At 72.4% G+C, this 49,351-nt stretch carries 65 protein-coding genes; 46 read left to right on the top strand and 19 right to left on the bottom strand.

Going from position 1 to position 49,351, the window contains the following annotated elements; genetic code table 11:
* On the bottom strand, positions 1-454 hold a 454-nt coding region (locus ACIP5O_RS34690; protein ID WP_401301164.1), incomplete at its 3' end, for a DnaB-like helicase N-terminal domain-containing protein.
* Between the two features lie 490 nt (positions 455-944).
* Here ACIP5O_RS34690 and ACIP5O_RS34685 point away from each other — a divergent pair.
* The 5 genes from ACIP5O_RS34685 (at position 945) to ACIP5O_RS34665 (ending at position 3,975) form a co-directional block, all read left to right on the top strand.
* Complete coding sequence (locus ACIP5O_RS34685; protein WP_401301161.1) at positions 945-1,148, top strand: hypothetical protein; 204 nt, start codon at positions 945-947, stop codon at positions 1,146-1,148.
* Between the two features lie 114 nt (positions 1,149-1,262).
* Entirely contained in the window at positions 1,263-1,511 is a 249-nt protein-coding gene (locus ACIP5O_RS34680) for a hypothetical protein (RefSeq protein WP_401301159.1), read from the top strand.
* A 418-nt stretch (positions 1,512-1,929) separates the two neighbouring features.
* On the top strand, positions 1,930-2,499 hold the full coding sequence (locus tag ACIP5O_RS34675) for a hypothetical protein (protein WP_401301156.1): 570 nt from the start codon (positions 1,930-1,932) through the stop codon (positions 2,497-2,499).
* A gap of 16 nt (positions 2,500-2,515) precedes the next feature.
* Positions 2,516-3,019 (top strand): hypothetical protein, encoded by a 504-nt coding sequence (locus ACIP5O_RS34670; RefSeq protein ID WP_401301153.1) that lies wholly within the window; start codon positions 2,516-2,518, stop codon positions 3,017-3,019.
* Entirely contained in the window at positions 3,016-3,975 is a 960-nt protein-coding gene (locus ACIP5O_RS34665) for a recombinase family protein (protein ID WP_401301150.1), read from the top strand. The genes ACIP5O_RS34670 and ACIP5O_RS34665 overlap by 4 nt, the downstream gene beginning before the upstream one ends.
* A gap of 143 nt (positions 3,976-4,118) precedes the next feature.
* Here the strand turns inward: ACIP5O_RS34665 and ACIP5O_RS34660 are convergent, their stop codons facing one another.
* From ACIP5O_RS34660 to ACIP5O_RS34650, 3 genes are all read right to left on the bottom strand, one after another.
* On the bottom strand, positions 4,119-4,655 hold the full coding sequence (locus ACIP5O_RS34660; RefSeq protein WP_401301147.1) for a hypothetical protein: 537 nt from the start codon (positions 4,653-4,655) through the stop codon (positions 4,119-4,121).
* Between the two features lie 2 nt (positions 4,656-4,657).
* Positions 4,658-5,131, bottom strand: coding sequence for a hypothetical protein (locus ACIP5O_RS34655; RefSeq protein WP_401301144.1), 474 nt, complete (start codon positions 5,129-5,131; stop codon positions 4,658-4,660).
* Between the two features lie 378 nt (positions 5,132-5,509).
* On the bottom strand, positions 5,510-6,283 hold the full coding sequence (locus ACIP5O_RS34650; RefSeq protein ID WP_401301141.1) for a replication-relaxation family protein: 774 nt from the start codon (positions 6,281-6,283) through the stop codon (positions 5,510-5,512).
* Positions 6,284-6,663: 380 nt separating this feature from the next.
* On the opposite strand from ACIP5O_RS34650, the gene ACIP5O_RS34645 reads away from it, so the two are divergent.
* A complete protein-coding gene (locus tag ACIP5O_RS34645) occupies positions 6,664-7,023 on the top strand; it encodes a hypothetical protein (RefSeq protein ID WP_401301138.1) in 360 nt (119 codons plus the stop codon).
* A 109-nt stretch (positions 7,024-7,132) separates the two neighbouring features.
* Here the strand turns inward: ACIP5O_RS34645 and ACIP5O_RS34640 are convergent, their stop codons facing one another.
* The 5 genes from ACIP5O_RS34640 to ACIP5O_RS34620 all read right to left on the bottom strand — a co-directional run bounded on the left by ACIP5O_RS34640 (position 7,133) and on the right by ACIP5O_RS34620 (position 10,812).
* On the bottom strand, positions 7,133-7,822 hold the full coding sequence (locus ACIP5O_RS34640) for a hypothetical protein (protein ID WP_401301136.1): 690 nt from the start codon (positions 7,820-7,822) through the stop codon (positions 7,133-7,135).
* Complete coding sequence (locus ACIP5O_RS34635; protein ID WP_401301133.1) at positions 7,819-8,373, bottom strand: hypothetical protein; 555 nt, start codon at positions 8,371-8,373, stop codon at positions 7,819-7,821. Before ACIP5O_RS34635 ends, ACIP5O_RS34640 begins: the two co-directional genes overlap by 4 nt.
* Before the next feature lie 199 nt (positions 8,374-8,572).
* Complete coding sequence (locus tag ACIP5O_RS34630; protein ID WP_401301130.1) at positions 8,573-8,782, bottom strand: hypothetical protein; 210 nt, start codon at positions 8,780-8,782, stop codon at positions 8,573-8,575.
* The gene (locus tag ACIP5O_RS34625) at positions 8,782-9,831 is read right to left on the bottom strand and encodes a hypothetical protein (protein WP_401301127.1); all 1,050 of its coding nucleotides are present in this window, start codon (positions 9,829-9,831) and stop codon (positions 8,782-8,784) included. Before ACIP5O_RS34625 ends, ACIP5O_RS34630 begins: the two co-directional genes overlap by 1 nt.
* 348 nt (positions 9,832-10,179) lie before the next feature.
* Positions 10,180-10,812 (bottom strand): hypothetical protein, encoded by a 633-nt coding sequence (locus ACIP5O_RS34620; RefSeq protein WP_401301125.1) that lies wholly within the window; start codon positions 10,810-10,812, stop codon positions 10,180-10,182.
* A gap of 301 nt (positions 10,813-11,113) precedes the next feature.
* Here ACIP5O_RS34620 and ACIP5O_RS34615 point away from each other — a divergent pair, with 301 nt between their 5' ends.
* The 9 genes from ACIP5O_RS34615 to ACIP5O_RS34575 all read left to right on the top strand — a co-directional run bounded on the left by ACIP5O_RS34615 (position 11,114) and on the right by ACIP5O_RS34575 (position 17,077).
* Complete coding sequence (locus ACIP5O_RS34615; protein WP_401301122.1) at positions 11,114-12,040, top strand: ParA family protein; 927 nt, start codon at positions 11,114-11,116, stop codon at positions 12,038-12,040.
* Positions 12,037-12,354 carry a hypothetical protein gene (locus tag ACIP5O_RS34610; RefSeq protein ID WP_401301119.1) on the top strand — a complete coding sequence of 106 codons (318 nt, stop codon included), beginning with the start codon at positions 12,037-12,039 and terminating at the stop codon, positions 12,352-12,354. The genes ACIP5O_RS34615 and ACIP5O_RS34610 overlap by 4 nt, the downstream gene beginning before the upstream one ends.
* 162 nt (positions 12,355-12,516) lie before the next feature.
* Complete coding sequence (locus ACIP5O_RS34605; protein WP_401301116.1) at positions 12,517-13,785, top strand: hypothetical protein; 1,269 nt, start codon at positions 12,517-12,519, stop codon at positions 13,783-13,785.
* Between the two features lie 20 nt (positions 13,786-13,805).
* Complete coding sequence (locus ACIP5O_RS34600; RefSeq protein ID WP_401301113.1) at positions 13,806-14,522, top strand: hypothetical protein; 717 nt, start codon at positions 13,806-13,808, stop codon at positions 14,520-14,522.
* A gap of 198 nt (positions 14,523-14,720) precedes the next feature.
* The gene (locus tag ACIP5O_RS34595) at positions 14,721-15,197 is read left to right on the top strand and encodes a hypothetical protein (protein ID WP_401301110.1); all 477 of its coding nucleotides are present in this window, start codon (positions 14,721-14,723) and stop codon (positions 15,195-15,197) included.
* A 36-nt stretch (positions 15,198-15,233) separates the two neighbouring features.
* Entirely contained in the window at positions 15,234-15,728 is a 495-nt protein-coding gene (locus ACIP5O_RS34590) for a hypothetical protein (protein WP_401301107.1), read from the top strand.
* A complete protein-coding gene (locus ACIP5O_RS34585; RefSeq protein WP_401301104.1) occupies positions 15,725-15,883 on the top strand; it encodes a hypothetical protein in 159 nt (52 codons plus the stop codon). Before ACIP5O_RS34590 ends, ACIP5O_RS34585 begins: the two co-directional genes overlap by 4 nt.
* An 83-nt stretch (positions 15,884-15,966) precedes the next feature.
* Positions 15,967-16,350: an ATPase gene (locus tag ACIP5O_RS34580; RefSeq protein ID WP_401301102.1), complete on the top strand. Its 384-nt coding sequence runs from the start codon at positions 15,967-15,969 to the stop codon at positions 16,348-16,350.
* 241 nt (positions 16,351-16,591) lie between these two features.
* A complete protein-coding gene (locus ACIP5O_RS34575) occupies positions 16,592-17,077 on the top strand; it encodes a hypothetical protein (RefSeq protein WP_401301099.1) in 486 nt (161 codons plus the stop codon).
* 141 nt (positions 17,078-17,218) lie between these two features.
* Here ACIP5O_RS34575 and ACIP5O_RS34570 read toward each other — a convergent pair whose 3' ends face one another.
* Positions 17,219-17,395 (bottom strand): hypothetical protein, encoded by a 177-nt coding sequence (locus ACIP5O_RS34570; protein ID WP_401301097.1) that lies wholly within the window; start codon positions 17,393-17,395, stop codon positions 17,219-17,221.
* A 354-nt stretch (positions 17,396-17,749) separates the two neighbouring features.
* On the opposite strand from ACIP5O_RS34570, the gene ACIP5O_RS34565 reads away from it, so the two are divergent.
* The 3 genes from ACIP5O_RS34565 to ACIP5O_RS34555 all read left to right on the top strand — a co-directional run bounded on the left by ACIP5O_RS34565 (position 17,750) and on the right by ACIP5O_RS34555 (position 19,210).
* Entirely contained in the window at positions 17,750-17,986 is a 237-nt protein-coding gene (locus tag ACIP5O_RS34565) for a hypothetical protein (RefSeq protein ID WP_401301094.1), read from the top strand.
* A 571-nt stretch (positions 17,987-18,557) separates the two neighbouring features.
* A complete protein-coding gene (locus tag ACIP5O_RS34560; protein ID WP_401301091.1) occupies positions 18,558-18,725 on the top strand; it encodes a hypothetical protein in 168 nt (55 codons plus the stop codon).
* On the top strand, positions 18,722-19,210 hold the full coding sequence (locus ACIP5O_RS34555; protein WP_401301089.1) for a DUF6420 family protein: 489 nt from the start codon (positions 18,722-18,724) through the stop codon (positions 19,208-19,210). The genes ACIP5O_RS34560 and ACIP5O_RS34555 overlap by 4 nt, the downstream gene beginning before the upstream one ends.
* Before the next feature lie 20 nt (positions 19,211-19,230).
* Here ACIP5O_RS34555 and ACIP5O_RS34550 read toward each other — a convergent pair whose 3' ends face one another.
* From ACIP5O_RS34550 to ACIP5O_RS34510, 9 genes are all read right to left on the bottom strand, one after another.
* Entirely contained in the window at positions 19,231-19,962 is a 732-nt protein-coding gene (locus ACIP5O_RS34550; RefSeq protein ID WP_401301086.1) for a hypothetical protein, read from the bottom strand.
* Positions 19,963-20,060: 98 nt separating this feature from the next.
* Positions 20,061-20,567, bottom strand: a complete 507-nt coding sequence (locus ACIP5O_RS34545; protein WP_401301083.1) for a hypothetical protein — start codon at positions 20,565-20,567, stop codon at positions 20,061-20,063.
* Positions 20,568-20,729: 162 nt separating this feature from the next.
* Entirely contained in the window at positions 20,730-20,957 is a 228-nt protein-coding gene (locus tag ACIP5O_RS34540; protein WP_401301080.1) for a hypothetical protein, read from the bottom strand.
* A 72-nt stretch (positions 20,958-21,029) separates the two neighbouring features.
* On the bottom strand, positions 21,030-21,422 hold the full coding sequence (locus ACIP5O_RS34535) for a hypothetical protein (protein ID WP_401301078.1): 393 nt from the start codon (positions 21,420-21,422) through the stop codon (positions 21,030-21,032).
* 1,207 nt (positions 21,423-22,629) lie between these two features.
* Entirely contained in the window at positions 22,630-22,920 is a 291-nt protein-coding gene (locus ACIP5O_RS34530; protein ID WP_401301075.1) for a hypothetical protein, read from the bottom strand.
* A gap of 41 nt (positions 22,921-22,961) precedes the next feature.
* Complete coding sequence (gene dnaB, locus ACIP5O_RS34525; protein ID WP_401301072.1) at positions 22,962-24,359, bottom strand: replicative DNA helicase; 1,398 nt, start codon at positions 24,357-24,359, stop codon at positions 22,962-22,964.
* 86 nt (positions 24,360-24,445) lie between these two features.
* On the bottom strand, positions 24,446-25,624 hold the full coding sequence (locus tag ACIP5O_RS34520; RefSeq protein WP_401301069.1) for a hypothetical protein: 1,179 nt from the start codon (positions 25,622-25,624) through the stop codon (positions 24,446-24,448).
* 869 nt (positions 25,625-26,493) lie between these two features.
* Positions 26,494-27,081, bottom strand: coding sequence for a GNAT family N-acetyltransferase (locus ACIP5O_RS34515; protein WP_401301066.1), 588 nt, complete (start codon positions 27,079-27,081; stop codon positions 26,494-26,496).
* Positions 27,082-27,083: 2 nt separating this feature from the next.
* Positions 27,084-27,857, bottom strand: coding sequence for a GntR family transcriptional regulator (locus ACIP5O_RS34510; protein WP_401301063.1), 774 nt, complete (start codon positions 27,855-27,857; stop codon positions 27,084-27,086).
* Positions 27,858-28,415: 558 nt separating this feature from the next.
* Between ACIP5O_RS34510 and ACIP5O_RS34505 the strand changes: the two genes are divergently transcribed.
* From ACIP5O_RS34505 to mobF, 28 genes are all read left to right on the top strand, one after another.
* Positions 28,416-28,715 (top strand): hypothetical protein, encoded by a 300-nt coding sequence (locus ACIP5O_RS34505; protein WP_401301060.1) that lies wholly within the window; start codon positions 28,416-28,418, stop codon positions 28,713-28,715.
* The gene (locus ACIP5O_RS34500) at positions 28,715-28,888 is read left to right on the top strand and encodes a hypothetical protein (RefSeq protein ID WP_401301057.1); all 174 of its coding nucleotides are present in this window, start codon (positions 28,715-28,717) and stop codon (positions 28,886-28,888) included. The genes ACIP5O_RS34505 and ACIP5O_RS34500 overlap by 1 nt, the downstream gene beginning before the upstream one ends.
* Positions 28,885-29,184, top strand: a complete 300-nt coding sequence (locus ACIP5O_RS34495; protein WP_401301054.1) for a hypothetical protein — start codon at positions 28,885-28,887, stop codon at positions 29,182-29,184. The genes ACIP5O_RS34500 and ACIP5O_RS34495 overlap by 4 nt, the downstream gene beginning before the upstream one ends.
* Complete coding sequence (locus tag ACIP5O_RS34490) at positions 29,181-29,996, top strand: hypothetical protein (protein WP_401301051.1); 816 nt, start codon at positions 29,181-29,183, stop codon at positions 29,994-29,996. Before ACIP5O_RS34495 ends, ACIP5O_RS34490 begins: the two co-directional genes overlap by 4 nt.
* Positions 29,993-30,226 (top strand): hypothetical protein, encoded by a 234-nt coding sequence (locus ACIP5O_RS34485; RefSeq protein ID WP_401301048.1) that lies wholly within the window; start codon positions 29,993-29,995, stop codon positions 30,224-30,226. The genes ACIP5O_RS34490 and ACIP5O_RS34485 overlap by 4 nt, the downstream gene beginning before the upstream one ends.
* Positions 30,223-31,689, top strand: a complete 1,467-nt coding sequence (locus ACIP5O_RS34480; RefSeq protein ID WP_401301046.1) for a hypothetical protein — start codon at positions 30,223-30,225, stop codon at positions 31,687-31,689. Before ACIP5O_RS34485 ends, ACIP5O_RS34480 begins: the two co-directional genes overlap by 4 nt.
* Positions 31,686-32,102, top strand: a complete 417-nt coding sequence (locus ACIP5O_RS34475; RefSeq protein ID WP_401301044.1) for a hypothetical protein — start codon at positions 31,686-31,688, stop codon at positions 32,100-32,102. The genes ACIP5O_RS34480 and ACIP5O_RS34475 overlap by 4 nt, the downstream gene beginning before the upstream one ends.
* A gap of 35 nt (positions 32,103-32,137) precedes the next feature.
* Positions 32,138-32,485, top strand: a complete 348-nt coding sequence (locus ACIP5O_RS34470; protein WP_401301041.1) for a hypothetical protein — start codon at positions 32,138-32,140, stop codon at positions 32,483-32,485.
* Entirely contained in the window at positions 32,482-32,790 is a 309-nt protein-coding gene (locus tag ACIP5O_RS34465; protein WP_401301039.1) for a hypothetical protein, read from the top strand. The genes ACIP5O_RS34470 and ACIP5O_RS34465 overlap by 4 nt, the downstream gene beginning before the upstream one ends.
* 91 nt (positions 32,791-32,881) lie before the next feature.
* Entirely contained in the window at positions 32,882-35,293 is a 2,412-nt protein-coding gene (locus ACIP5O_RS34460) for a hypothetical protein (protein ID WP_401301036.1), read from the top strand.
* 218 nt (positions 35,294-35,511) lie between these two features.
* Positions 35,512-36,138, top strand: a complete 627-nt coding sequence (locus ACIP5O_RS34455; RefSeq protein WP_401301033.1) for a hypothetical protein — start codon at positions 35,512-35,514, stop codon at positions 36,136-36,138.
* On the top strand, positions 36,138-36,806 hold the full coding sequence (locus tag ACIP5O_RS34450) for a hypothetical protein (protein ID WP_401301030.1): 669 nt from the start codon (positions 36,138-36,140) through the stop codon (positions 36,804-36,806). The genes ACIP5O_RS34455 and ACIP5O_RS34450 overlap by 1 nt, the downstream gene beginning before the upstream one ends.
* 87 nt (positions 36,807-36,893) lie before the next feature.
* Positions 36,894-37,094, top strand: a complete 201-nt coding sequence (locus ACIP5O_RS34445; RefSeq protein ID WP_401301027.1) for a hypothetical protein — start codon at positions 36,894-36,896, stop codon at positions 37,092-37,094.
* Positions 37,091-37,723, top strand: coding sequence for a DUF6919 domain-containing protein (locus ACIP5O_RS34440; RefSeq protein ID WP_401301024.1), 633 nt, complete (start codon positions 37,091-37,093; stop codon positions 37,721-37,723). Before ACIP5O_RS34445 ends, ACIP5O_RS34440 begins: the two co-directional genes overlap by 4 nt.
* 90 nt (positions 37,724-37,813) lie before the next feature.
* Entirely contained in the window at positions 37,814-38,008 is a 195-nt protein-coding gene (locus ACIP5O_RS34435; RefSeq protein ID WP_401301021.1) for a hypothetical protein, read from the top strand.
* Complete coding sequence (locus ACIP5O_RS34430; RefSeq protein ID WP_401301018.1) at positions 38,005-38,217, top strand: hypothetical protein; 213 nt, start codon at positions 38,005-38,007, stop codon at positions 38,215-38,217. The genes ACIP5O_RS34435 and ACIP5O_RS34430 overlap by 4 nt, the downstream gene beginning before the upstream one ends.
* Positions 38,218-38,421: 204 nt before the next feature.
* Complete coding sequence (locus ACIP5O_RS34425; RefSeq protein WP_401301015.1) at positions 38,422-38,928, top strand: Pycsar system effector family protein; 507 nt, start codon at positions 38,422-38,424, stop codon at positions 38,926-38,928.
* Between the two features lie 129 nt (positions 38,929-39,057).
* A complete protein-coding gene (locus ACIP5O_RS34420; protein ID WP_401301012.1) occupies positions 39,058-39,282 on the top strand; it encodes a hypothetical protein in 225 nt (74 codons plus the stop codon).
* A 94-nt stretch (positions 39,283-39,376) separates the two neighbouring features.
* On the top strand, positions 39,377-39,694 hold the full coding sequence (locus ACIP5O_RS34415) for a hypothetical protein (protein WP_401301009.1): 318 nt from the start codon (positions 39,377-39,379) through the stop codon (positions 39,692-39,694).
* Complete coding sequence (locus ACIP5O_RS34410) at positions 39,691-40,110, top strand: hypothetical protein (protein WP_401301007.1); 420 nt, start codon at positions 39,691-39,693, stop codon at positions 40,108-40,110. The genes ACIP5O_RS34415 and ACIP5O_RS34410 overlap by 4 nt, the downstream gene beginning before the upstream one ends.
* Positions 40,107-40,862 carry an NUDIX domain-containing protein gene (locus ACIP5O_RS34405; RefSeq protein WP_401301005.1) on the top strand — a complete coding sequence of 252 codons (756 nt, stop codon included), beginning with the start codon at positions 40,107-40,109 and terminating at the stop codon, positions 40,860-40,862. Before ACIP5O_RS34410 ends, ACIP5O_RS34405 begins: the two co-directional genes overlap by 4 nt.
* Positions 40,863-40,958: 96 nt before the next feature.
* Positions 40,959-41,417: a hypothetical protein gene (locus ACIP5O_RS34400; RefSeq protein WP_401301002.1), complete on the top strand. Its 459-nt coding sequence runs from the start codon at positions 40,959-40,961 to the stop codon at positions 41,415-41,417.
* Between the two features lie 116 nt (positions 41,418-41,533).
* Positions 41,534-42,112: a hypothetical protein gene (locus tag ACIP5O_RS34395; RefSeq protein WP_401301000.1), complete on the top strand. Its 579-nt coding sequence runs from the start codon at positions 41,534-41,536 to the stop codon at positions 42,110-42,112.
* Between the two features lie 62 nt (positions 42,113-42,174).
* Positions 42,175-42,789 (top strand): hypothetical protein, encoded by a 615-nt coding sequence (locus tag ACIP5O_RS34390; protein ID WP_401300997.1) that lies wholly within the window; start codon positions 42,175-42,177, stop codon positions 42,787-42,789.
* Entirely contained in the window at positions 42,786-43,358 is a 573-nt protein-coding gene (locus tag ACIP5O_RS34385) for a hypothetical protein (RefSeq protein ID WP_401300994.1), read from the top strand. The genes ACIP5O_RS34390 and ACIP5O_RS34385 overlap by 4 nt, the downstream gene beginning before the upstream one ends.
* Positions 43,355-43,630: a hypothetical protein gene (locus tag ACIP5O_RS34380; RefSeq protein WP_401300991.1), complete on the top strand. Its 276-nt coding sequence runs from the start codon at positions 43,355-43,357 to the stop codon at positions 43,628-43,630. The genes ACIP5O_RS34385 and ACIP5O_RS34380 overlap by 4 nt, the downstream gene beginning before the upstream one ends.
* Positions 43,631-43,752: 122 nt before the next feature.
* Positions 43,753-44,115, top strand: coding sequence for a hypothetical protein (locus ACIP5O_RS34375; RefSeq protein WP_401300988.1), 363 nt, complete (start codon positions 43,753-43,755; stop codon positions 44,113-44,115).
* 787 nt (positions 44,116-44,902) lie between these two features.
* Positions 44,903-49,117, top strand: coding sequence for a MobF family relaxase (gene mobF, locus ACIP5O_RS34370; protein ID WP_401300987.1), 4,215 nt, complete (start codon positions 44,903-44,905; stop codon positions 49,115-49,117).
* The last annotated feature ends 234 nt before the right edge of the window (positions 49,118-49,351 follow it).

Genomic DNA, 49,351 nt, shown 5'->3' with positions numbered 1-49,351 from the left:
GGTGCGCCTCGTCGAGCGTGCCGCGCGGATCGGACCAGTGCTCGATCACCTTCTCCCACATCTCCGACTCGGCCGACGGGCCGGACGCCGCGACGCCCCGGGCGGGCGTACGCATCGGCACCACGACCGCCGGCGGCCTCTGCCGGGAGGAGGTGCGCGGCGCCGGAGCGGACGACGCGGACGCCACGAGCTCCGCGAGGAAGGACGGGCCGCCGACGTCGGCCAGGAGGTCCCGGCGGTGCAGGTGGATGCCGACGGCGATCGGGTCCACCGGCTCCCCGGACGCGTACACCGCGAGGACCGAGACGTAGACGAGGGCGAGCGGAGCGGACAGGTCCTCCGGCAGCACGGCGGCCGCCGTCTCCGGGATCGTCCCGGGCTCGACGAGCATCCGGCCGACGCGGGCGCGCAGCACCGCCTCCTGGTCGACCGGCTCGGGCGTGGTGGCGGGCATGTCCTTCTCCTCCGGTCGGTGGCGAGCGGGCGGCGGCCGTCCCCGCCGTACCAACGAGCCGCACGCCCTGCGGTGGCTGCCCCGGGGCCTCCCGTCCGCACCCTGCGGACAGCGCCGTCCGCAGGGTGCGGACGCGCCACCCTTCACAGCTTCAGGACGGCGCGCAGGACGCTGGGGAGCTCGGCTGGGTCGACGAGGAGCGAGGCGAGGCAGCCGAGCGCGAGGACGACCAGGGCCCGGGCGCCGATCTGGAGGACGCGGTGGACGTCGCCGGCAGGCGCGCCACTGCCTCTCCCCCGTCGGGCGCGCTGCCGGGGGAGAGGGTTCGAGGGTGCGTTCCCGGAGTCCGAGAAAAGGCAGACTCCGAGTCTGCGAAACGCTAGACATGCAGACTCGGAGTCTGCATTATTGAGGTGTCAGGGAGCAGGGGCGGCGCACAGGCCGACCCGCACCAGCAGCAGCACCACCTCACCGAATGAGGCACTCCACCATGGCGAAGAACAAGATCTACGGCGGCATCGGCAACCTGAACGGGAAGGTCACCGGCCGGATCGTCTCCGGCGGTGACAGCGCCGAGCCGCTCAACCTGGGCAGCGGGACCCAGTACAACGAGCCGGTCTTCGAGGGCAACAACGACGGGGTCACGATCACCGACGCCGACGGGCAGACGCGGACCTACGGGTCCGGCAAGTAGTGCCCCCGGGACGGCCGTCTCCGGCGACCAACCTCGACCGGCCGTCCCGGGCCCGGCCCGCTCCGAAAGGGCAGCGGGAGGAGGGGAACATCGTCCCTTACCGCCAGGAGCACCATGACCCCCAGACCAGACCAGGAGACCCGGACCGCCGCGAAGGCGCGGATCACCGCACTCAAGGCGCTTCGCGACCAGGCGCACGTTGAGGCCGACAAGTCCAAGGCCTCAGCCGACGAGGAGATGTGGCGAGCCATCGCCGCCGAGCTGGACGCGGGCCGCGCCCTCCAGCTCGACGTCGTGGCCGCCACCGACTTCTCCCGCGACCACGTCCTCAGGCGCACGAAGAAGTACCGCACCCGGTCCTGACGGACACAGAGCCCCGGCACCCCAGAGGGTGCCGGGGCTCCGCGCTGCCGGGACCCGGCTCCCGCCGGCCTCGTACGCGCCCGCGCGTGAGGCAGGGTGCGGGTCGGTTCAGGAGCGGGCCCGATGCCCAGTCCCGTACCTGATGGAGGCGGCCGATGGACCCTGCCCCCGGACCGCGATGGAACAGTCGGACCGCCCCGCCATGCGTGATCCAATAAGAGACGGGGGCGGAAACGGTCGTTTACGCCCCCCTGGGCCGTTCCAATGCCACTACTCGGCCAAACGGGTGAAAAACGGACCTAGAGGGGCCTCGGATCCAATGGATTCCATTCCGTACTTGCGCCCCCCTATTTCGCCCCCCTAGGGTGTTCATCGGACGCCGACGCCGCCACCGGCCGGCCCGACCGAGGGGGACTTCATGCCGCACCTGGACGACCACCGCACCGACCCGGCCCTCGTCGACAGCCCGCTGACCCTGGACCAGGTGCGGGCGGGCCTCGCTCACCACGAGGCCGCCCACGCCGTCGTCGCCGCCGAGCTCGGCGTCCCGTGCACCCGCGTCCGCGTGATGCGGGTGACCCGGCACGACGGCACCGGATGGACCGGAGCCACCTCGTACGACAACGTCCCCGTCTCCGCGTACGGCCTGGCCTTGATCGCCGCCGCCGGGGAGCACGGCGAGCTGCGCCACCTGGCGGCCGCCGGACTGCTGAGCGAGGCCACCGCCCGTACGGCCTGCTCCGACCACGACCGGGACACCGCGATCAGCGCGGCCGCCGCGCTCGGCTTCACCATCACCCTCGACGGCCCGGCGCCCGCCGACCCCGACCAGGGGGCGACCTGGACCGAGGTGAGCGAGGAGGCCGGCGGCATCGTCGCGGAGCTGTGGCCCGCCGTCACCGCCGTGGCCGCCGCCCTCCTGGCTTCCCCCGACTTCACCCTCACCGGCACCGAGGTCCGCGACCTCGTCGCCCCGCACCTGCTCTGACCCCAAGGAGATCCGCATGTCCGACAGCTACCGCGAGCCGACCCCGGCCGAGCTCCGCGACCTCATGGTCGAGGCCGACGCCCTCCAGCGCCGCATCCTCGACGTCCACACCCGTCTCGGTGCCTCCCCCAACCCGGAGGCCCGGGGCGTCAAGTTCCGCCTGGAGGACGCGGCCGGACTCGTCCGCGACGTCCGCGGCGACCTCGACGCGACCGCCAGTGACCTCGCCCGGGTCCGCGCCGTGCAGGACGGCAGCGTGTGCGCCGTGCCCTGGGGCGTCTGCCCCGACCACGGCAACACCCTCCGGGGCAGCGGCGGCCGCGCCTGGTGCACCGAGCCCGGATGCGCCCGGAAGTGGACCTACGACCGCCTCGGCTCCCCCTGCGGAGAGCCGCTCGCGGTGAAGGTGACCGACAGCTTCGGCGACTCCTTCTCCGCCTGCCAGGGCCACGCCCTGGACGCGCAGAAGCGCCTCGACGGCGCGGTCCTCACCCTCCTCGACACGGAGGGCACCGCATGACGGCCGCGCCCAAGCCCGTCGACCGCGTCTACCTGCGCCACTCGACGGACAAGCAGACCGACGCCCGGCAGCGGCACGCCCTGCGGCCGCTGCTCGCCGCCGGCGCCCCGGTCTACGAGGACCCGGCGACCTCCAGCCGCATCCTGTCCGTCAACCGCGAGGGCTTCAAGGAGCTGCTCGCCGACGCCGGCGTCGGCGACACCATCCGGATCGCGGACGCCGCCCGCCTTTTCCGGTCCGTGGCCGACGTCCTGGCGCTGCGGCCGGTGCTCGCCAAGCGCGGGCTGCACCTGCGGGTCGAGTCCGGTCTGCTCTCCGGGATCGACCTCGCCGCCACGGACTCCGGCACCACGATGGTGGTCAACGTCCTCGCCTCCGTCCTCCAGTTCCAGCGCGAGCTGATCGCGGAGAACACCGTGGAGGGCGTGGCCGCCGCCAAGGCCTCCGGGAAGACCCTCGGGAGGCCGTCCGCGCTCGACGAGGACCAGGCCGCCGACGTCGTCCAGGCGTACCGGGAGGGCGCCGCGGTGAAGGCCCTGGCCCGGGAGTACCGCACGTCGGCGAAGACGATCCGCCGCGTGCTCGACGACGCCGGCGCCCGCGAGGTGCCCGACGACCTCAGCGAGCTCCTGGACGACGCGGCGCCCGGCGAGGACGCCGACGGGGACCAGGTCCTCGTCGTGCCCGACCCGGTGGTGATGCTCGACGTCCCCGGCCTGCTCGCCGAGCATCTGCGCACCGCCGCGCCGGACACGGCCGTACACGACGCGCTTGCCGCCGGACGCACCATCCGCCGGGGCCAGGGCTACTCGGTCCGCGTGACTGCTGCGCTCTCCGTCCACCAGGCCGCGCTCGACCTGTGCCGCGAGCTCGGCGCCGAGGGAGCGTCCCCGGCCGGGCGCAAGGCGTACCGGGTGTACGCGGACCGCCTCGCCACCACCTCGACCACTGCCTGAGGAGACCTCGCGACGAGCAGATGGCCGCCGAGCTGGAGGAGGCGCAGCCGGGCGGCGTCTGAGGCTCCCGAAGAAGCACGTCAGCCCCTGTTAGCCCCAACGGGCCCAACAGGGGCTGACGTGCTTCTTCGGTAACGGCAGGGTCATTGGGGCGGCGGGTCGAGCGGTCGCGCCGGCCCAGGAAGCTTGAGCCCCCGGGCCTCCATGTGCTCGCAAACGTGCCTGCCGGGTGGCAGGTCCACGCCCGCCGTCGCGGCGATGGCCGGGAAGAAGGCCCGGCCGTCATCCGACTGCGGAGTCGTGGTCCAGGCGTACCCGTCGCGGCCGCGCAGGGCGAAGCGCACCATGCGGCTGCCGTACCCGTGGCGCTGCCACGGCTCGGTGACCCTGATCTTCAGCACGAGTCCGAGACGGCACGGCTCGCAGACCTTCCAGACCAGGCGGGCGAAGTCGTACCCGTCCGGCGCGCAGACCTGGACCTCCTGCATCCCGGCCGGGGAGGGCGGGGGCAGGTGCCACCAGGTCTCCGTGTCCGGATCGACCCGCCACTCCAGGCTGTTGAACGGGACGGCCGGTGGGACGGCCGGCGGGGCGGGTGCCGCCGTGTCCCGTCCGTGGAAGGCGTCGACCAGGCGGGCCCACAGGGAGCCGCGCGGCCGCGCCGTGTCCGGTGACCCCACGGTCAGCTCCGGCTCTGGAGCGGCGGGAGCTCCGTCAGGGCGGCGGGCAGGTCGGTGATGCCGCGCTGCAGGTACCAGGCCAGCGCCCAGCGCAGTACGACGCCGCGGCGAAGGCGCCACTGGTCGCAGAGCTGGGAGAGGACGTCGTCGCAAAAGTCCTCCCGGAGGTCAGCGAGGACGTCGTCCTCGGAGGACGACAGGTAGCCGATGCCGCACTTGTCCGGGTCGCCTAGGTCGAGCGCGTCGGCGAGGATCACCCCGGCCGCCGCGCTGGTGCCGCCGCCGTTGTAGCCCCAGCCGAAGCCGCTGTCCTCCGGCTCGGCGAGCTCGCGCAGCACCGTCACGCCGTACTGCCGCTCGGTGGGGCCGAACTCCGGCTTCTCGACGAGGATCCGGGCGGGCTTCCACTCCTCGTCGTCTCCGCCGGTCTCCGAGCCGTACTGGATGCCGTGGTACGTGCAGTCCTCGTAGGCCATGGCGTTCCCTCCCGTTGATCTCCTATGGCGAGATCAGCCTGCCGCACCTCCCCGGACCGGCGACAGAGCGCGATCGGCCAGCCGCCGAAGAGCGGCACAGACAAGTAGTCGGCGGCCGATGCCGGAGAGAATCACGCCGAACACGCTGGTCACGGCGGTGTTCAAGGCCCGCGCCGCGGGGGACCGGTGTGACCCGGGGCGCGACCCAGGAGGAGACCCGGGGCGGGACCCGGGAGGAGACCTAGGACGAGACCCAGGACGAGACCCAGGAAGCAACCCTGTGGACCGTGCGGCTGCGGGCCGGATCGTCGCCATGACAGCCCCGGCCCGCAGTCCTTCAACGTGGACGCCCGGCCCAACGAAGGGCGCCCGGTCGGGTCACGCCGCGAGCCGCTCCACCTGATCGTCGGGGCAGCCGATCGCCCGCCACTCCCACCGGTCGTACGGGAGGCGCTGGAGCATCGGCAGCGGGGCGTAGTCGATCCGGATGCCGATGTCGCGGATCCGCCGCTCCAGCCGCGCCGCCCGCCGGTTCAGCGCCTCCTCGTCGCCGTTGGCCAGGACCAGGCGCACGACGGGGAAGTGCTCGCTGCGCCGGTACCGCTGACGCCACAGCAGGCGGGTGGTGCCGATCGTGCCCCGCTCGCCTTCCTGGTAGGTCGCGCGGCTGTACGCCTCGTACGCGAACAGCTTCTCGACGAGCCGGGACATCGACATCGTGAAACGGTCGACCTCGAGGAACTCGACCTCGGCACCGCGGTTCGGGCGGTACAGCACCGCGTCGGAGACGACGCCGCGCACCTTGTCGATGGGGTGGGCGACCTCGACGTCCCAGTCCATGAGGAAGGCGCCCCAGTTCACCAGGGTCTCGGTGACGTCCAGGCCGTGCTCGGCGAGGCCGGCGGCTATCGCCTTCTCTCCCGTCGCCGCGTTCGGACGGATCGGTATCTCACCGCTCTCCAGCACGGCCCGCTGCCCGGCCACCGTCAGGTGGTAGACGTTGCTGCGGCCGGACTTGCCGTGGCCGACGAATCCGAGGGTCTCCAGGTCGCGCAGCGCCCGGCGGACGTAGCCGTCGCCGACGCGGTTCTCGGTCGTCACCGTGGCGATCTGCAGCGCGGTGGCCATCCGCACGCGGGCCAGCATGCTCATCGCCAGGCCACGCTGACGCGGGGTGGACGTCAGGGACCTCGCTCCTTTCCCCGCCGGATCGGAGTCAGGAGTAGAGGTGTCCTGCTCTCCCGGCCCTCCTTGCCCGGGGCCCTGACCTGCGGTTTCGTCGTCTTCCTCACGGCCAGGCGCAGGCCCGCTGCCGGGCCCGGACGCAGACCCGCCGAGCTGCCCGTCGGCAGGCCCGCCGGTGGGAGTGTCCTCGGAGTCGTCGTTGCGGTTGTCGTACACGGTGGTGCTCCTCGGTGAACGCGCGGACCTCATCGGACCGAAGTCCGCTCTCGCCTGCTACAGGTGGCGAGAGCGGGCGGCCGTGTGACACTCGCCGTGATCTTTTTTCGGGCACGTCGTCGAGGAGCCTCGTGGAGCTGGTGGAGCGGGCGCTGCCCGCAGTCGAGGAGCACGCCGACCAGACCGCCGAGAGCGCCTGCCTGCTCGCGGACGCGGTGAGCGCCGGCGGCTGGAGCGCGGTGGCCGCCGACGACGCTCTCACCGCGATCGAGACCCTGGCCGAGGCGCTGGGCGGGATCGGCCCGGAGCTCCAGGACGTTCTCGCCGCGGCGACGGCGGCGGCCTCCACCGCCCGGCGCCGCCTGGGCCTGCCGGTGGACACCGAGCCGGAGCCGGCCGCCGCGGGGGCGGTCCCCGGTCCTCGCACGGGACGCAGGCCCCGCCGACGCGGCCTCGGCCCCGGCTTCAAGGGCATCCGTACGGACCGCTGACCGCCGCGTACGACGACGGGCCCCTATTGGACCTGTTGGGGATAACAGGTCTTACGGGGGCCCGTCTGCGGTTTCACGAGCGGGTCTGTCCAGGGGTCTGCCGACGGGTCTACCGCGCGTCGGGCACGCCGACCGGGTTGTCGCCGAGGTAGCCGAGGCGGGCGTCGACGTTGGCCTCGGCCTGCCGCTGGCGGCCGACGTGTGCCTTGTCGGCGGCCCAGCCGGTCTTCGTCTTGCACTGCTCGCCCTCGGTGGCCTCGCACTTCTCGCACGTCAGCGTCAGGACCTCGCGGGCCACTGCGGCGTCCCGTTCGCGGCGGCGCCGGGCGGAGGCCGCCTTGGACTCCCAGCCGATCCCGAGGCCGTCCATCGCCTCCGGGTACGTCGTGGTCTTCGCGGCGCCGGGCCGCTTGGCGTCCTGGGCGAGCTTGATGAGCTGCCAGACGGTCGGCACGATCGCCGGGCCGCCGAAGTCGATCCGGTCGCTCGCCCGCGCGGCGACGCCCCACGGGTCACCGGTGGGGAAGGTAGCGGCGAGCGGTACGTCGCCGTCGACGATGCGGGCGAGCAGGCCCATCCGGTCGGCGTGCTCCCGCACGGTCGAGGCGGTGGAGCGCAGGGAGTCGATGACGTCCGCGAGCTCCACCGGGGTGGCCGGCACCTCGGCGGCCCGGGCGAGCTGCCGGACCCGGAGCTCGACGGCCGACAGCTCCGTGGCCAGCTCGTCCAGGGTGATGGTCCGGCCCGCCATCACGGCGGAGGTGTTCGTCTCGCTGTCGGTCTCGTGAGTGGTCTTCACGGTCGGGTCTCCTTCTCGGTAGTGGTGGTGGTCATGCGGGCTGCGGGGATGCCGAGGCGGGCGACGGCGTCGACCTCGGCGGTGAGCCGGGCACGGGCCCGGGTGAGCTTCTCCTCGGCCGCGCGCTTGGCGGCCCGGGTGCGGGCCAGGGCCTCCTTCTGGCGCTGCTCCCGTTCGGTGAGGGTGCGCAGGACCTCCTCGTAGTGCGCCGTTTGCTCTGCCGCGATTTCGGCGCCAGGGCGCTGCGGGCTCCGGGGGCCGGTCCGGTCGCGTTCCCTGGTGCGCTGGTCGCGGGCGAAGGCGACCAGCTCGACGGCGACGACCCACTTGGTGCGCTTGTGCGGCGGACCGGTCAGCAGCACGAGGGCAGGGAAGTCCTCGGCGTACCGGTTCTGCCAGTTCGAGACGGCGGCCGCGCTGACGCCGACGAGCCGGGCGCCGGCGGCGAGGGTGACCAGCTCGCCCTGGCGGCCCTGGTACTCGGGCCGGAGCCAGACCACGCCGTCGGCGCAGTCGGCCGGGGAGCCGGGAGGATCGGGTTTCTGGTACATCTGCGGGTCTCCTGTGGTGGGCCCGGGCCGGGGCCGGTGGCTGCTGGGGGGCTTCGCCGCCCCCCAGGCCCCCGCTCCCCCGGCACCGGCCGGCGCGGTCAGCGCTCCCGTGGTGCGGGTGCGTGCGCGCCGGACGGCACCGGGGCCGTGGCCTGTGACCTGGGCAAGTTCTAAATTTCCGACCGGAAATGAGGCGGGCTCAGTCCGGGTCGGGGGCGGTGTTGCCGGTGTCGAGCTGGAGGTAGGCGCGCTGTCCGCCGTCGTACGGACGGGCGGTCGTGGCGAGGAACTCGCGCTCCAGGACGTCGAGGACGGCCCGGACGGTCGCCTCGGTGCCGCAGATCCGTACGTCCGCGATCCCGGGCAGGTACGTGCGCTCGGTCCGCTCGCGGCGGGCACGGGCGGCCATCAGACGAACACCACGCGCGCGACGACGGCCAGGAGCTCGCCCGCGTCGCCCGCGGCCTGCAGGGCGCCGGGGTCCTCGGGCTTCTTCACGGGCCCGGCGATCAAGACGTGCCGGACTCGATCGAGCAGATCCCACCACTGCTCAGGCAGGCTGACGGTCTCGGCCGCCCGCCACAGCTCGATGTCGTCGCCGCCGTCCGCGCCGACGTGGACCAGGCCCCGCAGGGACCGGTCGGCGATCTGGGCGCGCACCTGCCAGTTCGGATCCCGGTCCGGCATCCCGTGCAGCCCCCAGTGCTCCCAGTCGGTGCGGCGCTCCAGGTCCTCGATCCCGGCGTCCTCGGTCTCCGGGTACAGCACGAGCATCGGCATCGGCCGGTCGTCGGGCGTGTCCGTTTTCATCAGCAGCACGCCGTAGTTCGGCGCCAAGTGGTAGGTGTCGACGTCGCCCAGGTCGAGGTCGTCGAGCGTGAAGACCTGCACCCCGGCCTTCCGGAAGGCGTCCATGGGGTCGGCCGGCCGCTGACGCGGCGGGGCGCTGAGGAGGTCGGCGAGCCGATCGGCGATCTCCTCCTCCGACGCGGGGCCGCCCATCGTCCAGTGGTCGAGCGCATCCTCCAGGAGGTCGGCGCGCGCCTCGACACTCAGCGCCCCGAACGCCTCCAGCGCTTCGGCCGCCTCGCCCATATCCTCCTGGGCCGCGCGGGCGAGCGGCGCCCACGCCTGGGTGGTGGCGGAGGCCACGGGCCCAGCGGGCATCGTTCCGTAGATCGCCGCAGTGAGCGCGAGGAGCGTCGGCTCGTGCCCAAGGACCTTCTTCGTCAACGTGCGCTGGCAGGGCTGGCAGGCCACCTGGCACGCGGCGACGAGTCGGGCGGCGAGGTCGGCGTTGACGAACAGGTCCGGCAGGTACGGGATGGCCTGGAGGGCGTACATGTCCGGAAGCGGTTCGTGCTTGTGGGTGGCGCCAGCGGCCGCCGAGGCGTACGCGGCTCCGGTACGGCGCGAGCGGTTCTTCGCGCGCTGCTTCTTGCCGTGCGACTTGACCACGAGTTTCTCCTCGGTGGCGTGCAGCGGTTACCCATGACCCGGTGCACGCGCGGAGAACGGTGGTACGGCGCGGGCAGTCGGAAGAAGGCGTCGAGGAGGACGCCTTGGCGTTGCTCGTCGCACTGATGCGCTGGGACTCCGATGGTCCTGGCACCTTCGCCTCAGATCGCTCCCAGTCATGGGCTGAGGCTGGCTTGGGCCTGTGCGTGGCCGTGCTGTTCCACGATATCGGCGCTTCCGGGCGGGAGGCATCCGAACACGACAAGAACTTACGGGAGAAGGCAGCGCGTACCACTAGACGGTCCTATTGACCAAAGTTGAGGCCGATGTGGCTGGTGTGACGAAGGGTCACGGCGACGCCGATACGACGGGAGCGGGAGGAGGCTCGTCCTGCCGGGCGAGGGCGGCCTGGAGCCGTTCGGCGAGCCCGGCGAGCTCCGGCGGGGAGCCTGGACCGTCCGCCGCCGGGAGCTCCTTGGCCGCGTACTCGTCGATCATCTGATCGAGGGCCTTGGAGTTCGGTCCGTAGTGCTCGGGGAAGGCCCGCGCGAGCCACCAGGCCGCCGCCCGCCAGTCCGCTGGCTGGTAGCGGATGGTCCGCTCCTCGATCCTGCGGCCGGTCTCCTCGTCGGTGTAGGTGCGCACCTGCTCGGCCAGGACGATGTGCCCGGCGCCGGCGGCGAGGACCTGGGCGAGGGAGGAGGCGGCCATGCGCGCCCGGGCCTGGTGCACTCGCTGGTGGAGCTCGACGTACGGATCGTCGGAGGGGTCCGGCCGCTCGCCTTCCTCGCGGGCCTCGGCGGCGGCACGGCCCCGGGCCATCCACCGGGCGAGCGTCGGATAGGAGACGCCCACGGCCTGGGCGGCCAGCGACTGGGCGACGCCGACGGAGACGGCCTTGACCAGAGCTTCGATCCGCTCCGGGGTGAGCAGGGAGGGGCGGCCCGGACGGCGGCGGGAGGACTGCTTGCGATTCGACATGGGAGCGGACCGTACGGACCGCCCGGCTTACCGTCCTGCCCTTCTGCGAGTTCCGAGAGGCACCTACGCGCGCGCGGGCGCGAGGTCTCACCCTCGGCCCCGGGGACGGTTCGCCCTGGTCAACGAGACAGGCGGCTGGTCCTGTTGGACCCAACAGGGTTGACCCCGTTGGGGGTAAGGCTCTGGCCTGCGGTTTCTCTGTCCAGACAGGCCGGGGCCCGGTGCTCTCGCGGACCGGGCGGAGGCGGTACGGTCTGGCGGTGACCAGTGCACGGGGAGAGGCCCGGATGAGGAGAGAGCCATGGTCCAGGTAACGCTGGAGCCGTTGAAGATCCCGGACCGGCTGCGGATGCCGACCGTCTTCGAGCGCGCGTGGACGGAGCCGGCCAACAAGATGCGGCCGCGGATCCTGCTCCCCGCCGCCTTCACGGGCCCGACCCCGATCCTTCCCGGTGAGCACCGGGTGTTCATCGTCTTCAACCGCAAGGGCGGGGCCGGCAAGACCACCACGACCCTGGAGCTGGCCTGCGCCTGGGCCGCGATGGGCTACACGGTCCGCATCATCGACGCCGACCCGCAGGACGCGGGCCTGACCGGGTGGCTGGAGCCGATCTACCCCGAGGGCCTGGACGACAAGTACCGCATGACGCTCAAGCACGTGCTGTACGGCGAGGTCGGCCTGGACGAGGCGACCTACTACACCCGGTACAAGAACATCTACCTCGTGCCCAGCTACGAGGACTGCGCGGTCGTCGAGTACGACCCGGCCGTCTCCGGGGAGCGCACCCTGCGCCGGGCGATCAAGCGGAGCGAGGCGCCGGTGGACATCACCATCGTCGACTGCCCGCCGAAGATCGGGAAGCTGTCGACCTTCACCCTGGCGCTCGGCGGCGAGGTCCTGGTGCCCAGCCAGCTCAGCGCCCTGGACCAGAAGTCGAACGAGCCGCTGCGCCGGACGATCGCCGACGCGAAGGAGGAGTACGACGTGCGGGTGCGGGCCGCCGTGCTCACCGCGTGGGGGCAGACGAAGATCAGCCTGAAGGTCGGCAACGAGATGGCCGAGCACTACCCGGATGCGCTGGTGTGCCCGATCCGCAGGTCGGTGGACGCCACCACCGCGCCCGATGAGAACAAGTCGATCCGCGAGTACAACAAGCGATCCACCACGACCCGTGACTTCGACCAGCTCGGTCACATGCTGGTGGCGCCGCGAGGGGAAGCAGCATGAGCAACGGACTGCCCTTCGGCAAGGGAAGCATCCTCGGCAAGGAGCTGGGCGGCCAGGCGCCGGTCAGCCCCGGCACCAAGGAGAAGATCCCGGCCTACGTCGCCCCCGACGTGATGAACCGGCTGCGCAACACGGTGGTGGCGATGCAGCGGATCGACGACGAGGACGCCGAGGTGCCGGTCTCGCTCTCCGCGTACGTGGAGGCCGCCGTCCTCGAGCGGATCCGCCGCGACGAACGCGAGTACAACGGCGGCAAGCCGTTCCCGCAGCGCCGCCAGAAGAACCTCAAGACCGGACCCCCGGTCACGAAGTAGCCGGCCCACCCGGCCGCGACGACGGGCCCCGCCGTATCCCGGCGGGGCCCGCCGCGTTTCCGGCCGGGCACGTCAGTCACGGTTGGTGGTGTTGGTCCTAATGGGTCTAATACGGCGTTCGGTGCGTGCGGCCGCGCGGACGTGGCTACCGTGCGACGGGTGATGACGAAGCGCGACCTCCTGGACGAGATGCCCGAGCTCCAGGACGCCGTGGACGCCGTGTGCGAGGAAGCCCCCTCCGAGGCCCGCCGCCGGCAGATCCGCGCCCACGCCCGTGAGCTGGTCCGGGCCCTGCACCACCCCGAGCACCCACTGACCGTCGCCGACGACCTGGCCGACGTCCTCGCCGGGGAGTCGCTGCGGCAGTACGAGCGCCTGGCCCTGGTCGGCGAGCTGCGCGACCGGGGCGCGAAGCGGCCCACGAGCGAGGCGACGGCGATGGTGCGCTCCGGGGTGATGGTGCTCCTGCAGCGCCAGCTCGGCCTGGAGGTCTACTACCTGCGCCAGATGGAACGGCTGCCCGGCCGCGAGCCGGTCGACGTCGCCCGGCGCGAGCGGCTGCGCACCAGCCTGCAGACCCTCGCCGACGTCATTGGCACGGACACCGGCTGGAGCGTCGAGCGGGGCTTGCTCGCCGGGGACTACCCGCTGCGGGTGCGGATGCTCGCCATGGCCTCCGTCGTCCTGGACACCGGCGCCCGGGTCGGCGAGCTGTGCGCGACGCGCCTGGAGGACCTCTCCCCCACCCTGGAGGAGATCCGGGTGCGCCGCCGCCCGCAGAACATCCGGCCGGACGCGCCCGATGTCGTCGAGGTCTACCCGCTGCGCCGTGCGACCCGGGCCGCCCTCGTCCGCTGGCTCCTGGTGCGCCGCCTGCTGATGGCCGAGGTGAGCGGCGGCGCCGACTGGCTGTGGGTCTCGGTGCGCGGCAACCACGGCGGCGTCGTCGGTGAGGGCGTCGAGCCGCAGTACCGCCCCGCCGGCACCGCCCTGCAGCCGCGCGGCGTGGCCCGCAGCTACACCCGCACCGTGACGACGGTGAACATCGACCTGACGGGCACCGAGGGCTGGGAGCCGCTTCCGGTCCGCATGGAGCAGCTACGGCGTGGCGTCGCCGCGCCCGAGCTCCACCTGGTGCCGCCCGTCCCGGACGCCGAGCGCGCGGCCCGGACCATGTCGGTGCTGGAGGAGGTCGGCCGGCGGCTGGCCGCGCTTCCGGACGCCGCGGCGGTCGCGACCACCGGGCGCCGCGACCGCAGGCAGGCCCGCGAACTGCTGCGCGAGGCGTGGCGGCAGGGCATCGAGCACCGGGTACAGCTCGCCGCCCTGCAGTCCGGCGGGCTGCTCGCCCTCGACATCCCGCGCAGCGGATGGGAGCCGGAGCTGCTGCGGGCCCTGGAGCGGGCCGCCGGCTTCACCCCGCTGTCGTAGGCATATGACACCGTGCGCCCATGGACACGTCAGAGCTCTACCGCTCCCTCGGCCTGACCCCCAGGGATATGAACTCCCTCTTCCGCGACCTGGACGACCTGGGCGCCCTGATGCGGGACCTTCCCTCCATCGGGGGCCTGGACGGCATCCAGGCGATGGCCAGGGACGTGGCCCCCCTGGCCACCTCTGTCTCGTCCATGCTGGACCGGCTGCGGGAAGAGACCTCGTCCGCCCACGCGGTGACGCAGCAGGCCGTGGCCGCGCTGGAGGCGGCCGGAGTCTCGACGGCGATCGCGGACACGCTGGACCTGTCGTGGCTGCAGGGCTCCCTCCGTCCGGTCACGGACACCGTCGCGCGCCAGGACTGGTTCGCGGAGCAGGTCCAGGAGGTGTACGCGAGCGACCTGCTGGACCGCCTGGTCGACGAGGGCGCTGCCGGACAGGCCGAGGAAATCTCGGACGAGACGGCGGCGGACCTGGAAGCCTCGGCGATCGCCTTCCAGGAGCAGGTCGCCTGGCTTCCGATCGACGAGCAGAAGAAGCTCTTCGTCGCCTTCGTGATCGCCATCGCGGCGTCGGTGTTGTGCCTGGCGGCCGTGCTCCTCGACGGGCCGGCCGCCGAGGTGGTGGGGAACGCCGCCAACCTCATGGGGATCGCGGGGGGAGCAGCGGTCGCCTGGGACCGTCTCAAGCCCACGCCCGGCGGCAGCGTGGAGGACCCGGAGTCGGCCGCCTAGTCCCGGCCTGCTCCCGTTCCTCGTAGACCTGTTAGACCCAACGCCCCCGGCCATCACCGCAGGCCGGGGGCGTTCGCGCGCCCAAACCCGTTCTAGCCAACAAGGGGTTGGCCAACTTTCAGTTGACATAGCCAACTCTGAGTTGGCATTCTCAAGGGGTCGGGCCAGCGGGGCCCGGCGGTCCGGGAGGGAAATCCCATGGAACTGGTCGTCGCCGTCATCGCCATCGTCGGAACGCTGCTGGGCGCGCTGGTCACCGGCAAGCTCCAGGAGCGCTCCGCCGGTCGCACCGAGAGCGCCGCGCGCGGCGAGCAGGTGCGCCGTGACCGCCTGGCGGCCGTCACCGACCTCGCCGAGGCGCTCAGCGACCACCGCGCCCGGATGTGGCACCGGGGCGACGCGCTCCTCGCCGGCGCCGACACCGAACTCCTCGCCGGTCTGCGCGCCCAGACCCAGGAATCCCGCTCCCGGATCACCCGCCCGCTCGTCACCCTGCGCGTCCTCATCACCGACCCGGCCGTCCGCGCCGCCGCCGATCGGATGGTCGACCTCACCTACGCCATGCGCGAGGCGTACACCACCACCGACGCCCTCGCCCAGGCCCGCGAGGACGCCAAGACCGCCCACAACGCCTTCGTCGACGCGGCCGCGGCCTTCTTCGACCGCACCGCCTGACCGTCCACCACCGCCACCACGGACACGGAGAAGCCGATGCTGTTCTTCCGCAGGACCCGCCGCCCCGCCCCCCGGGCCACCGCCCGCCCGCCGCGCCCGCAGGCCCCGACTGTCGAGTACATCGGCATCACCCTCGACGAGCTGCGGACCTTCGAGCAGATCCTCCTGCACGCCGACGAGCGCGTCCGGCACGCCCGCCCGGAACTGGGCTACCTCGTCAGCAGGGACGACCTGATCGGCCGCCTGTACGAGAGCGCCGGCGCCGCCTCGGTCCTCCAGCCCGACCCCGAGCTGGTCCGCGTCCCCGTCCAGCACACCGACTTCCTGCGCCTGGAGACCGCCATCCGCGACATCGAGATGTACCGGGGCGACCCCCGCCTCGCCCGCATCGCCCGCCAGCTTCTCAACCGGTGCCACGCCCTGCTCGGCCAGTCCCGGGCCGTGATCCACATGGGCGGCACCCCCGTCTTCACCCCCGGCTCCCCGGCCCCTGCCGCGCCCGAGCTGCGGACCCGCCCGGAGACGGCGTGAACGGGAAGACGCCGGTCGGGCTCGCCCGGGTCACCCGAGTCGAGACCGCCGCCGAGCGCACCGGCGGCACCGTCGGCGAGGACCCCTACGGCTTCGACGACCGGCTCGAGGCGGACAACCTCGGCTCCGCCGCCTCCGCCATCCGCTGGCTCTGACCACCGGCCCCGAGAGACAGACCACCAGACCACCGCGCATCAGCCCTGTTAGACCCAACGACTCCAACCCAGGAAGGCCCCCGATGACCCGCATCGAGATCACCTCGTTCGGCTACCTGCACGCCGCCGCCCCCGAGGCCCGGATCGTGATCGACCTCCGCCACCACTTCCGCGACCCGCATCTCCGCCCGGAGCTGCGCTACCTCACCGCCCACGACCCGGAGGTGCGCGAGACGGTGCTCGCCACCGACGGCATCGAGCAGGTCCTCCAGGCCGCCGAGGCCATGGTGCAGGGGTACCTCGCCGGGCCCCGCCAGGACGAGCCGGTCACCGTCGCGTTCGGCTGCCAGGGCGGCCGGCACCGTGCCGCGACCGCGGCCTCCGTCCTCGCCGAGCGCTGCGCCGCCCACGGCCTGGACGTCCACCTGGTCCACCGCGACCTCGGCAAGGACGTCGTCCGGCGCTGACCCGTACGGCCCCGGGGCCCCGTCCGTGAATCGCGGACGGGGCCCCTTCCCGCGACCGGGCAGGCCGCCGGAACCATCCGCAGGCCGCACGCCGCCGGGAAGGACCCATTGGACCCAACGGGGGCAACGGCGACCACGTAGAGACCCAGATCGCCGCCCCTGCGTCCAGCAGTGGGCCGCGCCCACGCCCGGCCACGGCCATGCTCTGCCCTGTACCTACCGCCGAGAGGAAGAGACCGCCATGCCGGTACTCCGCCGGATCACCACCTGCACCGCACCGTCCACCCTCGTCGTCGAGCGCGCGACCCGGCATCCGGACCGCCCCTACGACTACCGGCTGCAGGTCTGCCGCCGGCACCGGTGGCTCACCGAACAGTGGACCGGCCGCCGTACCGAGACCGGACCGGGCGCCGGGGTCTGCGGCGAGGTCCTGGACCACCGCGACTACCTCAAGGTGATCGACTCCCACGTGGACCTGTGGCTCCGTCCGCTCGTCTTCCACGGCCTCGACGACCACGACGGCGACCTCGCGCGCATGCTGAGCGCCGGGTACGAACTCCTCGCCGAACACCGGGAGCCGACCGGAGTCGCGGTCGCGATCGGGCACGCGGCCCGGATCGCCACCACCCTCAAGGAGGGCGTCCTCGACGCCGAGGACGGCCAGACCCAGCTCCTGGCCGCGCTCGGCGTCGCCGAGACCCTCGACGCCGCTTCCCGGGGCGCGTGAGCCCCTCCGCCAGCCGTCACCCGTTCGCCACGAAAGGCTCTCTGGCCTGCGGTTTCACGAAACCACAAGCTAGGCCACACCGAAGGCGACAGGGCGGGCTACAGGAACACGGCCGGGGCGTGGTGCCCGTCCTCCTGGTCCTCACCGGCGCCGGCGCCACCTCATGAGCGTTGCGGCCAGCTCGGGCAACGCCCGGATGACGGCGACGACGTCGGAGCGGTGGGCCCGCAGGATCGCTGTCACGCAGACGACCGTGGCGCACAGGATCGCGATGCACAGCACGGCGAGCAAGGCGACGGCGTACGGGTCGATGGGCACGGTCTGTCTCCTCAAGTCGAACGAGTCCGAGTGAGGAAAAAGCTGCGAACGCTAGCACAGGTCTCGCCCACACCCCCGGGACCACCCGCACGCCCTCGTGCGCGTCCCCCCATGAGAGTGACGCGGGATCCGTTCCCCGCCCTCGTCGTCGCGGCCGGATCGGAACGAGTTATGGCGGAGTGAGGAATTCCCTTTTCTCGATGCCCCCTTGCCCCCGGCAAACCCCCGTCGGTTTCAACCGGACAGGTAGAGTTCTCCATGCACTTCCTCGGGTGACTGAGCAAGTCCAGGGGCTGCCTTGGCTCCTGGCGCCTGGCCTTGCCAGGGAACCCGATGAAGGAAGGAAGGACCGCTATGCCGGTCAAGGGAGGCAAGCCCGTACCGGACGAGTCCGGTGAGGGAGAGTCGACCGACAAGAAGAACAGGCCCGCAGGGTTCTGGGACGGGCTCCGTAACGGGGCCGGGCAGGCTGTGGGGCTCGCGCTCCCGAGCCTGCTCGCCATCGGCCTCACGGCCGGAGGCGTCGTCGCCGGAACGCAGAACGGCCCTCACCACGAGGGCGGGGCCGCTGGGATCTGCAACTCGCTCTAACGGGTTGTAGAAGAGAAGCCGCTCGGGGAAGGTTCCTACGCCACTACCCGGGCGGTTTCTTCATGCCCGGAACTCACTCTCCGGGCACTCGCCTCAGCCGTTCCGGGCTACTGAGCCCCGGCTTAGACGATGGCCAAGATACCAAATTCGGTATCTCATGGCCTAGGCCGCGGTGACGTCATGACGTCAAATCATCGAGCCATCGAGCCATCGAGCCATCAACATCGTCTTAGACCGGCACGAACAAGTCGGAGCATGGGCCGCGCCATCGGGGCCGTCGTACTGTCGGCCGTTCACGCCCCAGGGCCGCAGACGCGACTCGGGTAACCGCCGAAGGGTGGTCGACGAGCAGCGGCACGAGGAACCGGATGGAGGTCCCCGGCCTGCGCCGCGTCTGCTTCTTCGTGGAACTTCGTGGAACCGTCCTACGCGCGCGCGTGTCACGGGAGGTTCCACGGACGGCACCGCCGGCGCCCCCGCGCCGACTGCTGCGGCTCGATATCGCCGCATCGCCAGCGGCCGCGGGCACCATGGGCCCGTACCACCCACGACCGCCAGGAGACCCGCACCCGTGATCCGTGCCCCCCACCGGCTCAAGGGTGGCGCCGACCAGCTTGGCGCCACCGGCCCTGGCCTTCGCGGCCCGTACGGCGTCTGGCCCGCCGACCACGACCAGGGCGACGAGGACCAGGAGCACGAGCTCGCCGTCGACCATGCGAGGGAGACGACCACCCGATGACGAACGAGCACCGAGGCGCCGCCGGCCCGTACATCGAGTACGACGGCCTGCCCGCTCTGCACGCCACCGAGACCGACCTGCCGCGGCTGCACCCCTACGGCCCGGTGCCGAAGGAACGCTGCCTCACGCCCGGCGGCGGACGGCTCACCGTCCGCTCCTCCGGCCGTCACCACCGGGTCACCCTCGACCACCTCGGTTGCCCCGCCCAGCTCGGCGAGGAGAAGGAAGCGGCTTTCCACAAGCTCGCCCTGGCCATGGAGAGGCACTGCCTGCGGACCGGATGCCGCCACCGCGCCTCCTACCAGGGCGGGGTCTTCCGCAGCTTCGAGTTCCCGGTCGGGAGCATCGAGCCCACGGTCTTCGTCCGCGCGCTGCTCGCCGTCGAGCTGGGTGACACCGGTCCCGTCGAGCACCTCGCCGCCGTCGCCGACCTGATCGGCCTCCCCCGGCAGGACTCCGTGGACGGCCGGTCCGACGAGAGTTAGACCTGTCAGGGGTAACGGTGTCACTGCCCTGTCGAACCTTCCTTACTGCCGTGGCGGGCGGCGATCAGTTCGTCCAGGAGCGCCAGGACCTCGTTGCGGGCGGCGGCCGCCGCAGTGTCGTCGGGGAGCTCGGCGCCGTAGGAGTCCAGGATCAGGCGCAGGGAGCGCAGCCGGGCGGCGAGGGCGGGCCCGTCGAGGTCACGCTGCCAGGTGTCGAGCTGCTCGGCGGAGGCGGTGCGGGCCAGTTGCTCCCACCGGTCGTCGAGGCGGGCCAGGGACCGCGTCGCGGCGCGCAGCCGGGCCTCGTTCGCCCGGCACCAGGCGTCTCCGGCCCGGTCGCGGGCCCGCTCGGCGCGTTGCTTCTCCGGGTAGCGGTCGCCCCGGTAGGTCGCGGCGTCGCGCTCCAGCCGTACGGCCCGGCTCTCGGCGCTGGAGCGGGAGGCCAGGCCGAGGTGATCGGCGATCTGCTGCCAGGAGGCTTCGCGTCGGCGGGCGGCCCGGATGAGGTCGCGCTCCAGGGTGTCGAGCGCGGCCCGGGCCTCGTCGAGCTGGGTGAGCGCGGCCAGCACGTCGGCGGCCGGCACCTCGGTCTGCTCGGCGTCCTCGGGGCCGTAGCGGTCGGCGGCCGCGCGTACCGCGTGCATCACGCGGACCGGGTCGAGCCAGTCGCGGCCGCCGCTGTACTTCGCCAGCAGCAGCGCCTCGGCTTCCTGCCGCCGCTGCTCCAGGTCCTCGGGGTCGGTCTTCGCCATGCGGCGCAGCATCCCACCCGGGCGTTCTTGTCCGCGAATCGCGTACAAAAGGGCCCGGGAGTCGGGCGGCAGCTCAGGGACGGTTGGTCCTGTTGGCACTAATGGGCGTTGGCCTTCGCCTTTGCCTCTGCGGCCCTGGCGATCCGGCCGCACGGACCGTCCGCGAGGCAGGCGGCCAGGTCCTCGGCACCGAGGCGTACGGCCTCGATCGTGGGCAGGGCGGCCTCCAGGATGTCGAGGCCCTGGTGGGTGAGGGGGAAGCGCAGGACGCCGGGCTGGTGGTCCGGGCAGGGCTGCACGATGACGGCCGGGCCGGGGAAGGTCACTACGACCGTGTCGCCGGCGTCCTCGTCGACGCTGATCAGGGTGGGCTGCACGCTCTTCTGCTCGTGGCAGGGCACCGCGGTCTCGTAGGTCCAGTCGGAGTCGACCTCGGACCAGTCGGGCTCACCGAAGGTCTGGGTGCGGACGAGGATGTGCAGGTCCGCCAGCCAGCCGCGGTCATGGAGCATCTGGTGGAGGCGGGCCTGCGGGTTCAGGGTGGCGGTGCAGCGGCACGCGCGCAGGCGCGGCGGCGGTACGGGCTTCTCGGCGTGATCGGTCACGGGCGGAGTCTGGAGCCTGCGGGGCCGGCCGGGGGCCGCGGCCCGCCAGATTCCCCCGAGCGGGTGACGGGCGGCCGGGCCTCCTGGGCGATGGTCTCGTCGGTGTCCTCGCCCTCCGGGTCCTCCGGCTTGCGGCCCAGCTTCGCCTTGAGGCCGCCGACCTCACTCCCCGGCAGGCGTACGGGTCGGCGTGTGCCCGTACAGGATCTTCTCGGCCGCGTCCTGTTCGTCCACCCATACCTTCCCCTGGCCATGGCAGTCCTCGCACGTCTCCCAGCGGAGGTCGGGCGTATCGGTGGCTTCGTCGAGCATGCCGTGAAGGACCTGCACGGAGCCGTCTCCGTCGCACTCGTCGCACTGGAACTCGTACTCGCCCTCAACCAACGCCATGACGCAAATCCCCCTGACCCGGAACGGATGTGAGGGCTGTGATCCTATGTGCCCGGCCTCGAGAGGACCCCGCTAGCGGCGTTCCTCCGCGCCCGCCTCGCTCCCGTCCTTCCTCGGCAGGCCGGGTGGGGCGATGCCGGGACGGCCGGAGGACCAGTGGGCCGTGACGTCGAGGACGGCGCGGACGAGGTCGCGGCCGGGGCCCTCGGGGACGCGCTCGGGGTGGAAGTGGTGCCAGGAGGCCGCGGTGATCTCGGCCGCCGGCGCCCGGCGCTTCCACCGGGGGCCGTACTGGCGCTCCAGGTGCCAGCGGTAGAGCTGGGCGGCGAGGCACCAGCGGCGGGCGTCCTGGAAGTCGAGGCCGTGGTCGAGCTGGAAGATCGCGATGTGGCGCATCACGCGCGGCGCGAGGAGGAACTGCAGCGCACTGGGCAACTGCGGGCGGGGCGCACGGGTCGGCGGCATGGCGGCAGGCTGTCCGGCTCGTGAGGCGAGTACGGGCAAAGTGGATGATCTCGGCCGGAAACCGCCGCTGAACGACCGGGCCATCGCTCTTGCCACCCTGGCGATCATCCGGAACAGGCCCGAGACGGGCCGCCAGAGACCTCTGGAGCGCCTCTCCGGCCTCCCGCGTCGAGGAGTGCCGATCATGCCCTGAGAGGCGCAGAGAGCCACTCAGGGGCGCGAGGCCCCTGCTCTTGTAAGTCGCCGGGCGAAGCCCGTTCCTTTCATCTTGGCTCTGACCTGCACGAACTTCCCCACCGCACCGCCCACGGCGCTGGCCCCGTCACCCGAATGGGTGACGGGGCCGCGCCCCCTTCCTCTGAGGTATTAACAGGCCCTTGCGGTCCCTGACGACCGGACTTGTCCGGCCCATGACCGGCAGCCGCCCGACTTCCAGGCCGTACGTGGCGGAGCTCAAGACCTCGGCCAGCTACGCGAGGGGGTCATGATCGTTTCGGCCCGGATGGGCCCGAACGGTGCGCCGAGCTGGGGTGTCGGGTACGGCGCGGGCCGTACCCGACACCCGGCTCGGAGGCGCAGCGGCCTGTTAATACCGGCACCGGGGCGGACGGGCTCCCGGCCGGCGGGGAGAGGGCCGGGCGGCCGGGGCCGTCGTACGACGTCGGGTCCTCGAGGAGGACGTCCTCCTGGTCGTGCCCGTCGTCGGCCAGGAGCACGTCGTCGAGGGGCACCGCCAGGTCCAGCGGCGGGAAAGCCCGCGGCCGGGGCCGGGCGGCAACCGAGGGCCGGTGTCCTTCGGCGCAGCCGCCGCTCTCTCTCGCCGTTCGTCCCGGCCGTAGTCCGCTCCGGCGGTACCGGTGCGACCGGTGGTGCGCGAGGAGAGAGAGAAGCTTCTTGGGGGGGCTTATTAGGGGACGGCGTTCGCGCAGGTCAGCGGCTTGCCGTCGTTTTTTTTCCGACGGGCGCGGTCGGAAATCCGACGGGCGCGGTCGGAAATCCGACCATCGAAACGACCTGGGGCGATGCCGCATCGATGCAGGTCGTTTCGATGGTCGGAAATCCGGCGGCGGTGCGCGGCGCCGTCCCTCCCCGCCTCCCGGGCCGGGCCGGAACGACGGCGCCCCCGGCGCTGCGAGAGCGCCGGGGGCGAAGCCGGTGTGTGACGACGGGAGCCACTGTGACAGCCGGAGCGGACAGTGTCGCGGGCTCACGGCCCGGCCGGCGCGAGCATCAGGTGCCCGGCGTCCACCAGGCGCTGCAGGGCGCTGCGGACGGCGGCCTCGTTGCTGTCCGCGCGCTGCCCCGTCCGGCCCAAGGTCATCTGCCGCACCATCTCGTCGAGGTCGTACGGCCCGTGGAACATCTCCGTCATGTGCACGAAGCGGACGTAGATGCCCAGGTCGTTCGGCGAGACGTCCGGGTCGTTGACCACCGAGTCAGGGACCATCACCGCGTCGGGGAAGTCCGCCTGCCGGATCTGCTGACGGCCGTTGGCCATGGTTGTCCTCTCTGTCCAATTTATCGCACATAGGTTCGATTTCAGTCGGACGCCATGTCCACGAAACGGCTGTAGTGGCCCTGGAAGGCGACCGTGATCGTGGCGGTGGGCCCGTTGCGGTGCTTGGCCACGATCAGGTCGGCCTCGCCCGAGCGCGGGGACTCCTTCTCGTAGGCGTCCTCGCGGTGCAGCAGGATCACCATGTCGGCATCCTGCTCGATCGAGCCGGACTCGCGCAGCTCGCTGAGCTGCGGCCTCTTGTCCGTGCGCTGCTCGGGCCCACGGTTGAGCTGGGAGAGCGCGATGACGGGGATCTCCAGCTCCTTGGCGAGCAGCTTGAGGTTGCGGGAGATCTCCGAGACCTCCTGCTGCCGGTTCTCCGTGCGGCGGCCAGCCCCGGACTGCATGAGCTGCATGTAGTCCACGACCAGGAGGTCCAGGCCGCTCTTGGACTGCTTGATCCGCCTGGCCCGGGACCGGATCTCGGTCATCGACAGGTTCGGCGAGTCGTCCACGATCAGCGGCGCCTTCTCGATGGCGGGCGTCCGCTTCGCCATCCGGTTCAGGTCCTCCTCGGTGACCGACCCGGCGCGGATGTGGTGCAGCGCGACGCGGGACTCGGCGCTGTAGAGGCGCTGGGTGATCTCCGGACGGCCCATCTCCAGGGAGAAGAACACGGAGGTCAGGCCGTGCTTGACGGAGGCGGCGCGGGCGAAGTCCAGGGCGAGGGTCGACTTGCCCATGGCCGGGCGGGCGCCGATGACGACGAGCTGCCCGGCCTGCAGGCCGTTGGTCAGCGCGTCCAGGTCGGTGAAGCCGGTCGGGACGCCGGTCATCTTCCCCGTGCCCTTCATCAGGGCGTCGAGGTTGTCCCAGAAACTGGGTACGTCCTCGCGTACGTACGCGTAGCCGGCGGTCTGCTCGCGGGTCGCCAGCGCGTCCAGGACCTCGGCCTCCACCCCGCTGCGGACGTCGTCGAGCTCGCCCTCCCCGGAGTAGGCGATCTGCGCGATCTTCGCGCTGGCCTCGATCAGGCGACGGCGTACGGCCCGCTCGTGGACGATCTCGGCGTAGTACGAGGCGTTCGCCGCCGTCGGCACCGACTGGACCAGTTCGTGCAGGTAGGCGGGCCCGCCGACCCGAGTGATGTCGCCGCGCTTGGTCAGCTCGGCGCTGACCGTGATCGGGTCGACCGGCTCGCCCTTGCCGTAGAGGAAGAGGATCGCGGCCTGGACGATCTCGTGGGCCGGGAGGTAGTAGTCCCGCGGCTGCAGCGAGGTGTCGAGGACGTCGGCGATGGCCTCCTTGCTCAGCATCTGGCCGCCGAGCGCGGACTTCTCCGCATCCCGGTCCTGCGGCGGGACGCGGTCGAAGCCGTGGTCGCGGCCGGCGGGGCGGAAGTCGTCGTCAGGAGCGGCGTGGGATGCGACGATGGACATGCGGATCTCCTTGGTGAGGTCTTCTGTGGCGGCCGGTTCTTGACGGGAGCGGCCGCCACAGGCGTGTTCGGAACGGTCGGTGGGACTCACGCGGGCTGACCGGCGCGGAGCCGGGCCAGCAGTCCGGCGCCGTCGACGGGCGCGGGCTCGGAGGGGCCCCGCTGCTGTCGCTCGCGTTCGGCGAGGCGGCACTGCGGGCAGTCCCCTGCCGCGAAAGCGGGGTGGTGCTCGCACATGTCGGGCGCGGGACGGTCCGAGCGCGGCCGGGGAACCGTCGGCTGCGGCGCCTCGGGGTAGGTCAGCGCCTCCTCCAGGACCTTCCAGGACGGCTTCGTCCGTCCCATCCACTCGGCCACCCGGCACAGGTGGTCCAGGTCGGCGCCGACGGCCAGGAGCCCGGCGGCCTCGGCGGTGATGAGCGCCGCGCGCTTGGGCAGGAACGGGTGACCCCCGGCCTTCATCCCCTTCGACCAGGCGTCGACCACGGCCGTCGCGGCCGCGACGTCGGCGGGCGCGACGCCCCCGCCGCCCTGCGCCGTCTTCGGCATCCGCTTCTTCGGCGCGCTCTTGGCGGGCGGCGGGGAAGCGGCCTTCCGGGCCTTCCCGCCCGCCGGCGCGGCGGTCTTCACCACCCGGGGCCTGGGCGCGGCCGCCGGGGCGGCGGGCCTCGCCTCCGGCTGCTCGGGCGCGGCCGCCGCGGTGCTCCTCGGCCGGGCGGGCTCCTGGTAGACCTCGTCCCCGACACGGATGTGGACCGGCGGCTGCGGCGGGTTCGTCCTCCAGTCCGGGGTGTAGGCGTCGAGCTTGTCCCAGACGTTGCGCCAGCCCTCGTACTTCTCCGGCGGCAGGTTGTTGACCTGGAACTTCCGCAACGAGTTCTGGATGCCGCCCTTGCCCGTCGAGGTCACCAGCCGCTCCCCTTCGGGATTCACCACCAGGTCGAACTGGGCGAGCAGCCGCAGCGCGTCCTTGACCATGGTGATGCTGGCGGGCTTGTCGTTCACGCCGGGCAGCAGCCAGCAAAGCTGATCCAGCGACATCCGGCGCAGGCCGCCCTTCTCCCGCCGGCGGGCCGTCTCGGTGACCATCGAGCGCAGCAGCAGGTACAGGTGCAGCGCGGTCCGCGTGATGCCGGGCAGCAGCAGGATCCAGTCCCGGACCTGGGTGAAGGTCCAGTAGTCGGTGATGTCACCGACGATCTCGATCTCCTCGTCGAGCTCGTCCGTCGGGTCGAGGTCGTCGTACTCCAGGGTCTCGTTGTTCATCGGGCCACCGCCTCGGCGGCCGGAGCGGGCACGTCGTTCGTAATCGTCACCCGGGCGTTGTACGCACCGAAGCGGACACCCTCATCGGGGCAGGTCACAGGGGCCTTGCGGCAGGTCGTCATCATCACGGCGTCTTCGTACGCGGCCGGGACGGCTAGTGTCGCGGGCTCCGCGGAGACGGACCGGAGGAGGGGGCGGTGCATGAGGTGCGATCTCTCCCAATCGGGGTAGAGAGCCGCACGTCGACAGGTCTGCGACCGGGTAACTAGTCAGGCCGGGGCCGGTGCTGCGAAAAGACAGCTCGTCCGGTTACCCTGGCGACTGGTGACCGGGCCCCGAGGGGTCGGGAGCCCGGCGTTACCGCCGACGTACGACTCAGGGACTGTGGCTTGCTAGGGCCGGTGGACTGAGTCAGATGTGGTGATCGAGAGCCGCTCCTGTTGGCGCAGGGGCGGCTCTCGGCATTACGGGGCGCGTTCGTTCATGACGGACATCTTGGAGTCCTTCCCTCGATTTCCGAAAACCGGGATGAGCTGGTACGTCACCTGGGCGTCTCCGGCGATCATGCCGGAGGGCGTCGTGCTGTTGTACCGGCCTTTCGGCGCGAGTACTCCCCGATCCCGTTCTCCGGGAGAGAACTTGCCGAGGGGTCCCGCCACGCGGGCAGTACGGGCCGACGGCGGCGTGTCGCCGTGTCCCTCTGGCCCCCTACTGGCGGGCGCGCGTAGCCTGCACACCGCAGGCACCTCCTCTACCAAGGTGCTGATCGCGGCGCCGACCACCACAACCGGCGAGCGCGACCGACAGGCCCCCGAGGGGGCCTGTTCGTGTTTCGCGGACATCTTCCCCCTCCGGGCGGTTTCGTAGGGTCAGCTCGCCGATTCCGGCGAGTCGACGATGCTGTTCGTGTCCACCAGGAGCGGCGGGAGCTCGGGGTGGGCGCGTACGGCAGCCGGACGCTGAGCCATCCACCCTGAGAGCCGGTGTTCCGGCGCCTCGGTGCGGACGTGCCGGAATCCTTCGCGCAGGTAGTAGTCCTGGAGCTTTAGGTTGCTGCGCCAGCAGTCGAGCCGGACCCAGGGCAGGCCCCGTTCTCGCGCGACGGAGCCGACCCAGTCGAGGATCCGGCCTCCGAGTTGAAGGCCGGCCGCCTGGCGGGCGGTGATGAGCTTGGCGACGTACACGGCGGTCTCCGGGGCGTCGAACGCCTTCCAGAAGTCGGTGTCGGCGCGGGCGAGGGTGACGGTGCCGAGCACCTCTTTGCCGTCCCCCTCGACCACCCAGGTACGGCCTGCGGCGATGTCCTCCTGCCACTTGGCAAGGGCACGGTCGCGGAAGCCGGGGCTGCGCCACTGGTCGACGCCGGCGCGGGCGAGCCACCCCTCCGCCTCGATGCGGAGCTTCATCAGCGCGGCCGCGTCCTCGGTGGAGGCGCGCCGAATGATCATCTGGGTCATAGTCAGACGTCCATCTCGTAGACGAGGGTGTTGAGGTGGCTGGGCGCCACCGTGACCATCACCCGTACCGGTTTGCCGTCGGCGCCGAAGCCGATGCGCGTGTGCCGAATGACAGGTGTGCCGACGTCCTCGGAGAGCTCGAGGCGCTTGGCCTCGTCCGGGGTCGCGGGCGGCCACGCCCTGATCTCGTCGCGCAAGGAGACCTGCGGGTGCCCGATGAAGGCGAGGACGCCGCCGGGCCTGGTCACGTCGTCTTCGACCATCAAGTCGGTGTCCAGGGCGATGGCCGTGGGGAACCAACTGTCGGCGATTTGAAACGGCTCCCCGTCGACGCGGCGGACACGGCGCCGAGCCACCACGTAGGTTCCCGGTTCGATCTGGAGCCAGCGAGCCACGCTCACAGGGGCGGGCTCGACCGATACAAGCGGTTTGTCCTGAGTGGCGGTACGGCCCTGTTCCTCGGCGGTGACCTTCCAGTCGTCTCGCCCGACGGCTGGGTCATCCCGGCGACTTCCGCGTTCGAACTGGTGGAGGTTCCACTCCAGGGGCTGGGTGGACCGGACGAAGACCCCCTTGCCCTGCCGGGCCTCCACCTGGCCGCCGGCCTTAAGCAGGGAGACGACGCGGTAGATGGTCTTCTCGCTGACTCCGTACTGGCTGGCCAGGTCGCGGGTGCTGGGGAGCTGCTGACCAGGCTGCAGGTCCCCGGAGGCGATGCGGCTCTCCAGGTCGGCCGCGATGTCGCGAATCGGCGGTGACTTCATCCTCGGTGGCATGCCCGGCAGGTTAGCCCAACTTCGAGTCCGAAGTCAGGACGCATGTTCACCACTTCGGACCTGAAGTTGCATCAACTTGTGTATTGACCTGCAACAACCCATCTATAGAGCCACTCTGACGGCCCATCGAATCTCATAACTTCGTGTCCGAAGTTGTTGACGACCTTGTTTCGGTGGGTCTACGGTCAGTGCCGTGCCAGCTTCGGACACGAAGTTGGACAGGGGATTTCGATCTCCTGTGCCTTGGCACAGCCATGCCGAAAGACGGCGTCACCGGACCTCCTCGGAGCTGTACCGAGCCCGGTGTCCCGAGAAGAACTCCACAGAGAGCTATGAGGAACAGCGCAACCCTTTTCGCTGGTCAAAGGCCGTTTGAAGTGCCAGCGAGAGGTACGTCCAGACAGATTCGGCCCGGCGCATGCCCGTACGGATGTGCCGTGGCCGTGGCCGTCTGGCCGCGAACCACCATCCCGCCCGAATGGGCGCGGCCCCGGATCAGGTGCTCGAACACCCCCGGGGCCACTTCGGAATCCAGCTCACGCAAGGAGTGGACCCGCAATGATCAGTATCCCCAACCCGGCCGCCGGCACCCTCGCCGCCGCCCTCAAGCTCCGCGACGACGCGTCGCAGATCCTCGGCATCGACGTCGACCTGGTCCTCGGTCCGCCCGTCGGGATCGAGGGCGCCGCCGCCCGCCGGGCCCGCGAGGACGCCCTCGCCGACATGGTGACGACCGGCTTCGTGTCCTTCGAGGCCGTCGGCACCCGCGCCCAGGCCGTCCGTGAGCAGATGCGCGAGCTCGGCGAGCTGGAGCACGAGGCCGGTCTCGTCGAGATCGACCTCGGGGCGGTGGCCTGATGACGAACACCACCCGCGAGCTCCTGGAGCACGTCCTGGAGCGCGTCAGCTCCAACCCCGACGAGTGGAGCGACCGCGACACCGAGACGATCACCCGGCTGCGCACGGCCGCCGAGTGGGAGGAGTCGGCCGAGCAGGTCGCCTCCGTCCGGACCGGCGGGTGGCCGCTGTGAGCCGCACCGCCTACGCCTTACGCGACCTGCTGCGGGCCGGACTCGACGTCACGGCCCGGATGCCCTCGCCGATGCTCCTCCTCCTGGTGCCGCTGCTCGCGCTGCTGGCCTACGGCTCCGGGACGGTCCTCCTCGACGCGCTGACCGCCCTGGTCACCGCCGTCGCCCAGGTCACCCGCTTCCTGTTCTGGATCGGCGCGCTCGCCGTGACGGTCAGGCTGCTGCACCGCCTGCTTCTCCAGCACCTGCACACCGCCCCGCCCGCCGCCCCCTCCGAGAACGGAGAGCCCGCATGATCCGGATCGTCCGTACCGAACACCTCCAGGCCCTGCAGTCGGGCGTGGCGATGGCCTCCGTCCTGGAGGACGACCTGGAGAAGGCCGAGGTCGTCATCGAGGCGTACAAGAAGGGCGCCGCCGGCGAGGCGGCCCTGCGCCGGAAGCTGGTCGGCGAGGTCCGCGACCTCCAGGTCGAGCTGACGGCCGCCGAGACGCTCAGCGCCGACCTCGCCCGCCTGGTCGAGCTGCTGCTCGGCGCGGTGAAGATCGCGACCGACGCCGCCGACGCCCCGCTCAGCGTGGTCGTTCACAAGGGCAGGGTGCAGAGCACCCACCGCGATCTGGCCTCCGCGAAGGCGTCCACCCCGTTCGGGAACTCCGGCTGGCTGCAGGGGGAGAACCCCGACCCGCTCGGCTGGAGGATCAGCACGGCCGTCCTGCCGCCGCTGCCCGTCCCGGCCAGCGCGGGCGAGATCGAGGACCTGCTGGAGCGCGTGGAGCGCCCGGCCCTGGAGCAGCTCACCGAGGCGACCCGCCTCCAGGAGCTGACCGAGGAGCTGGAGCGGGTCCGCTCCCAGCGCGACACGGCGATCAAGGACACCGAGACCGCCGCGGCCGCGCTGACCGCCGAGTCCCTCACCCTCGCCTTCCACCGCGCGGCGGTGACCGAGGCGGCCACCGCGGTCGCCCTGGCGCTGTCCGGCAAGAACCCCCGCGCCAGCGTGCGCGAGGTCTCCGCCCTGCTGCTGCGCCACGCCACCGTGCTCGGCATCGACCCCCACGGCACCGACACCGGCGCCGACCCCGAGAAGAAGGGAGCGGCCCTGTGACCGTGCCGCTGATCACCGTCCGCAACGGCGTCGGTCCGGACTGGACCGCCGCCGACTACGACTCCCTGCTCGTCCTGACCGAGCTCGGCGTCTCCCGCCCGGCCGCCCGCGTCACCCGCGCCCGCCGGGGCCGGCCGCTGCGCCGCGCGGTCCGCGCGATGCTCCGCACCGTGCTGACCACGACCGGCCCCGTCCCGCTGCGGGCCACCGGAAGGGGGCTCGCCCGATGACCGCCGCCCCGGAGGAGAAGCCCGCGACGTCGTGGGCGGAGCAGTCCGCGGCCGCCGAGAAGATCCGCACCGAGACCGACCTCGCCCGCCTCCAGGCGGAGGAGGAGCGGCGCCGGCGCGAGCAGCTCGACGCCCCCGAGATCGCCAAGGCCCAGGCCAGGGCCGAGGCCATCGCGCGCAAGGCCCAGGAGGAGGCGGAGGAGGCCGAGCAGGCCCGCCTGGAGCGCCGCGCCGCCGAGCGGGCCGAGCAGAAGAGGAAGGCCGAGCTCAAGCTCCGCGAGGAGCGCGCCACCAAGGCCGTCAACATCGGCGTGGTCGCCGCGCTGCTCGTCGCCCTGCCCCTGCAACTGCGGGCGTTCTGGAACCCGGACCGGCCGTGGGAGGTCGTGGTCCCGTTCGTGCTGGAGGGCCTGGCCTGGGTCTTCATCCGGCAGGCGGAGGCCGCGATCGTTGCCCGCCGGATGGTGTGGCACTACCTCGCCGGGGTGTTCGCCTGCTCGGCGTTCGCCGCCACGGTCAACATCCTCGACGGCGTCCTGCACCCCGAGATCGGCCCGATCTTCGGCGTGGTCGGCGGCGTCTGCTCGCTGGCCGGCCCCGGCATCAAGGTCATCCATGAGTTCGGCGCCCGCGACAAGCAGGCCAAGGCCACCCGCGCCGAGCGCAAGCTCGCCGAGGCCGAGGCCAAGCGCGCCGAAGCCGAGGCCCAGGCCCGCGAGGCCGAGCTGGAGCACAAGCGCAAGGTCGAGGCGGAGCGCCGCGAGGAACAGCGCGCCGCCGTTGAGACTCAGAAGGCCGCCGAAGCGAAGCGCCTGGCGGACCAGGACGAGCAGCGCAAGACCACCTACCCGCAGGTGTGGGAGCGGTACGAGGCGGTCCTCGCCGCGAACCCGCTCGGCTCGATCTCCCGCGACCGGGCGTGGACCGACGCGCAGCGCGCCGCCGCCCACCCGGTGGTGTGGGACCGGTACACGATGCTCGTCACCGCCGCCCCCACGAGCGTGAAGCCGGCGGAGCTGTGGCCCGCCGCGTGGCGGTCGGTCTACGCCCTGCCGGTCGGCCAGACCCCCGAGACGCTCCGCGCCGAACTCTCCGCGCGGGCGGCCGTCGACGAGGTCCTCGCCGAGGCCGACTACACCTCCGAGAAGGCCGCCGTCGACGACCTGCTGAGCCACCTGTTCGGCGGCGACGACGACGACCCGAGCGGCATCCGCAAGGGCGGTCGTGGCGGCCCGGGCGGAAGCCCTGCACCCCTTGGGGGTAAAGGGCAGGGCGGGCCTCGCAGCGACGACGAGAGGCCGTTGGAAGAGGCCGACCTCGACGCGGTGCGGGCCCTCGCCGACGAGCTCGGCAGCGCCGCCAAGCTGAGCGCGTCGAACGTGCGCAAGCGGGTCGGCTGCCGACCCGCCTACGCGATCCGACTGCGCGACGCGGTGAAGGCGGAGCGGGGGATCGACCCGTGACCGAGATCCCCTCCGTGCTCGTCGGCACCGTCTACGAGGCGGCCGTCGCGCGCAGCGACCGGTACTGCGAGTGCGACCTCGACGAGTCCGGGAACTGCGGGCTCGCCGAGGTCGACAAGCCGCGCTGGCACAAGTCCGGCAAGCGCTGCCGGGAGCGGGGCGAGTACCGCGCCCCGCTCCTGGTGGCCCCGCGCGACCCGGAGGTCTCCGACCGGGAGGCGATCACCCTCCCCCTCGACGAGGTGATCGTCCTGTGCCGGGCCTGCTACATCCGGCGCCGCAAGAAGACCGACCAGGAGCGCGCCGCCCGCCGCGAGGCGGCCCTCCTGGCCGAGGAGAACACCCTCTTCAACACGTCAGACCTGTTGACCCCAACAGGGTTAACAGGCCCCGAGCAGCGCGAAGCGGCCTGACCCGTACGCGCTCCATCCCGGAAGGCACCCGGCCCATGCAGCACTCCACCCGCGAGCGCCTGATCTACGCCGCCCGCGCCACCGCCGCCTACCTCGTCACCGTCGTCCACGCGCTGATCACGCTGGCGGCGGCGCTGGCCGCCGGCACCTACACCTGGCAGCACGGCCACACCCTGCCGTTCGACACCACCGCGACCGCCGCGCTGAACGGCGCCGTCGCCGTCGGCGTGCTCGTCGCCGGAGCGCTCGGCACCGTCCCCGAGGCCCTGGTCCTGCGGCTGCGCTACGCCGTCTGGGGCCGCCCCCTGGCCCACTGCCCCACCTGCGGCGGGCTCGCCGAGCCGCCCGCCGAGGACACGACCTCGAAGGAGACGGTGCAGTGAGCTCGAAGACGACCTCCCGCCGGGCGCCCTGGCGCCTGGCCCTCCTGGTCCCGGCCGCCGCCTACCTCACCATCTGGCGCGGCGTCCCCGGCATCACCCCGATGCTGACCTTCACCTGGCTCCAGGCCCTGCTGGGCGGGGCCGGGGTCATCGTCGCCGGGCTCTACGGCCCGCAGGTCCTGGCGGCCACGGCCAAGGCCCAGAAGGAGTCCGCCGCCCGCCGCAGGGTCCGCGACGAGCAGAAGGCCCTCAAGAAGAAGGCGGCGAAGGCCGACGACCAGCTCCGCCGGAAGTACGACAAGTAGAACCGCCGGCGAATCGCGGGGCCCGCAGCTTGCCCGGCCCGGGCCCCGCCCCTCCACCCCCTGACTTCACCAGCGAGCGAGGAGCTCCAGCATGACGGACATCTCCCCCGAGCCCGCCGCCGGCGGCCCCGGCGACGGCATCCCCGACGACCTCTCCGCCCTGTTCGACGACCCCGCCGTCCGCGACCGCCTGGAGAAGGAGGCCCGCGACGCGGTACGCGGCACCCGGGCCGGGATGGCGGACGCCACCACCGGCACCCCCCGCGACCTCCCCGCCCCGCTTTCCGCCCCGGAGGCCGGCGGCCTTGTCTTCGACGACGAGGACGAGGACCAGGAGCACGGCGCCGTCCCCGTGCCCCGCACCCCGGCCGAGGTCCAGCGCACCTGGCGCGACGCCTTCCCGGCGGGCACCTTCGACTCCGCCGCGTGGGCCCACCGCAAGAAGGTGGCCCTGCACAAGATGGCGTGGCACGCCGGACACACCCACGTCTACATGTGGCAGATGACCCGGCTGTCCGGCCTCGGCCTGAGCGCCGGCGCCCGCGACGCCTGGCACTACTACTCCGCCCAGGAGTACGGGCAGATGGTCGACACGGCCCGCCGCAAGAACATGGCCCCCGACATGCTCGCCGCCCTGCGCGAGGAGCGCCTGGAGACCGCCCGGGCCCGGCGCCGCGAACCGGTCCTCGTCACCGCGACCACCGGGGTGTTCACCGTCATCGCGGCCGCCGTTGCCGTCGCCCAGGTCTACGGCCTGCTCGCCGCCTCCCCGGCCGCCATGCTCACCCTGGGCATCCTCTCCGCCCTCGGGCTGCGCGAGCACCGCCGCCGCAACCCCGACGAGCCCCTGGCCGCCGCGTTTGCCATCGAGTCCGCCTCGACGGCCGACCACGCCCCGCTCACCGACGACCTGCTCAACCGGGTGCTGCGCATCGCGAAGGTGTTCACCAAGGACGAGCACGCCATCACCCTGCTGGAGCCGATCCGCCCGGCCGAGATCAATGGGATCGAGGCCAAGTTCAAACTCCCCGACGACATCCAGGTCTCCGCGCTGCTGGCGAAGAAGGAGGCGATCGCGGGCGCCCTGGACATCGAGGGGCACTGGCTCGACATCAAGCAGGACGGCTCCCCCACCCGGGTCTCGTTTTGGTACTGCACCTCCGACCCGTTCGGCGAGCCCCGCACCTCTCCGCTGGTCGAGAAGCCCGAGCGCCAGGACGTGTGGAACCGGGGAATCCTGATCGGGTTCAACCGGCGCAACCTGCCGGTCTACCTGAAGCTGCGGCACGTCATGGCGCTGCTGGGCGGCATGTCGCGCACCGGCAAGGGCATGCTGCTGCGCAACTTGATCGTCGGCCTCGGCCTCGACCCGCGCTGCAACGTGCGCCTGGTCGCCGGCGCCAAGCCCGGCGAGCACCGCGGCTACGCCCCGATCTGCAGCACGTTCTTCGGCAGGCGCCCGGACCGGCTGATCGACCTCCTGGAGGGCTTCCTCAAGGAGGCGTACCGCCGCGAGGCCGTCCTGGAGGAGCAGGGCCGGGCGAAGTTCGGCGAGAAGGACCTCGACGAGTTCCCCCTGGAACTCCTCATCATCGACGAGTACAAGCAGTACGCGGCCTCGTCGATGCGGATTCCCGACCCGAGCGACGACGAGGGAAAGCGGACCTTCAAGGCGTGCGACCGCATCGCCGAGCTCCTTGAGGAGATCGCCGCCTTCGCGGCCGCGCTGAACATGACGGTGCTCATCTCCACCCAGGACCCGGACGCGGGCACCGTGCCGCGCGGCTACAAGTCGAACACCGGGGCCAGGGCGGCCACCCGTACCGGCGGCGCCGTGCAGACCAACGCGATTTTGAAGGACGGCGCGACCGGCGCGGGCCTGCGGGCCCACGAGATCCCCGAATCCCTCAAGGGCGGTGCCATCGTCGACATCGACGGCGCCCCCGGCGAACTCATCCGCTCCTATTTCATCGAGGACGAGGAATTCGACGGGGCGGCCGACCTGATCGAGGCCGGTCTTTTCCTCCGGGAGGAGCTGGGAAGGGCCCCGGGCCAGTTCGTCGACCGGATCGAGGAGTACCTGGTCGCCGTCACCGGGGAGTCGTCCCTCGCGGGCGGCCCGACCGGCTCCGGCCGCCCCGGCCGCCCGGCCGCCACGGCCGGCGCCCGCGTCGAGCTGGGGATCCTGGAGCTGATCCTCGACGCGTTCGAGGACGGCGCCGACCGCATCCAGATGGCGGCCGTCCGCGCCCACCTCGCCGACCACAGCCGACTGCGCTGGGGCCAGCAGGAGGACGAGACCGAGGCCGCCTACACCGCCCGCGTCGGCAAGGAGCTCGCCGCCGCCATCGAGGAGGCCCTGGAGGGCACCGGCGTGGAGCTCACGCCCAAGTCCGGCATGCGCTTCGGCAAGGGCCCCGACGGGCGCGAGATCAAGGGCGCCGGCTTCCACCGCAGCCACGTCGAGGCCGCCGTCGAGGCCGCCCGTAATGCCCGCAAATGACCCCCAGGGCGACACCTAGGGCGCCTGCCATAAGCGCAGGTCAGACCCTGTGTCGCCCCCCGGGGCGGCGCCCCGGCACCCCCGGGCGCCGCCCCGGGGTCCACCTCCTCGCCCCAGGGTCCGCCCCATGCCCTGACCTGCGGTTATGCCGCCCGCCCCGGGGCCCGCCCCGGGCCCCAAACCCACACAAAACGATCACCGGAGAAGAGAGGCCGATCATGCGCTCCGCCGACCGCCACACCCCCTTCACCGCCCCGACCGAGAGGATCACCGCCGTGCGTGACTCCACCGTCGACCCGGCCACCGCCGAGAGCGTCCGCCAGCTCCTGGAGGGCGCCCGCCTCGTCGAGTCCGCCTTCACGACCACCCCGGACGCGACCACCGCCCCGGCCGCCCCCACCGTGCCGGTCCCGCCGCCCGGCTACACCCTCAAGACCATCCACCGCACCGCCCCGGACGGCTCCAGCACCGTCGAGTACGAGATCGTCCCCCTCGCCCCGCTCACCCCCGCCGCCGTCCCGGCCGCAGCGGCGAAGAAGGCCGGCGGGCCCCGGATCCTGCCCGCGTGGCTCACCACCAACGCCGCCAAGCTCAAGGCGGCCGCCTACCTCGCCGGGGGCGGCGCCCTCACCGCCGGCATCGCCCTCTACGGCCCGGCCGTCGGCGCGGGCATCGGCGCCGCCGCCGCGGGCCTGTGGGCCTTCACCCTGACCGCCCTCAAGGTCATCGGGGTCTTCCTCGGCGGCCTGCTCGTCCTGCGCGTGCTGTGCGGCGGCGGCAAGGACAAGAAGCCGCGGACGGGCACCTTCGAGGGCACCCTCTCCGGCACCTGGAAGCAGGACTGATGGCCCGGCCGCAGCAGATCGTCTTCAAGGGCCGCCCCGCCTTCGGCGGGCACTGGGTCGACTGCCCCAGCACTCCGCACCTCCCCGCCAAGGTGATCACCCTGCACATCACCCCGGCCGGGGTGATGGGGACGTGCGGGAAGAAGCACCCGGTCGAGAACGACCAGGGGCAGCGGATGGGAGGAACGGCCGAGTGCCTCTTCCCGGTGAAGCAGGTGACCAAGGAAGAACTCGAGGCGCTGGCCGCACCGGGCCGGACCGGACGGGTGCGCGGCAAGCTCCCCACGGGCAAGGGCGTCGACGCGCAGATCATCTCCTTCGGGACCGGGACCGGCGCCGGAGCCGGAGCCGGTAAGGGCCCGGGGGGCAAGGGCGGCGCCGCCCAGGCGTTCGGCGCCGCCAGCAAGGGCAAGGGGGCCGCCACGGCTCCGGCCCGGGTGCCGCGCGGCGGCGGGGGAGCGGCGACCGCCTTCTTCAACGCCCTGGCCGCCACCGCCGGCGCCGCCGGGCAGATCGCCGGATCCGCCGCCAGCATCGTCGGCTCCGCCGCCGACCTCGGCAAGGAAGGCGTCGGCCTGGCCCGCGACGGCGTACGCGAAGCCGGGGCGTACGGCTCCCGCCGCCACGAGCGCAAGATGCGCAAGGACTCCAGCTCCGACAGCGAGTAGCCGACCACGGAAAACCAGTTCAACCGCCATTGGGCCTGTTAGCCCTAACAGGCCCAATGGCGCCCCGCCCCAGACCAGGAGGAAGAGATGTTCAACGCCGGAGACGAGGTCAGGTTCCTCGCGTGCGAGGACGACCCGCGCGCGATCGGGAAGACCGGCCGGATCCTCGACGAGGTACCCCCGGGCCCGCTCACCGACTACCGGTGGACCGTCGACCAGATCAGCATCTTCATCGCCCCGGTCCTCGTCCACGCCCACGAGATCCAGAAGACCGGGAGGACGCGATGAGGACGCGACTGCCCTGGATGAGCCTGCGCGACCGCCGCCGCTGGCGCGGCGCGACAACCCTCGCCGAGGTCGGCGAGCTGATGGCCCTGTGGCTGGAGGGCACCCTCGCCTCCCGCCCCGGCTACGCCCCCCGCTACGGGCCCGACGAGGAGACCGCGCACCTGGTCCCGACCCTCGCCGCCGCCTGCCGCGCGGGCCTGATCACCACCGTCTCCCAGCCCGGCCTGGCCGGGACCGGCGCCGACGGACTGTGGTGGGAGCAGCGCGCCGCGGTCACCGGCCTGGTCACCGACTACGCCTTCCTCGGCCGCCTCTACAAGGAGGCCGTGGCCGAGGGTCTGGTCGTCCTCGTCAACGACCACGCCCTCGACATCCACTCCGAGCCCTACGTCGTCACCACCCGCGACGGCGAGCCCTACACCGCGTTCGGCGGACCGGTTCCCGCCGAGGACCTGGCCGCCGAGTGGCAGGGCCTGCACCCCGGCCTCACCGACCTCGCGGTGCGCGGCTACCACCTGACGATCGCGGCGCCCGAGTGGGGCGCGGCCGGCGAACGGCTCTGGCCGCTCCTCGACCGCCTCACCGGCCTGCGCCCCCAGAACGCCGACGGCCCCTGGGCCACCGCCTGACCCTCCCCGGCCGCGCGCCGGCCCCGCGCCCGCCCGGCCCGACCGGGCGGGCGCTCCGCCTCTCCCCCCCCGTATCCGAAGGAGGCTGCCGTGCAGCTCTCGCTCTCCGTCGTCCTGCTCCTGGCCCTCGTGCTCGCCCTCCTCATCCGCGCGGGCCACCTCAAGTGGCACACCGCCCTGGTCGCCGCCCTGTTCGGCTTCTTCCTCGCGGGCACGACGGTGGCCCCCTCGATCCACAACGGGATCGACGGGGTCACCCAGACCGTCTCGCAGATCAACCCGTGAAGCTCCGCATCCGCCGGCGGACGCCGCCGTCGCACTGGTGCCCCCAGTGCGACGGCGACGACATCCTGTGGCAGGAGCAGAACGACGGCGGACGGGTGTGGTGGTGCGCCGACTGCGCACACGAGTGGGGCCACCCCACGGCCCGCCCGCTCCCCCGGCGGCCCGTCGCCCGTCCCATCCGGCCGACCTCCATCGACCCCTACGACTGACCTGGAACCCTCAAGGCCGCCCCCGACCCCGGGGGCGGCCTTTCGCATGTCATGACCTGTCGACCCTGTTGGGTCTAACAGGTCTTCCCTGACCTGAAAGCAAACCCGCTGTTGGCCAACTCTGTATTGACATAGCCAACTCTGAGTTGGCATTGTAGGGGCGTGGGCAGCGGCCCGCACCCACTGAGAGAAGGAGACGCATCCATGGCGCAGCCCAACCCCCTGCCGCAGGGCCCGGCCCTCGAGGAGCTGCTCGCCCGCCGCGCGGCCGCCGTCGACGCCCGCCTCCAGCAGGCCCGTACGGAGACCGTCGGCGAGATCACCCGCACCGACAGCAAGGCGGCCGCCTTACTCGCCGCCTTCGGCCTCCCGCTGGCCGTGCTCGTCGCCGCCCTCCCCGGCCGCGACCTGTCCGCCGGCACCGCCGTCCTCATCGGCCTCGGCGCCCTCGGCCTGGTCACGGCGATGCTCGTCGTCCTGCTGGCCGTCCGCCCCCGCCTCACCCGTGGCGCCCGCGGCTCGTACCTGCACTGGGCGGCCTGCACGCCCGAACAGGTCCGCGCCGACCTCTCCGTCGACCGCAACGCCGAGCAGGTCGTCCGGCTGTCCCAGATCGCCCAGGCGAAGTACCGGGCGCTCAAGGTGGCCATCGACATCACCGCCGGCGCGCTCGTCGTCCTGCTGCTCGCCCTGGCCGTCGCCCTCGTCTGACGGACCGCCCGGACGGACGGTCACCGGCTACCCACCACGCGCCGACCGTCCGGGCCCGCCCGGCCCGCTCCAACCCGGAGCAGGGGGCAGCCCCATCGTCCCTCACACCCGAGACGGAGCCCGATCACCATGTCCCCCACCCGACCCGACACCCCCGAATCCACCGCCGCCAAGGAGCGTCTCGACGAGGCCGCCACCGCCCGCGACAAGGCCATCGACGCCGCCCTGCGGGCCTACTGGGGCACGGTCGCCGCCGAGATCAAGGCGAGGAACCTGACCCAGGCCGCCGCCGCCGAGCACCTCGACTTCAGCCGCGAGCACGTCCGCAAGCAGATCAAGCGGTACACCGACTGACCCCCGGAAGCCGGGCGGGGCGGCCGGAATCCGGCCGGATGCCCAGCCGCCCCGCCCTCCCCGTCCAGAGCAGAACCGAGGAGTGAGCACCATCATGAACCCGACCACCGCGGACGCCGTCGCCTCCATCCGCCTCGGCCTGACCGCGCTGCGCGAGCAGGCCCTGGGCGACAGCGCCGACCATCAGGACCAGGCCGACGTCCTCACCGCCCTGTACGACGACCGCGACCGCGCGGGCAGCGTCCTCGGCATGGTCTCCGACTTGCTGTCCGCCCTGGGCGAGCGGGTCGACGAGCAGGGCGCCGAGGCCGCCGCCGAAGACCTCCATGAGGCGGCCGGGCACGTCCAGGACTCCGCCGGGACGCAGATCCAGCGGGCCCTCGACGCGCTCGCCGGGGACCCCGGCCGGTGAAGAGGGCCACCGCGCCCCCGCCCGGCTGCTGCCACGTCTGGTACTGCCGGCGCTGCCGCAAGGCGTGCCAGGTCGTGCCCGAGGGGGCCGTCGAGACCGGCTGCACCTGCACCACCCCCGTCCCGCAGATGGCGCCGACGGTCCTCTCGCTCCCCGACCCCGAGCCCCCCGCGCGGCCCCGCCTTCAGCTCTTGGACGAGGACGAGGCCCGCCACCGGGCCCTCGCCCGCCCCGGCCGCCGCGTGCGCATCGCCTTCGAGGCGACCGTCCGCACGGCGTGGCTCGCCCCCGGCCCGGACGGACAGCAGCGCATCACGCTCGTGGTCACCGACGAGAGCGGCGCCCTGCACACCATCGACACCCGGCTCGCCGGCACCCGCCTCGACCCCGTTCCGACCGAGGAAGACCACCAGTGACCACCACCGACAAGACGACGCCCCACCCCACCCGAGAGGAAGAGATGACCATCCCCGCCGCATTACGTTGCTGGTCGGCGAGCTGGCCGGAGTACAGGCCGACGGACGTCACGCCGCCCGAACTCCTGCCCGCGGCCCTGGACCGGGAGGTGCCCGGCTGGGCCGAGGCCGCCGCGACGCCCGCCGACGTACCGGACTGGGCCCGGCGACAGAACGACGCGCTCGTGCCGTTCGAGCTGGACGCACGGGGCTGGCCTCTGCACCCGCACGGCCGCACCGGCCACACCGGCCGGAACCTGGGCCGGTGGGGCGAGAACGCCGCCGCCGACCCGATCGTGGTCGCGGGCACCGGCCAGGACCGCCGGGTCCTGCTGATCACCCGGGACGACATCCACCAGGAGGCGATCCCCGGCGGCATGGTCGACCCGGGCGAGACCGCCCCGGCCGCACTCGTCCGCGAGCTGCGCGAGGAGACCGGCGTGGACCTGGCCGGCCACCGCCCGGTCATCCTCGGCCGCGACATCGTCGACGACTGGCGCACCTCGGACCACGCCTGGGTCGCCTCCACCAGCGCGCTCTACCTGCTGCCCGCCACCGTGACCGCCGTCGCCGCCGACGACGCCCTCGACGCCAACTGGTGGCCGTTCACCTCCCTCGGCCAGCTCGACGCCGCGATCACCGCCGCCGGACGCACCCTCTACGCCGCGCACCGCCCCCTGCTGCAGCGCGCCCTGGACCACCTCGCCAGGTAGGAAGCGCAGCCGACACCCGGACTGCCGAAACGACCAAGGCCAGGAACAGTCAGACCCGTTAGACCCAACAGCTCCAACAGGAAGGACACGGTCGCCGTGACCACCGACACCGCCAGCAGCAGCACCCTCCTTGAGAAGATCGCCCACCACCTCGCCGGCCCCGGGATCTGGTACGGCCCCAGCGGCGAGAAGGTGACCGGCGAGGCCGTCGCCGCGCACCTCCAGGCCGCCGCCGCCCTCATGGAACGAGAGGGCTGGGACCCCCAGCTCTACACCCGGGAAAGCCGCCGCAGCCTGTACTACGCCCTCGACAGCACCCGGGACGACGGCCAGGGCGACGAGGACACCGAGCGCGTCGCCGAGCGGGTCGTCGAAGCCGTCCTCACCGCGGCGACCGGCGCCCCCTACGTCCGCTACGAGGCGTGGAACCACCACGCCACCCGCACCCTCGCCGAGGTCCTGCAGGTCTGCCAGGCCGCCGCCTCCGTCGCCCGCCACTACGGCCCCGGCCCCGCCACGACCTCCCCGCAGATCGAACCCGGTCAGAACCGCTAGACCCAACACCCCTGCGGGTGCCCGTCGGCCGGAACCCGCCCGCACCGTCACACCCGCACGACACGATGAGCCCGGGGCTGCCGAAACCGGCCCCGGGCTCACCGAGAGGATTGCTCATGACCGACACCAGCGCCACCACCGACGGCCCCGCCTACACCACCGAGGCGTACGCCGCCGTCGAGAAGGCGGCCAAGGGACGCCGCGACCTGTACGTGCCCAGCGTCCTGGAGCACGCCGCCGAACTTCTCACCGCCCTGTGGGCCGCCGGCGAGCAGCACGGCGTCACCCCCGGCGACTGGGACTGGAGCACCAGCCTCGGCGCCGCCGCGCTCGACGTCGTCTCCCGGCAGTACGAGCACCCCAAGCCCGAGCGCCACCACCAGGAGCTCAACACGCTCGTCCGTCACCTCCTGGACGCCCTCACCTCCGAGGAGATCGGACTGACGGCCACCCTCCTCTCCTACCCCGGCGTTCTCGTCGAGCGCGGCCCCCAGACCCCGCACGGCGGCTACCACGGCGATGCCGACGTCGAGATCCGCATCTACAGCGACGGCGGCTGGACGTTCTCCTTCGCCGCAGAAGGCGCGTCCGTCGTCTCGATCATCGCCCCGGCCTCCCAGGCCGGCGCCTCCCAGGTCGCCGAGATCGTCCGGGCCTTCGTGCGCGGCGAACTCGCCAACCCCTTCCTCCGCTGACCCTGACCGCCACAACCCGGCGGGGCCGCCGAAGCCGGCCCCGCTCCTCCAAGGAGCCCTTCGTGACCACCTGGCCCGGCACCACCCTCGTCCGCGTCGCGGACGACTACGACCGCGAGAAGAGCGACTCCGGCGCCCCGCTCGACTCCCGCTTCGGCCGCTACCTCGCCCAGCGCCTGGACGACCTGTGGGAGGAGGACCGCAACGACCCCAAGGCGTTCCTCGTCTGGGCCTGGCACGTCGCCACCCCGCCGATCATGTCCCCCGGCTACGTCCGCATCCGTCCCGACCTCGGCGCCGTCCGGCTCGTCAAGTCGCAGTACGACGGCCGCCTCCTGCTCCACATCGAGACCCCCGTCCAGCACGGGCAGCTCGCCCCCGAGGTCCGCCCTCCCCACGCCGTACGCGACTGGGAGCCCGACCACGAGTACTACTCCAGCGGCTTCGAAGCCCTGTACGCCCCCGAGGACGAGTCCCGTCCCGCCCTGCTGCTCTCCGCGACCCTGCGTCTGCCGGCGGACGACTGGAAGCTGCATGAGCCCGCCGGGAAGTGGCCGGTCGAGGAGCTGCTGATCGACGACGCCAAGCAGGCGATCGCCGTCGCGGTGAAGCAGATCAACGCCACCGCCGGCCACCAGATCGCCAAGCTCGTCGGCAGCAAGGGCGGCCACTGGTGAGCGGCCTGTCCGATCCGGCGGACCTGTCCCACGCCATGCTCGTCGCCGTCCTGATGCGCCACGGCGGCTCCATCGACCTGCCCGTCGACATGTTCGAGACCGACGTCCTGGGCGACGGCCACGGCGCCCACCACGCCGTACAGCTCGCCCCGCTCGACGACGGCACCGTCCGCCTGTCCGTCGTCGCCCGCCCGGTGACGACGCCGGGATCGAGGTACGCGACCAGTGACTCCCGGCCGTGTCCGAGTAGGACACTCGAACCACCGACCCAAGGAGGGGCAGTGACCGCACAACCCGACCACCACAACGTCGTACCGCCGATGCGCACACTTGCCGAGCTGCGCGCCGCGCTCGGAGTCTGGGGATTCCCCGACGACCTCCAGCGCTTCGAGCAGGAGCTGGCGAACGCGGACCTGGACGACCTCACCCGTGTCCGCGAGATCACCCAGGCGTACCGGCACCGCGTGATCCTGCGGTGTGACCCGGAGGCGATGGCGGCCCTGATGCGCAGCACTGAGGACGTCGCTTTCGAGCTGGGCCAGAAGATGGCCGAGGGGAAGAGCCGGTGACCCACGCGTTCTACAGCGACGCCGCCGAGAAGATCCTGCGAGGCGACCTCGGCGTCAGCGAGCGGACGGCCGTCATGTCGGTGCGGGCCTCCCTCGAGGAGGACCCGACCCCCGACCATGCCCGCGGGCTGCCGGACGCCGACCCCGACTCGGAGTCGTACGCTATCGACCTGCTCCCCGAGCAGACCGGCGGACGCGGAATCACCATCGTCTACCGCCACCACCGAGACCTGGACGCCGTGCTGATCCTCTGGCTCATCGCCGGCCCCTGACCCCCCACCGAAGCGACCCCCGGCAGGGAAAGTGCCGGGGGTCGCTTCATGTCCAGAGTAGGACCGGCACCACCCGCCAAGACCATCCCGTTCGCGTCTCGCCTCATTCCGGAGAGGAACCCATGCCATCTGCCTACATCGGCAGCACGGTGTACGCCGCGCTCCAGATCTGCCACCCGTACCTCGGCGTCCTGCCCGACTGGATCAAGAAGTCCGGCGCGCCCGCGCGCTACGCCATGGACGCCCGTCTCGTCGCCGCCGCACGCACCGAGGAGGAGGCGGAACTCCTCGCCGACCTCGTCGCCCACGCGTGGTGGGAGTGCATCCAGGACGGCGACCCGGACCCTTTCAGCAAGCCCCTCGCCACCGCGTGCGAGGCGTACCTCAACCCTCCGCCGCATCCACCGGCCACCGCTTCGGCGACACCCCGATCCGACCCGGACGGCGGCCGCGGCCGCCCCCGCTCCGGCACCGGAAATCCGTGAGCACACCACCGCACACCACCCCCCGAAACCCCCGACCGCCCTCACGGCGGCCGGGGGTTTTTCTCGTTCGGGGACCGGTCCCCCGCGCCGAAACGTGACGCCCCGGACGGGGGCGGTCCCCCTGACGAGCGGTCACGGGGACCGTCCCCGGAACACCGGGCGGGGTACCGCGCGACCACGAGACCGCACCGACCTGCGGGTAAAGCAAACGCAAAGTACGGGACCGCTTCGAGTGCTCGGAAGTCGTCGCCGGGGACCGTGAACCGGCTCGGCGGCGGTCCCCCCGCCGGTCCAGGATCGGAACCCGGACCGGTCCGAGATCGGTCCAGGTTCGGGACCCGGACCGGTCCGAGATCGGTCCAGGTTCGGGACCCGGACCGGTCCGAGATCGGTCCAGGATCGGAACCCGGACCGGTCCGGAAGTGCCCCGACCGCCCCTGGTGCCGATCACCGTGCGTCCGGGTCCGCCCGGCAGCCTGTCCGCGAATCGCGGACAAGCTGCCCGGGTGTCCCGCAGTTGGCAGACCCGTTCGCGAACCCGTTGATAGACCTCCTGGCAGACCCGGATCACGACCCCCCGATGTCCGGACCGGTTCAGACGAGGCCGTCTTTTCGGCAGCCGCCGATCTAGAGCTACTGTCAAAGCCCCCTGTGGATGGGCTGACTGCTCACCTACAGGTTCAAGATCAGACAAGACCTAGGCACAAAGGGACCTCCCCCCTGCGGGGGAGGTCCGGCACGGCCGGGCCGAACAGCGCACAAGCGCACAAGCGGGGAGGGCGGCCGGATGGCCTGGCTGACGAAGATCACGGCGGACGCGCAGGTCGAGTACCGGCTGCGCGAGCAGGCCGGATGCGGTGTCGTCACGGCCGACGCCACGGAGACCCTCGTCCTGGAGGACGGGGCGGATGCCGCCGTCGACTACCGGCTGCGCCCGGAAGGCGACGGCCACCTGGTGTGGGTCGGCAGCGGCATGGCCACCTTCGGCTACGCGGCGGGCCAGCGCCTGGACGACGAGGCGAAGGACGCCGCGCGCCGGATCATGAACGGCTGCCACCCCGCCACCGGCGCCCGGCTGCTCGCCTCGACCGCCTCGGTGCGCGTCCATCCCGACGCGAAGCTGACGGTGGCGAGGTTGACCGAGGCGATCGACGCGCTGGCCGCCGAGCGGGGCGTCGAGCCGGCCGACCTCCTGACGGGCAAACCGAAACAGCAGAAGCAGCTCGCCACCCAGCAGCGGATGGTCAACCGGTTCGGCGAGGGACAGCGCCTCCAGGTTGGCACGCTGCACAAGCTCGCCCGCGCGGTCGGCCTCGACCTCGCCGACGTCTACGGCACCGAGGCGGTCGAACGGGCGCGGGCGAGCAAGGACAAACGGATCGACACCCGTGTGCGCGGATGGGACCTCGTGCTCGATCTGCCGAAGTCCGACAGCACGCTGTCCGGCCTCATGGGCGACCTCGACGAGCACACGTTCCGCGACCTGGTGCAGCGCGCGAAGGACGACACCGTGCGCCAGGCCGAGCAGTGGATCGGCTACTCCGTCACCGGTGAGGACGGGGAGAAGGTGCGCATCGCGACCGGCGGTCTGCTCGGCTGGTCGGTGGAGCACCTTGCCGCACGTCCGGTGAAGGCCGGCGAGCCCGGCGACCCGCACCTGCACGTCCACGTCACGATCGCCAACATGGCGTTGTGCGAGGACGGCGAGTGGAGGGCCGTCGCCAACTCGGGGCAGGACTTCCACCGCCACGCCAAGGCCCTCGACGGGTACTTCAAGGCGCGCGTACGGGAGCTGACGTACGAGACGTTCGGCGTGCGCCGCGAGTACAACCCGGACACGCGCGCGTGGGAGATCCTTGGCGTTCCCGAGGAGCTGCGCGACACGTTCTCCCGCCGGCACATCGCACTCGACGAGCGGGTGGGCGAGGACGCCTCGCGGCAGGACCGGCAGCGCGTCGCCGACGAGACCCGCCGCGCGAAGGTCGACGCCGACGCGTCCGGGATGCGTTCGAGTTGGCGCACCCGCGCCGAGGCGGTCGTCGGCGACGTCGACGCGATGGTGGCCGCCGCCGCGCCCGGACCGCCCGACGGCGGCGGTGCGGGCATCGACGGCCCCGGCACCGGTCCGCGGCTGCCCGACCCTGGCGATCTCGCGCGGATCGTGTTCGACCCCGAGACCGGGCTGACGGCGTCCGAGAAGTCGTTCTCCCGCGCGCAGATGCTCGCCGCCGTGGCGACGGCGATGGAGTTCGGCATCGGCGGCGAGCCGGGCCTCCTGGACGAGCTGGCGGACCAGGTCCTCGCCGTCGAGGGGTACGCGGTGCGCCTGCCGCACGTCGGCTCCACCGTCATGTCCTCGATGGACCGCTACACCACCCGCGACATCCTCGACGCCGAGGAGATCGTCACCAGCCAGGCCCTGGCGCGGTTCGACGAGGGGGCGGTAAAGCTCACCGCCGAGCAGGCCGCGGCCGCCATGTCCGTCTTCGAGGTGGCCAACGGCTTCGCCCTGTCCGACGAACAGCGCGCCGCGATCGAGCGGACGCTGACCTCCGGGCACGGCATCGATGCCCACATCGGCGCGGCCGGCACCGGCAAGAGCACGCTCATGGAGGCGTGCCGGATCGCGTGGGACGCCACCGGCCACACCTACGCCGGCGCCACGGTGAGCGCCGTCGCCGCCAAGTCGCTGGACGACGCCTCCGGCATCCCGGCCCGCTCGATCGCCTCCTGGCTCCAGCAGATCCGCGACGGCCAGGGGCTCACCGGCATCGACGTCCTGGTCGTCGACGAGGCCACCATGTCCAACGACCGGCAGGCCGCCGCCCTCATGACGGAGGCGCAGCGCACCGGCACGAAGATCGTGGCGATCGGCGACCCGCAGCAGCTCCAGGCGATCGGCCCGGGCGGATGGTTCAAGGAGGTCCACCGGCTCGTCGGCGGCCTGGTGCTCACGGAGAACCGGCGGCAGCGCAACGACGCCGAGCGCGCCGCCCTGGAGGTGTGGCGCACCGGGGACCACGAGCAGGCCCTGCGCATCCTGGCCGACACCGGCAGGGTCCACGCCACCGAGAGCGCCATCGAGGCCCATACCCAAATTCTGACCACCTGGGGCGAGGTACGCACCCGCTGGAGCGACCCGCACGACCTGATCGAGTCGCTGACCGTGCTGGCCGCCAAGAACGCCGACGTGGACGTGCTGAACCTGGGGGCCCAGCAGATCCGCCGGCAGCGCGGCGAGCTCGGCGCCGAGCACCGGTTCGCCCTGTCCGGCGGCGCGGAGCTGAACCTGGCCGTCGGCGACCTGGTCCGCGTACGGCAGAACGACTACCGAAGCCGCCGCGGCGAGGGCCCCGACGTCCTCAACGGCTACCGCGCCCTGGTCACCGCGATCGACGAGGACCACCGCGTCGAGATCACCTGGCGCGACAAGAAGACCAGCGACACGGTGACCGCCTGGTACGAGCCGAAGGCGATCAGCTCCGGCGCCCTCTCCCTCGGCTATGCCATGACGGTCGCCGCGAGCCAGGGCCTCACCAGCGAGGTCAGCCTGCTCTACGGGCACGGCAGCAACGCGTTCGCGACCTACCCGGGCATCACCCGCGGCCGCGCCGAGAACCACCTCTGGCTCCCCCTGGCCGCCATCGAGGACGACGACACGCAGGCCCGTCTCGGCGAGGCCCGCACCGAGGTCGAACGCCTGCACCGCGCCGTCACCGCCTTCGCCAAGTTCCTCGGGCAGGACAAGGGGGACTCGATGATCTCCGACCTGCTGCGCGAACCGCCGGCCCCTGCCCGCGTGCCCGTCCAGGCCGTACGCGACGACGAAGCCGTCGCCCGTGCCCGCGAGGAGGTCGAGGCCGCCCTGCGGCGGGTCCGGGCGGCCACCGCCGTCTCCCCCGGCCACGGGCACGCGGCGTACGAGCAGGCACAGCGGCTCGCCGCCGAGGAAACCCCCGTGCGCACCGAGGCGCCGGACGGTCCTGCCGTGGACCTCCGGCCCGCCGACGAGGATGCCGCGCAAGAGCGGACCGACCACCTCACGCGCCTGGCGGAGAGCCAGCGGCAGCGCGAGATCGCGGCCATGCCGTCGTGGCAGACCCGGCCCTACGGCAAGCGCTCCGACGCCGGCCTGGCCCACCTCGTCAGCATCTCCCGCGATGCGGCCTACTACGCCGAAGGGTCGGCGCAGGCGGCGCAGGAGAAGGCGCGCGTCCTCGAGGAGCGTCTCGACCAGGAGCGGCAGGCCGGGCAGACCCGGGGGCAGGCGTTCGTCGCCGAGGCCGCGACGCTGCTGCAGCAGGCGGAGGAGAAGGCCCAGGAAGCCACGCAGGCCGTCGCCCGCTCCCTCATCGCCGAGGCAGAGGCCGGCAAGCGCCGCGCGCACCTGCGTGACTACCTGGAGCCGAAGAAGGACCTGAGCCGGTGGGAGCGGCTGCGGGCCGGTGTCACCAAGAAGGAGATCGCGGCGGACATCGCCCACGTCACCGCCGAGCGGGCGGCGTGGGACACCGAGGCGAGTGATGCCCGCATCGCGGCCCGCGACGCCCGGACGGCGGCGTGGGAGATGATCCGCAACAGCCAGTTCGCCGGGTACTTCCGCGACGTCGGCATCAAGAACTCCGCCCCGAACGACGTCGCCACCGTCACCGAGCGGCTCACCGCGATGCGCGAGCAACTGCCCGACATTGAACAGCACATCGACCGGCGTGACGCCCAGACCCTGGCCCGGCTGCGGGGCGAGGTCACCCAGTACACCAAGGCGGCCGCCACGAGCAGGCAGACGGTCGTCACCGTCCAGGCCGAGCAGTCCCGCCGCGCTGTGATCGCGAAGAAGTACCCCGAGCTGCACGAGGTGGAGACCCGGGCCCGCCGGGCGCACCTGGCCGAGCAGAAGCGGACCGAGACCGCGCAGGCCCAAGCGCGCGTCCAGGAGTCCACCAGCCACCACTACCAGCCGCCGTCCCAGGGCCGAGGAGGGCCGTCCGCAGGCCGCCGGTAGACCTGTTGGACCCAACAGGGTCAGGTGAGGTTGACCAGGCATGACGAAGCCCCCAGCGGTGCTCTTGTATTGAGCGCCACCGGGGGCTTCGTCGTCACTCGGGCCTACGGGAAGGAAGGCACCAGGAGTCAGGTGGCGCCGGGTCAGGGCCGGACGTTCTTCTGCCAGTCCAGGGAGGAGCCGGTCAGCGCGGCCTCGGCGAGGGCCTTCGCGGAGGCCGTGGTGAGCGAGGCG

The sequence above is a fragment of the Streptomyces sp. NPDC088915 genome, from assembly GCF_044749825.1.
GTDB lineage: Bacteria > Actinomycetota > Actinomycetes > Streptomycetales > Streptomycetaceae > Streptomyces.
The sequence above is the reverse complement of the archived record's forward strand: the minus strand, read 5'-3'. Positions and strand labels throughout refer to the sequence as shown.

What these genes read in the sequence shown, in the direction of transcription:
- ACIP5O_RS34685 (WP_401301161.1), top strand. Translation starts at nt 945, where the DNA reads ATGGCGAAGAACAAGATCTACGGCGGCATCGGCAACCTGAACGGGAAG.
- ACIP5O_RS34680 (WP_401301159.1), top strand. Translation starts at nt 1,263, where the DNA reads ATGACCCCCAGACCAGACCAGGAGACCCGGACCGCCGCGAAGGCGCGG.
- ACIP5O_RS34675 (WP_401301156.1), top strand. Translation starts at nt 1,930, where the DNA reads ATGCCGCACCTGGACGACCACCGCACCGACCCGGCCCTCGTCGACAGC.
- ACIP5O_RS34670 (WP_401301153.1), top strand. Translation starts at nt 2,516, where the DNA reads ATGTCCGACAGCTACCGCGAGCCGACCCCGGCCGAGCTCCGCGACCTC.
- ACIP5O_RS34665 (WP_401301150.1), top strand. Translation starts at nt 3,016, where the DNA reads ATGACGGCCGCGCCCAAGCCCGTCGACCGCGTCTACCTGCGCCACTCG.
- ACIP5O_RS34655 (WP_401301144.1), bottom strand. Translation starts at nt 5,131, where the DNA reads ATGGCCTACGAGGACTGCACGTACCACGGCATCCAGTACGGCTCGGAG.
- ACIP5O_RS34650 (WP_401301141.1), bottom strand. Translation starts at nt 6,283, where the DNA reads ATGAGCATGCTGGCCCGCGTGCGGATGGCCACCGCGCTGCAGATCGCC.
- ACIP5O_RS34635 (WP_401301133.1), bottom strand. Translation starts at nt 8,373, where the DNA reads ATGTACCAGAAACCCGATCCTCCCGGCTCCCCGGCCGACTGCGCCGAC.
- ACIP5O_RS34630 (WP_401301130.1), bottom strand. Translation starts at nt 8,782, where the DNA reads ATGGCCGCCCGTGCCCGCCGCGAGCGGACCGAGCGCACGTACCTGCCC.
- ACIP5O_RS34620 (WP_401301125.1), bottom strand. Translation starts at nt 10,812, where the DNA reads ATGTCGAATCGCAAGCAGTCCTCCCGCCGCCGTCCGGGCCGCCCCTCC.
- ACIP5O_RS34615 (WP_401301122.1), top strand. Translation starts at nt 11,114, where the DNA reads ATGGTCCAGGTAACGCTGGAGCCGTTGAAGATCCCGGACCGGCTGCGG.
- ACIP5O_RS34610 (WP_401301119.1), top strand. Translation starts at nt 12,037, where the DNA reads ATGAGCAACGGACTGCCCTTCGGCAAGGGAAGCATCCTCGGCAAGGAG.
- ACIP5O_RS34605 (WP_401301116.1), top strand. Translation starts at nt 12,517, where the DNA reads ATGACGAAGCGCGACCTCCTGGACGAGATGCCCGAGCTCCAGGACGCC.
- ACIP5O_RS34600 (WP_401301113.1), top strand. Translation starts at nt 13,806, where the DNA reads ATGGACACGTCAGAGCTCTACCGCTCCCTCGGCCTGACCCCCAGGGAT.
- ACIP5O_RS34595 (WP_401301110.1), top strand. Translation starts at nt 14,721, where the DNA reads ATGGAACTGGTCGTCGCCGTCATCGCCATCGTCGGAACGCTGCTGGGC.
- ACIP5O_RS34590 (WP_401301107.1), top strand. Translation starts at nt 15,234, where the DNA reads ATGCTGTTCTTCCGCAGGACCCGCCGCCCCGCCCCCCGGGCCACCGCC.
- ACIP5O_RS34580 (WP_401301102.1), top strand. Translation starts at nt 15,967, where the DNA reads ATGACCCGCATCGAGATCACCTCGTTCGGCTACCTGCACGCCGCCGCC.
- ACIP5O_RS34575 (WP_401301099.1), top strand. Translation starts at nt 16,592, where the DNA reads ATGCCGGTACTCCGCCGGATCACCACCTGCACCGCACCGTCCACCCTC.
- ACIP5O_RS34565 (WP_401301094.1), top strand. Translation starts at nt 17,750, where the DNA reads ATGCCGGTCAAGGGAGGCAAGCCCGTACCGGACGAGTCCGGTGAGGGA.
- ACIP5O_RS34555 (WP_401301089.1), top strand. Translation starts at nt 18,722, where the DNA reads ATGACGAACGAGCACCGAGGCGCCGCCGGCCCGTACATCGAGTACGAC.
- ACIP5O_RS34550 (WP_401301086.1), bottom strand. Translation starts at nt 19,962, where the DNA reads ATGGCGAAGACCGACCCCGAGGACCTGGAGCAGCGGCGGCAGGAAGCC.
- ACIP5O_RS34540 (WP_401301080.1), bottom strand. Translation starts at nt 20,957, where the DNA reads ATGGCGTTGGTTGAGGGCGAGTACGAGTTCCAGTGCGACGAGTGCGAC.
- ACIP5O_RS34535 (WP_401301078.1), bottom strand. Translation starts at nt 21,422, where the DNA reads ATGCCGCCGACCCGTGCGCCCCGCCCGCAGTTGCCCAGTGCGCTGCAG.
- ACIP5O_RS34530 (WP_401301075.1), bottom strand. Translation starts at nt 22,920, where the DNA reads ATGGCCAACGGCCGTCAGCAGATCCGGCAGGCGGACTTCCCCGACGCG.
- dnaB (WP_401301072.1), bottom strand. Translation starts at nt 24,359, where the DNA reads ATGTCCATCGTCGCATCCCACGCCGCTCCTGACGACGACTTCCGCCCC.
- ACIP5O_RS34520 (WP_401301069.1), bottom strand. Translation starts at nt 25,624, where the DNA reads ATGAACAACGAGACCCTGGAGTACGACGACCTCGACCCGACGGACGAG.
- ACIP5O_RS34515 (WP_401301066.1), bottom strand. Translation starts at nt 27,081, where the DNA reads ATGACCCAGATGATCATTCGGCGCGCCTCCACCGAGGACGCGGCCGCG.
- ACIP5O_RS34510 (WP_401301063.1), bottom strand. Translation starts at nt 27,857, where the DNA reads ATGCCACCGAGGATGAAGTCACCGCCGATTCGCGACATCGCGGCCGAC.
- ACIP5O_RS34505 (WP_401301060.1), top strand. Translation starts at nt 28,416, where the DNA reads ATGATCAGTATCCCCAACCCGGCCGCCGGCACCCTCGCCGCCGCCCTC.
- ACIP5O_RS34500 (WP_401301057.1), top strand. Translation starts at nt 28,715, where the DNA reads ATGACGAACACCACCCGCGAGCTCCTGGAGCACGTCCTGGAGCGCGTC.
- ACIP5O_RS34490 (WP_401301051.1), top strand. Translation starts at nt 29,181, where the DNA reads ATGATCCGGATCGTCCGTACCGAACACCTCCAGGCCCTGCAGTCGGGC.
- ACIP5O_RS34480 (WP_401301046.1), top strand. Translation starts at nt 30,223, where the DNA reads ATGACCGCCGCCCCGGAGGAGAAGCCCGCGACGTCGTGGGCGGAGCAG.
- ACIP5O_RS34470 (WP_401301041.1), top strand. Translation starts at nt 32,138, where the DNA reads ATGCAGCACTCCACCCGCGAGCGCCTGATCTACGCCGCCCGCGCCACC.
- ACIP5O_RS34460 (WP_401301036.1), top strand. Translation starts at nt 32,882, where the DNA reads ATGACGGACATCTCCCCCGAGCCCGCCGCCGGCGGCCCCGGCGACGGC.
- ACIP5O_RS34455 (WP_401301033.1), top strand. Translation starts at nt 35,512, where the DNA reads ATGCGCTCCGCCGACCGCCACACCCCCTTCACCGCCCCGACCGAGAGG.
- ACIP5O_RS34450 (WP_401301030.1), top strand. Translation starts at nt 36,138, where the DNA reads ATGGCCCGGCCGCAGCAGATCGTCTTCAAGGGCCGCCCCGCCTTCGGC.
- ACIP5O_RS34445 (WP_401301027.1), top strand. Translation starts at nt 36,894, where the DNA reads ATGTTCAACGCCGGAGACGAGGTCAGGTTCCTCGCGTGCGAGGACGAC.
- ACIP5O_RS34440 (WP_401301024.1), top strand. Translation starts at nt 37,091, where the DNA reads ATGAGGACGCGACTGCCCTGGATGAGCCTGCGCGACCGCCGCCGCTGG.
- ACIP5O_RS34425 (WP_401301015.1), top strand. Translation starts at nt 38,422, where the DNA reads ATGGCGCAGCCCAACCCCCTGCCGCAGGGCCCGGCCCTCGAGGAGCTG.
- ACIP5O_RS34420 (WP_401301012.1), top strand. Translation starts at nt 39,058, where the DNA reads ATGTCCCCCACCCGACCCGACACCCCCGAATCCACCGCCGCCAAGGAG.
- ACIP5O_RS34415 (WP_401301009.1), top strand. Translation starts at nt 39,377, where the DNA reads ATGAACCCGACCACCGCGGACGCCGTCGCCTCCATCCGCCTCGGCCTG.
- ACIP5O_RS34395 (WP_401301000.1), top strand. Translation starts at nt 41,534, where the DNA reads ATGACCGACACCAGCGCCACCACCGACGGCCCCGCCTACACCACCGAG.
- ACIP5O_RS34375 (WP_401300988.1), top strand. Translation starts at nt 43,753, where the DNA reads ATGCCATCTGCCTACATCGGCAGCACGGTGTACGCCGCGCTCCAGATC.
- mobF (WP_401300987.1), top strand. Translation starts at nt 44,903, where the DNA reads ATGGCCTGGCTGACGAAGATCACGGCGGACGCGCAGGTCGAGTACCGG.